50 protein-coding genes (1 of these 50 running past the window's edge) are annotated in these 57,671 nt (G+C 69.4%); 23 read left to right on the top strand and 27 right to left on the bottom strand.

Annotation, left to right across the window (positions count from 1 at the left end; genetic code table 11):
• Both EER30_RS50100 and hisN read left to right on the top strand, forming a co-directional pair.
• A partial coding sequence (locus EER30_RS50100; RefSeq protein WP_127506293.1) for a diguanylate cyclase domain-containing protein occupies positions 1–134 on the top strand: 134 nt, incomplete at its 5' end.
• 341 nt (positions 135–475) lie between these two features.
• Positions 476–1,264 (top strand): histidinol-phosphatase, encoded by a 789-nt coding sequence (gene hisN, locus EER30_RS38320; protein ID WP_127506297.1) that lies wholly within the window; start codon positions 476–478, stop codon positions 1,262–1,264.
• Here the strand turns inward: hisN and EER30_RS38325 are convergent.
• Positions 1,231–5,364: an NACHT and WD40 repeat domain-containing protein gene (locus EER30_RS38325; protein WP_127506299.1), complete on the bottom strand. Its 4,134-nt coding sequence runs from the start codon at positions 5,362–5,364 to the stop codon at positions 1,231–1,233. The genes hisN and EER30_RS38325 overlap by 34 nt on opposite strands.
• Positions 5,365–5,568: 204 nt before the next feature.
• Here EER30_RS38325 and EER30_RS38330 point away from each other — a divergent pair, with 204 nt between their 5' ends.
• Both EER30_RS38330 and EER30_RS38335 read left to right on the top strand, forming a co-directional pair.
• The gene (locus tag EER30_RS38330; protein ID WP_127506301.1) at positions 5,569–6,477 is read left to right on the top strand and encodes an NAD-dependent epimerase/dehydratase family protein; all 909 of its coding nucleotides are present in this window, start codon (positions 5,569–5,571) and stop codon (positions 6,475–6,477) included.
• A 611-nt stretch (positions 6,478–7,088) separates the two neighbouring features.
• Positions 7,089–7,604 carry a hypothetical protein gene (locus tag EER30_RS38335; RefSeq protein ID WP_127506303.1) on the top strand — a complete coding sequence of 172 codons (516 nt, stop codon included), beginning with the start codon at positions 7,089–7,091 and terminating at the stop codon, positions 7,602–7,604.
• A 115-nt stretch (positions 7,605–7,719) separates the two neighbouring features.
• On the opposite strand, the gene EER30_RS38340 is transcribed toward EER30_RS38335, so the two are convergent.
• The 4 genes from EER30_RS38340 to EER30_RS38350 form a co-directional block, all read right to left on the bottom strand.
• Complete coding sequence (locus EER30_RS38340) at positions 7,720–8,706, bottom strand: ice-binding family protein (protein WP_127506441.1); 987 nt, start codon at positions 8,704–8,706, stop codon at positions 7,720–7,722.
• Between the two features lie 184 nt (positions 8,707–8,890).
• The gene (locus tag EER30_RS47570) at positions 8,891–9,202 is read right to left on the bottom strand and encodes a hypothetical protein (protein WP_164842633.1); all 312 of its coding nucleotides are present in this window, start codon (positions 9,200–9,202) and stop codon (positions 8,891–8,893) included.
• A 77-nt stretch (positions 9,203–9,279) separates the two neighbouring features.
• Entirely contained in the window at positions 9,280–9,441 is a 162-nt protein-coding gene (locus EER30_RS47575) for a hypothetical protein (RefSeq protein WP_164842634.1), read from the bottom strand.
• Between the two features lie 320 nt (positions 9,442–9,761).
• Complete coding sequence (locus tag EER30_RS38350; protein WP_127506305.1) at positions 9,762–10,529, bottom strand: SDR family NAD(P)-dependent oxidoreductase; 768 nt, start codon at positions 10,527–10,529, stop codon at positions 9,762–9,764.
• Positions 10,530–10,638: 109 nt separating this feature from the next.
• Between EER30_RS38350 and EER30_RS38355 the strand changes: the two genes are divergently transcribed.
• The 3 genes from EER30_RS38355 (at position 10,639) to EER30_RS38365 (ending at position 13,092) form a co-directional block, all read left to right on the top strand.
• The gene (locus tag EER30_RS38355; RefSeq protein WP_127506307.1) at positions 10,639–11,256 is read left to right on the top strand and encodes a TetR/AcrR family transcriptional regulator; all 618 of its coding nucleotides are present in this window, start codon (positions 10,639–10,641) and stop codon (positions 11,254–11,256) included.
• Between the two features lie 344 nt (positions 11,257–11,600).
• Complete coding sequence (locus EER30_RS38360) at positions 11,601–12,113, top strand: SigE family RNA polymerase sigma factor (protein WP_127506309.1); 513 nt, start codon at positions 11,601–11,603, stop codon at positions 12,111–12,113.
• A gap of 1 nt (position 12,114) precedes the next feature.
• Positions 12,115–13,092, top strand: coding sequence for a hypothetical protein (locus EER30_RS38365; protein ID WP_127506311.1), 978 nt, complete (start codon positions 12,115–12,117; stop codon positions 13,090–13,092).
• Between the two features lie 104 nt (positions 13,093–13,196).
• On the opposite strand, the gene EER30_RS38370 is transcribed toward EER30_RS38365, so the two are convergent.
• Entirely contained in the window at positions 13,197–14,027 is an 831-nt protein-coding gene (locus EER30_RS38370; protein ID WP_127506313.1) for an enoyl-CoA hydratase/isomerase family protein, read from the bottom strand.
• 227 nt (positions 14,028–14,254) lie between these two features.
• Between EER30_RS38370 and EER30_RS38375 the strand changes: the two genes are divergently transcribed.
• Both EER30_RS38375 and EER30_RS38380 read left to right on the top strand, forming a co-directional pair.
• Complete coding sequence (locus EER30_RS38375) at positions 14,255–17,002, top strand: ATP-binding protein (RefSeq protein WP_240670564.1); 2,748 nt, start codon at positions 14,255–14,257, stop codon at positions 17,000–17,002.
• Positions 17,003–17,072: 70 nt separating this feature from the next.
• The gene (locus tag EER30_RS38380) at positions 17,073–17,318 is read left to right on the top strand and encodes an HAD hydrolase family protein (protein ID WP_127506315.1); all 246 of its coding nucleotides are present in this window, start codon (positions 17,073–17,075) and stop codon (positions 17,316–17,318) included.
• Between the two features lie 255 nt (positions 17,319–17,573).
• On the opposite strand, the gene EER30_RS38385 is transcribed toward EER30_RS38380, so the two are convergent.
• Positions 17,574–18,518 carry a CPBP family intramembrane glutamic endopeptidase gene (locus EER30_RS38385; protein ID WP_164842635.1) on the bottom strand — a complete coding sequence of 315 codons (945 nt, stop codon included), beginning with the start codon at positions 18,516–18,518 and terminating at the stop codon, positions 17,574–17,576.
• Positions 18,519–18,812: 294 nt separating this feature from the next.
• Here EER30_RS38385 and EER30_RS38390 point away from each other — a divergent pair, with 294 nt between their 5' ends.
• A complete protein-coding gene (locus EER30_RS38390; RefSeq protein WP_205650597.1) occupies positions 18,813–19,394 on the top strand; it encodes a TIGR03086 family metal-binding protein in 582 nt (193 codons plus the stop codon).
• A gap of 62 nt (positions 19,395–19,456) precedes the next feature.
• Here EER30_RS38390 and EER30_RS38395 read toward each other — a convergent pair whose 3' ends face one another.
• The 8 genes from EER30_RS38395 to EER30_RS38430 all read right to left on the bottom strand — a co-directional run bounded on the left by EER30_RS38395 (position 19,457) and on the right by EER30_RS38430 (position 27,258).
• The gene (locus EER30_RS38395; RefSeq protein ID WP_127506320.1) at positions 19,457–19,873 is read right to left on the bottom strand and encodes an alpha/beta hydrolase family protein; all 417 of its coding nucleotides are present in this window, start codon (positions 19,871–19,873) and stop codon (positions 19,457–19,459) included.
• A gap of 69 nt (positions 19,874–19,942) precedes the next feature.
• Positions 19,943–20,683, bottom strand: coding sequence for a MerR family transcriptional regulator (locus EER30_RS38400; RefSeq protein WP_127506321.1), 741 nt, complete (start codon positions 20,681–20,683; stop codon positions 19,943–19,945).
• A gap of 15 nt (positions 20,684–20,698) precedes the next feature.
• A complete protein-coding gene (locus EER30_RS38405) occupies positions 20,699–21,925 on the bottom strand; it encodes an MFS transporter (protein ID WP_127506323.1) in 1,227 nt (408 codons plus the stop codon).
• Positions 21,926–21,958: 33 nt separating this feature from the next.
• The gene (locus EER30_RS38410; protein WP_127506325.1) at positions 21,959–22,162 is read right to left on the bottom strand and encodes an SDR family NAD(P)-dependent oxidoreductase; all 204 of its coding nucleotides are present in this window, start codon (positions 22,160–22,162) and stop codon (positions 21,959–21,961) included.
• Positions 22,163–22,339: 177 nt separating this feature from the next.
• Complete coding sequence (gene gcvPB / locus EER30_RS38415) at positions 22,340–23,887, bottom strand: aminomethyl-transferring glycine dehydrogenase subunit GcvPB (protein WP_127506327.1); 1,548 nt, start codon at positions 23,885–23,887, stop codon at positions 22,340–22,342.
• Positions 23,887–25,287, bottom strand: coding sequence for an aminomethyl-transferring glycine dehydrogenase subunit GcvPA (gene gcvPA, locus EER30_RS38420; protein ID WP_127506329.1), 1,401 nt, complete (start codon positions 25,285–25,287; stop codon positions 23,887–23,889). The genes gcvPB and gcvPA overlap by 1 nt, the downstream gene beginning before the upstream one ends.
• A gap of 36 nt (positions 25,288–25,323) precedes the next feature.
• Positions 25,324–26,454 carry an ATP-NAD kinase family protein gene (locus EER30_RS38425; protein WP_127506331.1) on the bottom strand — a complete coding sequence of 377 codons (1,131 nt, stop codon included), beginning with the start codon at positions 26,452–26,454 and terminating at the stop codon, positions 25,324–25,326.
• A 174-nt stretch (positions 26,455–26,628) separates the two neighbouring features.
• Entirely contained in the window at positions 26,629–27,258 is a 630-nt protein-coding gene (locus EER30_RS38430; RefSeq protein ID WP_164842636.1) for a GOLPH3/VPS74 family protein, read from the bottom strand.
• Positions 27,259–27,510: 252 nt separating this feature from the next.
• On the opposite strand from EER30_RS38430, the gene EER30_RS38435 reads away from it, so the two are divergent.
• From EER30_RS38435 to EER30_RS38450, 4 genes are all read left to right on the top strand, one after another.
• The gene (locus EER30_RS38435) at positions 27,511–27,999 is read left to right on the top strand and encodes a sigma-70 family RNA polymerase sigma factor (protein WP_164842637.1); all 489 of its coding nucleotides are present in this window, start codon (positions 27,511–27,513) and stop codon (positions 27,997–27,999) included.
• A 210-nt stretch (positions 28,000–28,209) separates the two neighbouring features.
• Positions 28,210–28,614: a PPOX class F420-dependent oxidoreductase gene (locus EER30_RS38440; protein ID WP_127506337.1), complete on the top strand. Its 405-nt coding sequence runs from the start codon at positions 28,210–28,212 to the stop codon at positions 28,612–28,614.
• A 306-nt stretch (positions 28,615–28,920) separates the two neighbouring features.
• The gene (locus EER30_RS38445) at positions 28,921–31,662 is read left to right on the top strand and encodes an ATP-binding protein (protein WP_240670565.1); all 2,742 of its coding nucleotides are present in this window, start codon (positions 28,921–28,923) and stop codon (positions 31,660–31,662) included.
• A gap of 91 nt (positions 31,663–31,753) precedes the next feature.
• The gene (locus EER30_RS38450) at positions 31,754–32,803 is read left to right on the top strand and encodes a zinc-dependent alcohol dehydrogenase family protein (protein ID WP_127506339.1); all 1,050 of its coding nucleotides are present in this window, start codon (positions 31,754–31,756) and stop codon (positions 32,801–32,803) included.
• 302 nt (positions 32,804–33,105) lie between these two features.
• Here the strand turns inward: EER30_RS38450 and EER30_RS38460 are convergent, their stop codons facing one another.
• The gene (locus tag EER30_RS38460; RefSeq protein ID WP_127506341.1) at positions 33,106–34,479 is read right to left on the bottom strand and encodes an amidohydrolase family protein; all 1,374 of its coding nucleotides are present in this window, start codon (positions 34,477–34,479) and stop codon (positions 33,106–33,108) included.
• 97 nt (positions 34,480–34,576) lie between these two features.
• Positions 34,577–35,596: an aldo/keto reductase gene (locus EER30_RS38465; protein WP_127506343.1), complete on the bottom strand. Its 1,020-nt coding sequence runs from the start codon at positions 35,594–35,596 to the stop codon at positions 34,577–34,579.
• 221 nt (positions 35,597–35,817) lie between these two features.
• Between EER30_RS38465 and EER30_RS38470 the strand changes: the two genes are divergently transcribed.
• Positions 35,818–37,281, top strand: coding sequence for an alpha/beta hydrolase (locus EER30_RS38470; protein WP_127506345.1), 1,464 nt, complete (start codon positions 35,818–35,820; stop codon positions 37,279–37,281).
• Positions 37,282–37,291: 10 nt separating this feature from the next.
• Positions 37,292–38,659: a DUF2252 domain-containing protein gene (locus EER30_RS38475; protein WP_205650598.1), complete on the top strand. Its 1,368-nt coding sequence runs from the start codon at positions 37,292–37,294 to the stop codon at positions 38,657–38,659.
• A 15-nt stretch (positions 38,660–38,674) separates the two neighbouring features.
• Here the strand turns inward: EER30_RS38475 and EER30_RS38480 are convergent, their stop codons facing one another.
• From EER30_RS38480 to EER30_RS38505, 6 genes are all read right to left on the bottom strand, one after another.
• The gene (locus EER30_RS38480) at positions 38,675–39,463 is read right to left on the bottom strand and encodes an acyl-CoA thioesterase family protein (RefSeq protein WP_127506347.1); all 789 of its coding nucleotides are present in this window, start codon (positions 39,461–39,463) and stop codon (positions 38,675–38,677) included.
• A gap of 81 nt (positions 39,464–39,544) precedes the next feature.
• On the bottom strand, positions 39,545–40,399 hold the full coding sequence (locus EER30_RS38485; RefSeq protein ID WP_127506349.1) for a methyltransferase domain-containing protein: 855 nt from the start codon (positions 40,397–40,399) through the stop codon (positions 39,545–39,547).
• 3 nt (positions 40,400–40,402) lie between these two features.
• Positions 40,403–41,605, bottom strand: coding sequence for a low temperature requirement protein A (locus EER30_RS38490; protein ID WP_127506351.1), 1,203 nt, complete (start codon positions 41,603–41,605; stop codon positions 40,403–40,405).
• A 49-nt stretch (positions 41,606–41,654) separates the two neighbouring features.
• The gene (locus EER30_RS38495) at positions 41,655–42,758 is read right to left on the bottom strand and encodes an FAD-dependent monooxygenase family protein (RefSeq protein ID WP_127506353.1); all 1,104 of its coding nucleotides are present in this window, start codon (positions 42,756–42,758) and stop codon (positions 41,655–41,657) included.
• Positions 42,755–43,666 (bottom strand): CPBP family intramembrane glutamic endopeptidase, encoded by a 912-nt coding sequence (locus EER30_RS38500; protein WP_127506355.1) that lies wholly within the window; start codon positions 43,664–43,666, stop codon positions 42,755–42,757. The genes EER30_RS38495 and EER30_RS38500 overlap by 4 nt, the downstream gene beginning before the upstream one ends.
• A 115-nt stretch (positions 43,667–43,781) precedes the next feature.
• Positions 43,782–45,263 carry an alpha/beta hydrolase gene (locus EER30_RS38505; RefSeq protein ID WP_127506357.1) on the bottom strand — a complete coding sequence of 494 codons (1,482 nt, stop codon included), beginning with the start codon at positions 45,261–45,263 and terminating at the stop codon, positions 43,782–43,784.
• A gap of 149 nt (positions 45,264–45,412) precedes the next feature.
• On the opposite strand from EER30_RS38505, the gene EER30_RS38510 reads away from it, so the two are divergent.
• Positions 45,413–46,117 carry an alpha/beta fold hydrolase gene (locus EER30_RS38510; protein WP_240670566.1) on the top strand — a complete coding sequence of 235 codons (705 nt, stop codon included), beginning with the start codon at positions 45,413–45,415 and terminating at the stop codon, positions 46,115–46,117.
• A 4-nt stretch (positions 46,118–46,121) separates the two neighbouring features.
• Complete coding sequence (locus EER30_RS38515) at positions 46,122–47,018, top strand: DUF5996 family protein (RefSeq protein WP_127506360.1); 897 nt, start codon at positions 46,122–46,124, stop codon at positions 47,016–47,018.
• Positions 47,019–47,064: 46 nt separating this feature from the next.
• On the opposite strand, the gene EER30_RS38520 is transcribed toward EER30_RS38515, so the two are convergent.
• Positions 47,065–47,397 carry a hypothetical protein gene (locus tag EER30_RS38520; RefSeq protein WP_127506362.1) on the bottom strand — a complete coding sequence of 111 codons (333 nt, stop codon included), beginning with the start codon at positions 47,395–47,397 and terminating at the stop codon, positions 47,065–47,067.
• A 44-nt stretch (positions 47,398–47,441) separates the two neighbouring features.
• On the opposite strand from EER30_RS38520, the gene EER30_RS38525 reads away from it, so the two are divergent.
• A complete protein-coding gene (locus tag EER30_RS38525; RefSeq protein WP_127506364.1) occupies positions 47,442–48,836 on the top strand; it encodes an AfsR/SARP family transcriptional regulator in 1,395 nt (464 codons plus the stop codon).
• Positions 48,837–48,859: 23 nt separating this feature from the next.
• Here EER30_RS38525 and EER30_RS38530 read toward each other — a convergent pair whose 3' ends face one another.
• Complete coding sequence (locus tag EER30_RS38530) at positions 48,860–49,270, bottom strand: (4Fe-4S)-binding protein (protein ID WP_127506366.1); 411 nt, start codon at positions 49,268–49,270, stop codon at positions 48,860–48,862.
• On the bottom strand, positions 49,263–49,724 hold the full coding sequence (locus EER30_RS38535; RefSeq protein ID WP_349290911.1) for a GNAT family N-acetyltransferase: 462 nt from the start codon (positions 49,722–49,724) through the stop codon (positions 49,263–49,265). The genes EER30_RS38530 and EER30_RS38535 overlap by 8 nt, the downstream gene beginning before the upstream one ends.
• A 400-nt stretch (positions 49,725–50,124) precedes the next feature.
• Between EER30_RS38535 and EER30_RS38540 the strand changes: the two genes are divergently transcribed.
• Together EER30_RS38540 and EER30_RS38545 are read left to right on the top strand one after the other, a co-directional pair.
• Entirely contained in the window at positions 50,125–52,911 is a 2,787-nt protein-coding gene (locus EER30_RS38540; protein ID WP_205650599.1) for an AAA family ATPase, read from the top strand.
• A 4-nt stretch (positions 52,912–52,915) separates the two neighbouring features.
• A complete protein-coding gene (locus EER30_RS38545; RefSeq protein WP_127506372.1) occupies positions 52,916–53,569 on the top strand; it encodes a hypothetical protein in 654 nt (217 codons plus the stop codon).
• 7 nt (positions 53,570–53,576) lie between these two features.
• On the opposite strand, the gene EER30_RS38550 is transcribed toward EER30_RS38545, so the two are convergent.
• The gene (locus EER30_RS38550) at positions 53,577–54,314 is read right to left on the bottom strand and encodes a MerR family transcriptional regulator (protein ID WP_127506374.1); all 738 of its coding nucleotides are present in this window, start codon (positions 54,312–54,314) and stop codon (positions 53,577–53,579) included.
• A 191-nt stretch (positions 54,315–54,505) separates the two neighbouring features.
• Between EER30_RS38550 and EER30_RS38555 the strand changes: the two genes are divergently transcribed.
• Positions 54,506–55,597: an LLM class flavin-dependent oxidoreductase gene (locus EER30_RS38555; RefSeq protein WP_127506377.1), complete on the top strand. Its 1,092-nt coding sequence runs from the start codon at positions 54,506–54,508 to the stop codon at positions 55,595–55,597.
• A gap of 169 nt (positions 55,598–55,766) precedes the next feature.
• Positions 55,767–57,671, top strand: partial view of an alpha/beta fold hydrolase gene (locus EER30_RS49815; protein WP_127506379.1) — the 5' portion only. 243 nt of this gene lie beyond the right edge of the window; only the first 1,905 of its 2,148 coding nucleotides appear in the window; it begins with the start codon at positions 55,767–55,769; the stop codon falls past the right edge of the window.

The raw sequence follows: 57,671 nt of genomic DNA on the forward strand, positions 1-57,671 counted from the left end.
ACGTCACGGCCAGCGCCGGTATCGCCCTCTATCGGGACGGCGACACCGCCGACACCACCATCCGAAACGCCGACGAAGCGATGTACACCGCCAAAGCCGCCGGCAAGAACCACTACGCACTGTCGGGGGTCTGACCACCGACGCCAGCGGCGTCCCGCGCCCGGATAACTGCCGAGGAACCAGACCGCGATTGAGGTGTCCTCATCGAGTGTCCACCGCCGCCCAACCAGAACCGAGGATTCCGTCAGTTCTGATACCTGACGTTGCCGGTAGTTTCGGCACCGCCTTCCGTGCATGTCAGGTGAGGCCGCAGCCTCGCATCAGCGCTCGTGGTGCGGGTGGTTGTCGGGCGGGATGAGTGGTGTTCCTCAGCGATGGGGGCAGGCTGCTTTGGTTGCGCTGGCCACGATCTCGGTGACCGCCGGATCGCCGTTTCGGGCTGATGGCTAGTCAGCGCGGGGACTAGCCTGTGTTCATGTCCGGGTATGCCGCCGACCTAGCCCTGGCCCAGAGTCTGGCCGACACCGCCGATGCTCTTTCGATGAGCCGTTTCCTGGCGCTCGACCTGCAGGTCAGGTCCAAACCCGACCTCACGCCGGTGTCCGACGCGGACACCGCGGTGGAGGTCGCTCTGCGCACTGTCCTGTCGCGGCTGAAGCCGGACGATCTCGTGCTCGGTGAGGAAGGTGGCGTCGTCGGTGGCGGCAGCAGCTCGCGCTGCTGGGTGATCGACCCGATCGATGGCACGAAGAACTACGTGCGCGGCGTGCCGGTGTGGGCGACGCTCATCGCGCTGGTCGAGGACGGCAATCCCGTGGTCGGGGTGGTCTCAGCGCCGGCGCTGGGGCGACGCTGGTGGGGCTCCGAGGGCGCCGGGGCGTACGTCGACCGGCGGGCCGGTCCTCCGGCACGAATTTCGGTGTCTCAGGTGGAGCGGCTGGAGGATGCTTCCTTCTGTTACTCCTCGCTGCCCGAGTGGGAGCGTATCGGCAAGCTGGACCCGATGCTTCAACTCATGCGTGACACGTGGCGCAGCCGGGCATACGGCGACTTCTACGGCTACGTGCTGCTGGCCGAAGGAGCCCTGGACATCATGGTCGAGCTTGAGCTGGCCGTGTGGGACCTAGCGGCCCTGGTCCCGATCGTCGTGGAGGCGGGCGGGCGTTTCACCGACCTGGCGGGGCAGCCGGGTCCGGACGGTGGCAACGCGGTCGCGACCAACGGCCGCGTTCACGACGAGGTGCTGCGGCGGCTCGCGGCCTGAGGCCAGCCGGCCAGGAGGGTCGTCTCGATGTCGACCCGGTTGACGACGGGCAGATAGGGGTCGATTTCGCCGGGCTCAAACCGGCACAGGCCGGCCACCAGCCAGAACTCGCCCGTCGTGACGCCTTCGACCTTATAGGTGTGGTCGGTGGCGATCGCCGCCCAGCCGCGGCCGGTCAGCGAGATCAGCGTCGCCTCGCACCGACGGCGCCGGATGTTCCAGATCCGGATCGTGCCGTCGTCGCCGGCCGTGGCAAGCCAGTCCTCGTCAGCCAGGAACGTCACCGCGGAGGACCAGCCGCTGTGGCCGTCGAGCGCGGCGACGGGCGCCGCGGTGCGCGCGTCCCACAGCCGGACGACGGCGTCGGCACCAACGCTGGCCAGCCATCGACCGTCGGCGGAATGCGCGAGTGCGTTCACCGAGGAACCGTGTCCTGGGGCCTCGGCGGCCAAGTCGCCCGTGGCCAGATCCCATAGGCGGATATGGTCGCCTCCGGTGGCGAGCAGACGACCGTCCGGCGTGAACGCGACGGCGCGTACCGAACCGCCTCGATGGTCCAGGTCGCGCCGATGCTCGCCGGTGACCGCGTCCCAGATCCGTACGGCCTGGTCGTCGCCGCTGCTGGCGATGTGTACCCCGTCCGCCGACCAGGCGAGGGCGCGGACGGAGCCGGTGTGCCCGCCCAGGTCGGTGGTGCGGCCGGTGGCCAGGTCGGTCACCCGGACCTGGCTGCTGCCGGAGACAAGCCGGCCACCGTCGGGAGCGAACGCCACCGCCCGGACCGGGCCGACGTAGTCGGAGTATTCGCCGACGAGCTGACTGGTTGTGGTGTCGACGACGGTGACCTTGCCGCCGGCTATCGCCAGCCACTGCCCGTCGGACGAGAGCGCGAGGGCACGGATCGAACCGGTGTGGCCCTGCATGTACTGGATCTGGCGGGCACACGGCAGCGTCCAGAGCCGGATGACGCCGAGGTCGTCGCCGGTGGCCAGAAGACCGTCGCCGGCGAAGCGCAGAGCGCGTACGGGTGTGTTGCCGCCTGTGAGGTGTCGCAACAACCGCCCCTCGTCGACGTGCCATTTGCGCAGCGTGCCGTCGTCGCTGAGAAGCCACCGGCCGTGCGGCCCGAAGGCGAGCGACATGACCGGTCCGTTGTGACCGGCGAGCTCACGACCGGACGGCCACAGCGTGACCTTGCCGTCGTCCGCGCCGGTGGCCAGATCTCCGTTGTCGGCGAAAATCGCAGACCAGATCGCCGGACCACTCGTACGCATGGCGGGCTGCTCCGCGCCGTCCGCGGTGTGCCAGCGACGAAGGGCACCGCCCACTCCGCCACCGACGATCGTGCCGCCGTCGGGACTGAACGCGACCGCCCAGACAGGCCCTGTGCTGCACGGCAGCACGTGGGCGAGGGTGCCGTCCGCGTGCCAGAGGCGCACCGCACCGTCGGTGCAGCCGGCCGCGAGATGTCCGGTTCGCGACAGCGCCACCGACCAGACGGCGCCGGATCCGGACGGCACGGCGAGCAGCCGCGCACCCGTCGCCGCGTTCCAGGCCCAGATCATGCCGTGCCGTTCCGCCGCGGCGATGGTGGTCCCGTCCGGCGCGACCGCCACCGCGTGAACCGGACCTGAGCCGGCCTCGAGCTCACCGTCCGGTTCCCCGGTGGCGGTGTTCCACAGGCGGACTCGTCCGTCACCTCCGCCGCTGACCAGCCGGCGGCCACCGGCGAGGAAGGCCACCGAGTGCACCGTCGCGGTGTGCGCGGCGATGACCCGGAGCAGCTGACCGGCTTCCGCGTCCCACAGACGTACGGTTCCGTCCGAGCTGCCCTCCGCCAGCAGGTCGTCCGCGACGACGATTGCCGTGGACCGGGCCGCCGCCGACGGCCGGAACTGCGGTTGCGGCAGGTCGGCCGGGCCGGCGGCACCGTGCATGTCGAGGCCGTCCAACTGGGCGGGCGTGACCGCGGCCCCCGCGAAGGCGGCCCGGCGGGCACGAGCTGAGGTCAGGTCGGCGCCGGTCAGGTCGGCGCCCAGCAGACGGGCGCCCGTGAGGTCCGCGTGCCGCAGGATGGCACCGCGCAGGATCGTCCGGTCCAGCCGTGCCCGCACGAGGTCGGTACCGGTCAGGTTGGCGTCCGTCAGGTCGGATCCGGTCAGGTTGGCCTCGGCGAGATTGGCGCGGGCCGCGTCCGCCCCACGCCACTGCTGCCCGGAGAGGTCCTCTCCCGGCAGTTGCTTGCCGGCGAACTGTGCCGAGTCCGCCGCCCGCAGCCCGAGACCCTTGAGCATCTCGACCGCGTTCATCACCGCGCCCGCCGTCGCTGCCCGATCCCGGAGAACCCGCTCGGCCCACCGGCGAGCCGGTTCGGCACCGGCTAGCCCGCGGACAAATCCGAGCAGCAGGCGCGGCGTCTCGTTGCGCAGCGCTGTCGGCATGAGGTCGCCGTCGGCGAGCTGCCGGCATGCCCGTTCCGCGACGATCCACTCCAGAACAGACTGATGTACGAAGCGGTACCGTCCGTCGAGGCCACGGACCAGCAGGCTGTTCGCACCCGTGAGCTCGTCGGGGCCCAGGGCGCGGTCCGGTGACGTCCAGACGCGCTCGGCCAGGTCGCCCACCTCCTCCCAGAGCTGCTCAGGGGTGGGCGGCGCCGGGCCGGCCCGGGCGAGGCGCCGGTGCTCGCCGTCGAGCCACTGGTGGAGTACCTCGCGGTAGAGGGCGGCTCCCGACGCGCCGCCGGCGGCGCGTAGCCGGGTCTCGCTGATGTCGGCGATGAAATCGAGCATCCGCGGGTTGGCGGCGAGCGCGCGGAGATCCTCCACCTCGCGCAGCAGGGCAAGCCTCCGGCCTGCGGCCTGGTCGCTGCCGAGCCGCTGGGCGAGGAACGTGTGGATCTGTGACTCGTCGAAGTCGGCCAGCCGCGCCACGCGCCGGTCCGGGATGGCGTTGAGGCGCTCACCGAGTCCGGTCATGCCGCGCCGGTCGGTCAGGAAATACTCGTCGCGGGCGGTGACGACGATCTTCGCCCGGCCCTGGGCGACCTCGGCGAGGGCCTGGAGGTGATCGGCGGCGTCGATGTAGCCGACCCGCGTCACCAGCTCGTCGAAACCGTCGGCCAGCAAGGCGATCCGCCCGTACAGCAGGAGGTTTCGCGCCGCTCCGACGGTGATGCGCGGCTCGGCGTACCGGTTGATCTGCTGGGTGAGCAGCTCCTCGACCGGACGGGTCCGCGTCAGGTCGCGTAATTGCACCAACACCGGCACGACGCCGTCGTCTCGGGCATGCATGCGACGGGCGGCCTCGCTCAGGAGGAAGCTCTTGCCATAGCCGAACGGGGCGAGCACCACCACGAACGGGCCGTTGAGATCGTCCAGCCAGCCCAGCAACTGGCCGAGGAGATCCTCGCGGGCGGGGCCGGACTCGCCCTGCGGGGCTGTGTCGATCTCCTGATAACGCTGCGGCACGTAGAACCGGGTCTGGTAGCGCGGGTCGTGGTCGTGGTCGAGGTCGCGGTGCTGGGCGGCGGCGAACGGCCGCAGGTCGAACCCGATCTTGTATTCGATGAAACTCATCAGGTGTACGCCCTCGACCGCAGCCGTGCGGCGCAGGTGCGCGCTCGCCGGTTCGCCGCCGTACAGCAGTATCGCGGCGATCCCCGCGGCCGGGTAGTCGCGGCGCTTGACGGCCAGCACCCGGTCGAGCTCGGTCTCGGTTGCGGTGTACTCGCACACGCCGATCAGGGTTTCCTCCACGATGTCCAGTCGCCCGGCGCGGGTCGTCGACGTGACGAACAGGAACGCGAGACCAGCACCGTGGCCACCGGGCAGCGGTCGTACCGTGCAGCCCGGGTGGCGCGACATGATTGTTTCGATGGCTCGGGACACCAACTGGTCGGCCGGTGTCGCCGCCGAGGGCTTTCGATCCTTCGCCATTCGCTCGAACAGGGGCATCGCCAGAGCCACGGCCAGTATCAGTCCGAGTACGCTGGCGACCTGGTCCGCAGCCGCCAGACCAAGCAGCCGCCAGGCCAGGCCGATGCTCACGAGCAGCAGCGCGAACCCGGCAACAAGGAATATGCGGCGGCCCGTCGACACACGACCAGCATGACGCCCGCGACACCCGAACGGAATCGCCGTGGCGCCGGAGATGGCGAGTGACGCTGCCGCGTCCCCGTGCGCGGGCCTCGCCACCCAAGGCAGCGATCTCGATCGCGGCACCCAGCAGGCCGCAGGTCCCTTGAGGGGCTCGGGCGGCAGCCCGGGTTGACAGATGGAGGAGTCCTTGGTGGACGATGCCGCATGCGTATTCTCGTCGTCGGAGCAAGTGGCCTCGTCGGATTCCATGTCGGGAAGGTCCTGCGCGAGCGTGGCCACGCGGTGACCAGCGTGGCCCGCTCCGCCGCGCACGGGCTTGACCACCGCGTCGACCTCGGATCTGCTTCGGTCGAGCAGCTGCGGACGTTGCTGGCCGGGCACGACGGCGTGGTCTTCGCCGCTCGTACGGACGAGCAACGGCCGCTGCGCCGTCCCATTCATCCGGTCTTCCGCCACGACATGGTGGAGCCGGTGGTACGTCTGTTCGGCGCGGCCCGCGACGAGGGTCTGACCCGCGGCGTCATCATGGGCTCCTATTACACGTACTTCGACCGGTTGCATCCGCAGTGGCGCCTTCCGGAACGGCACGTCTATGTCCGTTGCCGGGTGGACCAGGCCCAGGAGGCGCGGGTGGCGGCCGGCCCCGGTCTGCCGGTCGCTGTCCTGGAGCTGCCGTTCGTGTTCGGCCGGGCCGGCGAACGCCTGCCGAACTGGGCGCCTGCCCTGAGCCGCTGGGTAATGTCTCGTTCGCCGCTGGTCGCCCCGCCCGGCGGGACCGCGGCCACGTCGGCGCGGCGCGTCGCCGAGGTCGCGGCGGACGCGCTCGAGAGCGGCAGCGGCCAGGACATTCCGGTAGCCGACGAGAACCTGGCCTGGTCCGAGATGATCACCCGGATCGCCGCGGCGGCCGGCCGTCCCCGGCGGGCCGTGCGCCTGCCGGCCGTCGCGGTGCGCGCGTCACTCGGGCTGGCGGGGACGTTACAGGCGCTGAGCGGCCGGGAATCGGGGACCGATCTGAGACACCTTCCCGACCTGCTATTAGCCGACCTGTTCATCGAACCAGCGTCGGGACAACCGCTCACCGAAGCCATCGAGGAGACGTTCGGGCCCTGACGGCGTTGCGGCTCACGACCTTCACGTACGCGGGGGATCGGCTTACCGAGGTGAGCTCGAGTGACAGCCGCAAGTGGGCCCTGGCGTACACGGGTGACCGCATCAGCACGGTGTCCGCGGCCGTCACTGTCTCGACGTCGAATCCCCTCGGTCGCCCACGATCAAGACGATCGGAACGATCAGTCAAGAACGACCGTTCCATAACTGACGCAGCCGGGCCGCGCCGCCGAGCGAACACGCAACCCCGACGCGTCCCCCGCTCGCCCCGGCGGCGGAGGGGATGGACGTCCGCCGGAACCGACCGGGGCGGGGTGCCAGTGCCGCTGAGTAAGGGTCGCAAGATGACACAGCGAGTTATCTCCGCGGCGAGTTCGCGGGCGTACCTGCCTGTCGCTGGACCCCTGGTTCTGCGCCGGCTTTCTGCTTCGCTTGCCCCGCAAAGGATTCGCCTGTCGGACGATGACCCTCGGTGTTTTAGACGTGACGCTCAGTGTTGGGCCTAATGTCACAGTGAGTAATCGCCACCGCTGCCGTCAATGGTGACAATCTGTAACCCTCACCACCGCGGCCACCGGGAGTTCGACATCTCTGCAATTAGAAAGTTCACCACGATGTTCGCCCTCGTGGTCGCTGCCCTCACCGTCACCACGGTCAGCGTGGGCTCGCCGGCCTCGGCCGCCACCGCGTCAACGTCGCGGGCCAATAGCGCCCTGCAGTCGGTCGTCCCGGGCGCATGGCGCAACGCCATCCCCAATGCCCGGGCCACCAGGCTGATCTCCGGGAAATCGAGCACCTCCGCCTACCGCATGGGAATCTGGGTAAGCCGCTTCCATGCCGCCAAGCCGGCGCCTCTGTTGCGGCACACCATGGCGCACGAGTTTGGTCACCACATCGCTTTCTACTACGGCAGTCAGGTGGTCTACGGAGCCGCACCGACAGGATTCCCCCAGGGCGTCACCTCTGTCGAGACCTGGGCGGACTGCGTCGCGTCGGCGTTCAGCGGGGTCGACAAGCACGGCACGAACGTCAAGAAGCACTGCAGCAGAGCAGGCCTGCGGTGGACGAAGGCGTGGCTGAGCAAGGGTCCCTACGCGCACCCGCGCACCAACGCGGCGATCCACTGGTGACACCCGGGTCATCCGCCCGTGACACCGGCACTCACCCGAACTGATGGCTGCTGCCGTGCGTCAGGGACAGGATCGCTCATTGGCCACCCGAGCCGACACCCGCGGTCCCGCCGAGTCACGGATATCGCTTTCGATACCGGAGCAGGATCACAACGCCTAGAGCAACCAGGCCGACACCGATAGCCGACAGTGCAGGCACCAGTCCGATACCGGTGGTCGGTAGCCGCGGCGGGCCCCCGGAGGGGGTGTCGGTGGAGGTTGGCGTCGACGTGCGAGGCGGCACTCCGATCGGTGGACCGCCGGCGGGAGGTCCGGTTGGTGCGCTCGCTGCGGGCGGTGCGCCAGGTGACCCGGGCGAGGATGCGGGCGAGGATGCGGGCGAGGATGCGGGCGAGGATGCGGGCGAGGATGCGGGCGAGGATGCGGCCGACGACCCGGGCGGGCTGGTGGCGGCGGCGCACAAGGGCGTGGTGATGTCGTTGTCGTCGAGCGTGACCGCGCCGTTGCGGGCTAAGGCGCGGCCGACCAGGTCGGCGCCGGTGTTCATGGTGATCGAGGACAGCGCCATGATGTTGCCGACGAAGTCGCTGTTCGTGCCCAGCGTGGCCGAGCTGGTGACCTGCCAGAACACGTTGCACGGGGAGGCGCCGTTGAGGAAGGCCACGTTGCTGTTCGACGCCGTGATCAACGTGGAGGAGACCTGGAAGACGAACACTGCCGCGGTGTCGTTCTGCGAATCGAGCGTCAGCTCCCCGGTCAGCTGAGCGGCACCGAGCCGATATACGCCGGGGATCAGTGTCCTGCCGCCCAGCTCTGACGCAAGGTTGGTGAACGGTGTCCGGCCGGCGGCGTCGGTGTACGCGGCGGTGAGGTCGTTCTTGGCCTGCAGAGCGACGCCGTCGGCGAGATGGGTCTCCCCGGCCACGGTTCCGGGTGGAAAGCCGGGGGCCGCGGTGCCTGGATGGACGCCGAGACCCTGCGCAAGGGTCGTGGCGCCGGTATTGGTGACCGTCGCCCCGGCGAGCACTGAGAAGTCGGCAGCGGTGTTCAGGTCGACCGGATTCTCGGCCGCGTCCGCAGGCCCGGGAATCAGGAGGAGCATCAGGCCCAGGGTGGCGGCCGCGGCGACGGATCCGACGCCGGCGCGCCAACGGTAACTCCGGTGTTGAAGTGTCACGCCGTGCCCTTCTTTGGGTCCTTCCGCGAGGCCGAGACAAGTACGCGCCGGTGCACAAATGCGGTACTGATCCGTACCTTTTCACGCTGATAACATTTTTCAGCCCATTTCAGGTAATAAGTAAGCCCAGACTCCGAGAAACAGGCCGGGAGGGGCGGCAGCGCGGCGACGATGCGACGGCGGCCAGGCCACCCCCTCGCGGTTCGTCGTCCAGCACCTGCCGCGCCGCCCGCGGACCGGCGCCGGATGGTGGCGTGGCCCCGGCCAGCGTGTCCTGACCCGCTGGCTGCCCCGCCGGCCCAGCGACGTGTGGCTGACCGACCTGGTAGCGGGTGACCGCCTCGCCGAGTTCGGCTCCGTCGAGGTCGGCGAGGCGGAAGTGGACGCCGCCCAGACGCGGGCAGTTGCGCGTGCTCGGCAAGCCGCGGATCGAGAACATCACCGCAGACGGCCGTCCCTTGCGGGCCAAAGCGCTCGAGCTTGTTCCGGAGCCGGCCGCTACCGGCCTTCGGACTCGGCCAGCCCCAGTCGGCAAGCACAATCCTCGAGCTGGGTGAAGATCTGCGTCTGAGCGAGTGCTTCCGTCATCGCCGCTGATGGCGGAAGCACCGCCGAGCTTTTCTCCAGCAACATGTGCAGATCGGCCGGGTAGTCACCCATGTCGCCACATGTCACCTTCCCCGCCCGAACCGCCTCGGTTTCCGTTCCCGTGGAATCGTGTGGGCCAGTTTCCCGGTCAGGATCGCCCGGCATGTGGCCGGTGTGATCCAGGGGGTTGCCCTGCCTGGAGCACCCAGCAGCCGGCCGATCTCGCCGGCACCACCGCCGACACGAGCCGGCGCTATCACCGGCTCGGTCTGCTCGAGGAGCCGGAGAGACCGCGCCGACATCGCGTCCTTCTGCGCGATGGCGCACCGGCCGACACCGCCGAAGGCTTCGAGTCCGTACCCGTGGCTGGACGATCCGGCCGGGTGGACTGTTCAGAGCGCGGTGCCGCCCGAAGCGTCGATGACCTGGCCGGTGACCCAGCGTCCCTCGTCGGAGGCGAGGAAGGCGATGATGCCGACCACGTCGTCCGTCTGGCCGAGCCGGCCGAGGGCGACGCGCGCCGTCTGCTGTGCCACGAGTTCCGGATTGTCGACCAGGTAATCGCTCTGCCGGGTCATCGTGATGCCGGGCGCCACCGCGTTGACGGTGATGCCGCGCGGCCCCAGATCCACCGCCATGTCGTAGGTGAACCAGTTCAGCGCCGCCTTGCTGACGCCGTAGACCAGCAGATCCGGGCTTCCGACCCTGGCCGCGGTGCTGGAGACGTTGATGATCCGGCCGCCGTCGCGCAGTCGCGGCAGCGCGAGCTTCGTGATGAAGAACGGCGCCTTCACGTTCACGGCCATCACCTTGTCGTACGCGTCCTCGGTGAGGTCGGCCAGCCGGGCGAAGTTTCCGGCGCCGGCGTTGTGGACGAGGATGTCGATCTTCCCGTCGGGCACGAACTCCCGGCCGGCCTCGTCGAAGGTCTCCCAGAAACGAGCCGCGTCGCCGGGTGTGCCCAGCTCGGTGTGAACGGCGAAGGCACGTCCGCCATCTTTGCGAATGCGGTCCACCGTGTCGCGGGCCGCCGCCTCGTCGTGGCCGTAGGCGACGGCGACCGTCGCCCCGTCCTGGGCGAACCGCTCGACGGTCGCCCGGCCGATCCCGTGACTGCCGCCGGTGACGACGGCCACCTTGTTCCGCAGTGCTCCTGACATGTCCCGCTCCTTTGTTGGACGATCGCTCAAGAGGAACCGTACACGCTTCTTGAGTGATCGACCAACAAATGGTTCGCCTGCTCTTGAACGATCGCTCTAGAATGGGTGCATGGGCACACCGGAAGTGCGGCGCGGCCGGCCGCCGACCTTCGATCGGGCGGCCGCGCTGGCCGCCGCCACCCGCCTGTTCTGGCAGAACGGGTACGAGGCGACCTCGATCCACGACCTGACCCGGGAGATGGGCATCCGGGCCGGCAGCCTCTACGCGGCCTTCGGGGACAAGAGGTCCTTGTTCAACGAGGTCGTCGAGGCGTACGGCCGTTCCCCGGCCGGAGAATTCATCTGGGCCGCGATGGCGAGGGAGCCCACGGCCTTCGCTGCTTTCCACCGCATCCTGCTCGACGCGGCGGCGATGTACACCGACCCGGAGACCCCGGCCGGAAACCTGCTCTGCAGCGCGGCCGCGGCCGACATCGATGTCGCCGTTTACATGCGTGATCTGCGCAACGCCAACGTCGACACCTTCGAGAAGCGCTTGACGACCGCTCAGCAGGAGGGCGAGATACCGGCGACCGCCGATCCCCGCAAGCTGGCCGCATACTTCACCGCCGTCATGCATGGCATGTCCCAGCGTGCCCGGGATGGCGCCACGGCGGCGGAGCTCACCGATACCGCGGAACTGGCCATGGCCGCCTGGCCGGCACCATCACCGGCACCAGCCGATTGACCGACTGATTCGGTGGGGGCCTCAGCACCGGACACTCGGCGCGGCTGAGCCCGAATCCATCGGCCGCTTCGAAGCGGACAAGCACAACGGCCTTCATCGGATCAGTCCTTCCCGAGTTCGGCGATTCCGAAGTGGCTTTCTCGGTCGTTACAGCCAACACCGTGTGGCTGGAACACAGTCAAACGTCACCGCGCCTTGCCTCTGTCCCGGCAGCACACGCGTCCCCACGAGGGCGGACGGCGGCCGAAGAGCAGCGGTGAGTGGTTCGCGTCCGTCGAGAAAGTTTTGGGTTCGCTGACAACGTCTTCGTCAGTAAGAGGGTCTTACCTGGTGTGACGACCGCTATGAGCCACCGAGCGTCCGAGACGCACGGCGTGGAGCAGGAGTTCCGCGTCTTCGTCCAGGGCATCGCCGATTCGCTGCACCGCACCGCCTATCTGTTGAGCGGTGACTGGTATCTGGCCGACGACCTCGTCCAGGAGACTCTGGCCAAGGCCTACAGCCAATGGCGCAAGGTTCACCGGGCCGACAGCCCGTCTGCGTACGTACGTCGCATCCTGATCAACGAGTCGCGGCGCGGCTGGCGCCGGAATCGGAAACACGTTGTGGAATCCGGCACCCGGGTGCCGGATCCGGCGGTAGCCGACATGGCCGACAGCGTGGTGAACCGGGCCGAACTGCTGCAAGCGTTGCAGTCGCTCCCGGCTCGGCAGCGAGCCACCGTCGTCCTGCGGTTTCTCGAGGGACTGAGCGAGCGGGAGACCGCCGCGACCCTCGGGTGCAGTGAGGGCACCGTCAAGAGCCAGACGAGCCGCGCGTTGATCAAGCTGAAGTCCGTCCTGAAGGAAGAGTACTGACATGTCTCACGACACCGAGGATCGCCTCACCACGGCGCTGCAGGGCTTCCGCTCCGACCCGTCGTACTCGCCGCAGATCGACGAGATCCTGGCCCGCGGAAAGCAGATGAGCCGGCGCCGGATCGCCTGGCGCGCCACGGCCGGCGGCACCTTCGCCGCCGCCGCGGTCACGGCGGTGGCTCTCGCCGGCGGTGGCACCGGCGTCCCGTCCCCGTCGCCCAACCTCGCCGCCCCGGGCTCGTCCGTGACCGCCGAGCAGCCTCCGGTGGTGCGCCTGGTCGGCCACCTCACCACGCTCACGCAGACCGAGGGCGACGCGACACTGATCTCGCGCAACCAGGTCTTCACCGACGGCAAGAAGGTCGACGACTGGGACCTGTACGCCGACAACGGTGACTACTTCTTCGCCACGACCCGCGCCGGACTCCCGGCCCGGGTCAAGAATGGCCGATCGCAGATGGACAAGGCGGACGAGGCCGGCCGTAAGCGGGCGGTCGCCGCGGCGAGGCTGGCGGCCAAGGGCGACCTGAACGAGGCCCGTAAGCGGATGGCACGCGCCTACCACACGGGTGACAACCCGGTGCCGATCGAGTCTCCGGGCGCCGTCAAGCCGCTCTCGGAGGAAGGCAAGATCAAGAAAAAGGTCTCGGGCGCCAAGGGGGTTCCGGTCAACCGCACCGACAACTGGGTGTGGAACACCTCGATGGATGCGCTGCGCGACGGTGCCGGCGACCCGGCCGTCCGCGCCGGGGTGCTGCGACTGCTCGACCAGATGCCCGAGATCGCGATCGAGGAGGGCACCCTCGACGGCCGGAAGGTGCTCACCCTGACCGCCGGCGCCCCGGCCGTCGACAGCCCCGAGAGCGTGGTCGTCGACGCCGAGACCGGCATGCCGGTCAAGTACACCAACACCTTCGTCACCGTCACCTACACGGTGTCCCGGGTGACGCTCGCGGACGTCGCCGCCGCCAAGTTCTGATCACCACCGGGTCAAGGCCGCACCCGAGGCACAACCTCGGGTGCGGCCTTGCCGCATCGGCAACCGCACGCCGAAGCCCCCCAATCGCGTCTCGCGCCGTTGCGCTAATCCTTCAGGCCGCGAAGCAGGGCTTCGAGGTCCCGCTCGCCCTCACGGGTCTGGGCGCCGTGGGTGACCCCGCCGCTGATCAGCTGCATGGCGGCGGGGCGGGCGAACAGGCCCGCCCAGGCGGCATCCTCGCGCACGAGGCCCTCGGCCAGGTCGTCGGCGACGATGGCCTTCTTGGCCGCGGCGATCACCCCGTCGGGCAGCGCGGCGATATTACGGGCGAGGCGGTCGACGAACGGGTCGAGCTCGTCAGCCGGCAACGCCCGGTTGACCCAGCCGTACCGCTCAGCCGTCTCCGCGTCGAACAGGTCCGCGCCCAGCACGACTTCCAGGGCGCGGTTACGGCTCATGCGGGCGCGGACATACTGCGTGGCCCCACCGCCGGGCACGATGCCCATCAGCGCCTCGACCTGGCCGAGTCCGGCGCGGCCGATCGCGGCGAAGCTCACGTCGGCGGCGGCGACGAACTCGGCCCCGCCCCCGCGGGCCAGGCCGGCGAGCTTGACGATGGTCACCTGCGGCTGGTTCCGTAGCTGCTCACCCAGGGCCTGGAAGACGTTGACGCCGTCCGGAAGGCCGGCCGCGAGCGGTGCGAAGGCCTCGGCGGTGCCGGACATGTCGACGTGGGCGATGAAGAACTCCGGGTCGGCGCTCTCGAACACGATCACCCGTACGGTGTCGTCGTCTTTGAGCACGGTGAGCAGGTCGCGAAGTTCGAGCATGAGGGCGGCGCCGAGCACGTTGACCGGCGGGTTGTCGATCACGACCCGGGCGACGCCCTCGTCGAAGGTCACCCGAAGGGCCTGGTATTTCTCGTCGTTGCTCACAGTGACTTCGATCGTTCTTGGTGCAGGGGCCCTGGCGCCGGGACCGGACGCAGCTGATCACACCCACGACACTCGTCCGACGAGTAAAAAGCGTGTTCCCGCGACACAGTCCAGCCGGCGGTGGCTCGCGCGACGGCGACAAGGGGAGAAGCGGATTAGATATGGCAGTTGGTGGTTCGCGTCGGTGAGAATCACCTGGTGCCGTCTGACCTGGGAGTTGAGCGACCTTGAGCGATTTCGTGGGGCGGCGCGCGGAGCGTGGGGCGCTCGAGCGGGTGCTCGCGCGGGCTCGGGTCGGGAACAGCGGGGTGCTGGTGGTACGCGGGGAGGCGGGCATCGGGAAGACGGCGCTGTTGGAGCAGGCCCACGATGCCGCCCTGTCATCAGGCTTCCGGGTGGAGTCCTGCGCGGGGGCGGAGGCCGAGGCTCAGTTCGCGTTCGCCGGTCTGCACCAGCTGTGCAGCCCGCTGCTGGGCCGTCTTCATGAGCTGCCCAGCCCCCAGCAGGCCGCGCTGGGCGTGGCGTTCGGGCTACGATCCGGCCCCACCCCAGACCGCTACCTGGTGGGGTTGGCGACCCTTACCCTGGTGGCCGAGGTCGCCGAGGAGGAACCGCTGCTGTGTCTGGTCGACGACGCGCAATGGTTGGACGAGGCGTCTGCTCAGGTCCTGGCGTTCGTGGCGCGACGGGTGTCCGCCGAGCGGGTGGCACTGCTGTTCGGCGTGCGTGACCCCGATACGGACGCGGGCGCGGTCGATCCGTTCGGCGGGCTACCCGAGCTGCGCCTGGACGGCCTCGGCGACGCCGACGCGTTGGCGCTACTGGCCGCCGCGGTCCGTGAACCGCTGGATGAGGGTGTCCGCGACCAGATCGTCGCCGAGGCCCGCGGCAACCCCCTGGCCCTGCTCGAGCTGCCGAACAACGCACAGCTGACCGGACTGGCCGGCGGGTTCGAGCTACCGGACGTGTTCAAGGTTCCTCACCGGGTCGAGGAGAGCTTCCGGCGCCGCTCGGCCGGGCTGCCGGTCGAGACCCAGCTCCTGCTCCTGGTCGCCGCCGCTGACCCGACCGGCGAGGCGGCGCTACTGTGGCGCGCCGTCACCCACCTGGGCATCGCCCCCGAGGCGGCCGCACCCGCGGAGCAAGCCGGGTTGCTTGAGATCGACACCCGGGTCCGCTTCCGCCACCCGCTGGTGCGCTCGGCGGTCTACCAGGCGGCCACGTCGCCGGACAAACGTCGCGCGCACGGCGCGCTGGCCGCAGCCACGGATCCGCGCTACCCGGACCGCCGCGCCTGGCACCGAGCACAAGCTGCGCTGGGTCCCGACGAGGACGCCGCCGCCGACCTGGAGCGCTCGGCCGACCGGGCTCGCGCCCGGGGCGGGCTGGCCGCCGCAGCCGCGTTCCTGCAGCGTGCGGCCGAACTCACCCCGGACCCGACCACCCGGGCAGCACGGGCCCTGGAGGCCGCCTACGCAGCGCATGACGCCGGCTCGACCGATGCAGCCCTGGACCTGCTGACCGTCGCGGCCGCCGGGTCGCTGGATGCCTTGCAGAAGGCCCGAGGCGAGCTGCTGCGCGCCCGGATCGCTTTCCGCCTGACCCGCGGCAGCCACGTGCCGGGACTGCTGCTCGACGCCGCCGGCACGCTCGTCCCGCTTGACGCACCGTTGGCCCGCGAGGCCTACGTCGAGGCGATCGAGGCGTCGTTCCATGTCGGCCGCTTCGCGCCCGTTCACTACCTGCGCGAGGTAGCCGTGGCCGCACAGCGGGCGGTGCCGCCGACGACGACGTCGTCGCGGCCGGTCGATCTGCTTCTGGACGGGTTGTCCACCAGGTTCACGCGAGGTTACGAGGCAAGCGTTCCCAAGCTGCAGCAGGCCCTTGAGTCGCTCGTCAACGACGACTCCCGATCCGAAGACGATGGCCGCTGGGTCTGGCTGGCCTGCCACGTCGGGGCCATGTTGTGGGACGACGAGGCGATCTACGTACTGGCCACGCGCGCCGTCCGGCTCGCCCGCGAGGCTGGTGCGCTCGCAACACTTCCCTCCGCACTCAATGCCCTGGCCTTGCTGCTCGTACTCACCGGTGAACTCGGCCGGGCTGCTGAGTTGTTCGCAGAAGAGGATGAGATCACGCGGGCAACGGCGGCCCCGCCGCTCCCTAACTCAAGGCTCTCGTTGGCCGCCTGGCGCGGTACGCAACCGGGTACGACCGAGCTCGTCGCGACCACGGTCGAGAGAGCGACGGCGGGCGGCGAGGGTCTGGCCGTCAGTAGCGCCGACCTAGCGCTCGCGTACCTGCACAACGGGCTGGGCAATTTCGACAGAGCATGCGCCGCGGCGAATCGACTGATCGAGCTCGACGAGCTGGCTCACAGCAGCCTCGCGCTTCCAGAACTGGTCGAGGCGGCCGTCCGGGCCGACCAGCCCGAGCGCGCTGCAGCCGCACTCGACACGCTGGAGTCGAGGGCCGCTGCGAGCGGCACCCAATGGGCGCTCGGGATGGCGGCGCGCTCACGCGCCCTGGTCAGCACGGGGCCGAGCGCCGAGGCTCACTACCGTGAGGCGATCGAGCGGCTGGGCAGCTGTCGTATGGTCACCCACCTGGCCCGCGCGCACCTGGTGTACGGCGAGTGGCTGCGCCGTGAGGGCCGTCGGCAGGATGCCCGCGAAGAGCTCCGCACGGCCCACCGGCTGCTGTCGGACATGGGTGCGGAGGCGTACGCCCGACGTGCCGCACAGGAGCTCCGCGCCACCGGTGAGCATCCTCGCAAGCGAGGCGCCCAGCCGACCGACGCGCTTACTGCCCAGGAAGCGCGTATTGCGCGACTGGTGGCCACCGGGGCAACCTCCCGTGAGGTCGCATCGCAGCTGTTCCTCAGCCCGCGCACGGTCGAAGCCCACCTGCGCAGCATTTTCCGCAAGCTCGGCATCACCTCCCGGCGGCAGCTCGCGGAGCTGCGGCTCCCCTGAACCGGGTGGACGACGAGCCCGGGAAGGGTCCTGATCGCGGACAGCCACTGCGGCCCCCGTTGATCCGGAGATGATTCTTACTCCGGAGCACAAAGTCGAGGTCGTCGACCAGATGCTGGGCCGGTATGGCCTTGATCTGTCTCGATGTGTCGCCTACGGCGATTCCATGTCGGACGCGCCACTCTTCCGTCATCTCACCGCGACCGTCGCGATCAACGCCGACCGGCATCTGACCGGTTTGGCCGCTGCCGAATATCAGGGTGACGACCTGGTCGAGGCATATCGGGTCGGCCGTACGCTGCTGAGCCAGGTGTGATCTCCTGGACGTCGGCCGCCTTGGCTGCTCCAGCGAGCCAGTAGGGACGGGCAAACCGATGGTGTCGCCGGCCGGGGAACGGTGTGCGTCGACGGTCCGCAGCTGTTCACGTCACAGGCGTTCGCCCGGAGCCAGGGTAGGGAACGGCACAAGGTCCACCCCGTTGACTGGCCTATGCGGTCCAGGGCGGCGGCAGGCTGACCGGCGAAGCGACCGCGGGACGCGTAAGCAGGTGCTTTGCGCGCCTTGGCGGTGTCAGCGCGCCGACTCGGGCGCGTTTTCACGCGCTTGCGAGCGCTTCGCGCGTTCTACCAGCCAGACCATGACGACCACCAATACATTCATTACCATCAGGATAATGAGATTGGCGCCGGGGCCCGCACCCACGGCACGGTTGAGTGTGGTCGCCTCACCCCCGGTGAACAGGGGGTTCACGATGCCGGCGATCACATTGTTCGAGACATGGAAGGCCATGGCGGCTTCCAGGCCGCCGCTGATGAGACCCATAGCGGCCGTGCATGCCGAGAAGACGATCAGATAGCTGACGAGCCACGGGTCCAGCGACACATGGACCAGCGCGAAGAGCGCGCCGGAGACGAGGATGGCGAAGGCGATGGCGAGGCGGGCGTTGCGGAACCAGGAGCCGGCGGCTGGGATGAGCGCTCCGCGGAACGCGATTTCTTCGCCTGCGGACTGCAGTGGGGTCGCGACGAGGGTGACGAGGATGATGGCGATGGTGGTCGCCCCGACGGCGAACGAGCCCCATCCCGTTGACTCCGGTGCGATCAGCAGAGTCGCGAGAAGAGTCAGGCCCACAAGAACGGCCGACCCCAGCAAATAGATGCCGACACGGCGCCGATCGAAGGCTCGGGTGTGGCGGAACACGGCCCGCCACGACACCTTGGCCATGGCCGCCACCAGCATCGTCATGAGTACGGCGGTGATGGCGGTGCTGATGCCGGTCGCGGCGATTGAGAGCGGCGTGAGGGAGGGCCTGTTCGGATCGGCCGGCCCCTCAATCGCCACGACCCCCTGGAAGACGATGACCTGGACGAGCAGAAGCGTCGCCGGGATCGCGACGAGAACGATGAGTGACTTCCACCGCGCCATGCGGAAGTGGACGCCGAAGGGGCGGTCGGGAAGGGTGCCCGGGAGCGCCCGCGCGGCGTCGCGGTCAGCCTGACCCTCGCTGGTGTTCACGGTCATCGTTCAGCGCTCACCGGAACGGGTTCGAACGCGGCGGCCACGACGATCGAGGGGAGAACCGGTATCGCTGAGGAGCCAGTCCTGCGCCGCCTTTCCGCGGCGCAGACAACAGTGCTGAACGTCGATGTCGTCATGTGATCACCCCACACCGTGTGCTGGGCACACAGTCAAGCGCGCCCAGGTGTCGAGGTCGTGGGCCGCGAAAGATCGACCGGTGGCGCTGACGGCACTCGACCGCTGTTCCCGCGACCTTGACCCTGTTGCCGGAACAGGGTGTCGAATGCCCGCGTGATTCTGACCTTGCTTGATGACTTGGCCCGGGTTGCGGCGGGCACCACCGCCGAGCAGTACGCACTGCCGACTCCGTCCGGCGGGTTCGATGTGCGGCGACTGCGGCAGCACCTCACCGGCGGTCTCATCTACTTCGATTCCGCCTTCGGCGACCCCGCCGCGGAAGAGCGAGGAGCAGACCCGCACGCGTACTCGGGGCCCGACCAGCTTGAAGCCGTCATCGCGCGGCTTTCGGCGACTCTGCGATCCGCGCTGGCGGCCGGGGTCGAGACGAGCATCGTGAACGTGCCTCACCTCGGTGGAGCGTTCCCCGGCTCCGTGGTCCTGGACATGCTGCTGATCGAGGTGATCACTCACGGCTGGGACCTAGCCGTCGCGGCTGGTCTGCCCTGGAACCCGGACGAGGCGACCGCCGAGCGAGCACTCGCCTTCTACCGGGCGACGATCAAGCCGGAGTGGCGTGGCCCCGGCATGGCGTTCGGCCCGGAGCACGCGGTCTCGCCCGACGCTTCTCCGATGGAACGGGTCGTTGCTTTCGCCGGCCGTGACCCAGGTTGGCTGCCGGCAACCCGTCGGTAAGGGCCGCCGTCGGAACCCGACGTCCCAGTGCGGTTGCGGGGAGGTAACACAACGGAGCCTGGTCAGAGGTGACGCATGTAGAAGCCCGCGAGCCGTTCGACGGCGGTGTCGACGTACTCGGGTTCGTCGTACATCTCGTAGTGGCGGGTGCCCTTGATGACCATGCGGTCGACGGGGTTGGGCGCTATTTCCCAGAGCCGCCGGGCGGACTCGTCGAAGCCGGTCCCGTCGATGTGCTCGGCCAGGACGAGCTGAAGCGGCTGGGTCATGAGCTGATCGACCAGGTGGTAGGCGTCGAAGCCGAGCAGCAGGGCGTCGCCGCGGGACAGGCGGCGGTTCGTCGAGTGCTCGTTGTGGCCGCGGTCGGTGCGGTAATACCTGATCGCCTGGAGCAGGTCGATGTCGGTGACGCCGGCCCGGCCTAGGCCGCCGCATCGGCGAAGAAGTTGCTGGTCGTCGGCATGGACGGCGCTGAGCACCTACTCGGTGGTGGACTACCGATGTGGTCGCCGGTGACTGTCGCTCTGCACGGGCAATGGCGTACCGCGTTATTCGCCCCGGGTTGTACCGGCCAGCCGGGCGAGGAACGCACGCTGGGCGTCATTGAAAACCATTTCCTGGTATGACGTGAGCAGCGTCCCGGTCCGGAAATCCACTTCCTTCCATCCGTCATAGGTCAGGTGGTCCAGCGCGACGTGGTAGTCGGCCACCAACTGGTCGATCTCATCGTCCGCGGTGTCCGGCCCGAGTGCGGCGAACCGCGCGCTCAGCGCGGTGACGACTTCCAGCAAGTCCGGCGAGGTCACCCGTCTGAGCAGGCCGGTCAGCCCGACCCGGCCCTCATCGTCCAGGCGGTGGTGCAGCAGCAGCATCACCTCACGGTCGTACTCGCGCAGCTCCGGGGGCAGGCCCGGACCGTCGCTGTCGACGCTCGCCAGCAATCCGGCCAGCTCGGGCGGCAGATCCGGCCTCGTTCCGGCGGCGCGCAGCTGGGCGATCACCTCGCGACGGGCGGTGAGCTGCTCGATCTGAGTGGCCAGTTCCCGGTCGAGATCGTCGAGTACCGCGTCGGCCCGCCCGGTCGCCCGCAGCATCGGACGGATCTCGTCGAGGGAGATGCCGAGTTCGGCCAACCGCCGGATACGCAGCAGCAGCACCAGGTCGCGCACCGTGTACTCGCGGTAGCCGTTCGCTCGTCGCGCCGGCTCGGGCAGCACCCCGACCTGGTGGTAGTGCCGCAGGGTGCGGACGCTGACACCGGCCAGCCGGGCGATCTCACCGCTGTTCATCCCACCTCCCGCCGTTCAGCCTACGAGCTCGGCCTCGGGCGCGGGCCGTGGCTCCAGGTCGCGCAGCGCCCGCGCGCCGATCGCGACGACGCCCACGACCAGCCAGACAACCGCGAGGACGACCGCGCCGGCGCGAGCGCCGCCCTCGGCGACAAGAATCGCGGCGCCGCCCATGCCGGCCGCCGGGGCGAGGGTGAGGAACGAGTTCTGCAGACTCATCACCCGCCCGCGCATCGCGTCCGGAATCCGCTCGACCATGAGGACGCCGATCAGGCTGCTGAACAACCCGTTGCCCAGCCCCACCAGAGCCGCCGCGCCCAGCACGAGCCAAGGGTCGGCCAGCGCCGCCATCGTGCCGAATCCGGCGATCGTGATCAGCATCCCGGTCACGAACCAGGTACGCCGGCGGCCCCGGCCGCAGGCCGCCGCGAATGTCCCGCCGCCGATCAGCAGGCCGACGGCGAGCGCGCTGAGCACCAGGCCGAGCATTTCGGGCCGTTGCTGGAGGGTGAAGTGGACCGGCAGGACCAGCGCTTGGAAGCCGGCCAACACCATGACCAGACCGACGCTGAGAAGCGTGGTGGTCAACAGAAAGGGCGAGCGGCGCAGCGTGTGCCAGCCGTCGCGCAACACCACCGGCCGCGGGCTCGCCCCGGTGTCGGTGGCCAGGATCACGCCGGACCGGCGCGGGATGAGCATGGTGACCGCCGCGGCCGCCGCCGAAGTCGCGGCGGTGACCCACAAAACGGTGACGCCGTCGAAGGCCGCGATCAGCACCGCCCCGGCTGCCGGCCCGATCAGCATGACCGTCGCACCGAGTGCCTCGCGCAATCCGAGCAGCCGCCCGGTGCTGATCCCCCCGGCCCGAACGATGCCCGGGATCATCGCCTCGCGGGCGGTCAGTCCGGGCACGTCGCCGAACGAGCCGATCACCGCGAACAGCACGAACCAGCCCAGCGCGAGCCCGACGGTCGTGTCCACCAAAGGCAGAGCGGCGATCGAGAGCGCCGAGATCACATCGGTGATCACCGAGGCCGTACGCCGGTTGATCTTGTCGATCACCACGCCCATCAGCAGCCCCGCGAGGGCCGCCGGCAGCGCCGAGGCGACGGCGACGGCCCCGGTGGCGAGCACACTGCCGGTGGTTTGGAGAACGAGCAGGGGCAGGACCACTCCGGCGATGGAGTTGCCCAGCATGGACAGGACGTAGGACGCGAGGTACGCCGAGGACGCGCGGTTCATGCAGCCATTGCAAACTGTGACGTCGCGTCGGGGTCAAGCCCTGGTCCAGATCTCCCGCGCCGCCGCAGCGATCTGCTCGCGGTCGGTGACATCGATGATGACTGGCCGGATCAGCGGGTGTGGGGGAGCGTCCGCTGTGTCGCGTACTCCGGCCAGGACGTGGTGTCCGCGTCCGGCGAGCCGCAGAGCCGTCGCTCGGCCGATGCCGCTGGAGGTTCCTGTGACGAGGTATCTCATGCCTGAGCTTTCTGAACTAGGTCGACTTCGATGGCGTCCGCCCTACAACGCACGATGCTCGGGTTTCGTTCACCGGCCGGATTCATCGAGAACGCGATCCCCACGACGTGAAGCCTCGCGATCCCGGCCGTTCCCGGGGTCGCGAGGCTTCACGGTTCGACAGCTGCTTCCGAAGGGCTAGCGAGCTGTCTTCCGCTGGTGAGCGCGCCATGTCATGGCTCTGGTGGCCGGGTCGTCGGTCGCGCCGGGCTTCAGGCGGTGAACCGCTTGCCTGTGCGGGGCCGCCTTGACGTGTTCCGGATTCGAGTAGGCCTCGTCGGAGACCTTCTTGAGGACGGCGATCCAGCTGTCGAGCGCCTCCCGGCCCCACATCTCGCCGGCTTCCGGCGTGAACGGCTCGGGGATCAGCCAGGGTTCATGGCTGGTCCACGGCGCGTCGATGCCGAAATCGGTCATCCGGTTCTGGACGTCGTGGATGTCGACCCCGGTTTCCTCCTTGAGCGTCTGCAGGCTGTAGCGGGTCATCTCCAGGCGCGGCGACGTCGCCTCGGGATGGGACCGGGTCACCCCTCGAATGGCGAGCAGGCCCTTCTCCATGTAGTTGTTGGCCAGCACGGAGAGGTCGGACACCTGCGCCATTCCCTCGGCACCCATCGCCAGCGACCAGGCGTACGCCTTCACCACCACCGGCACGTTGCCCCAGAACTCGCGGATCTTGCCGATGCTCTGCGGCCGGTCGTAGTCGAGGTGGTACCGGCTGCCGTCGAAGGCGACCAGCGGCGACGGGAGGAACGGCGCGAGCTCGGCGGAGCAGCCGTAGGCGCCGACCGCTGGTCCGCCGACGCCGCTCTTGGGCGCTCCGAACGTCTTGTGGAGCATGAACATGCAGGCGTCGAAGCCGATCTCGCGCGGGCGGAGCTTTCCGATGATGCCGTTGAAGTTGGCGCTGTCGTGGAAGGCGAGGCCGCCGGCCTCGTGGACGATGCGCACCCACTCCTTCATCTCCGGGTTGTAGACGCCCATGTCGTCGGGGTTGTTGACCATCAGGCCGGCGGTCCGGTTCGAGACCGCGGCCTTCAGCGCGTCCAGCGACGGATAGCCGTTCTCGTCGAGCATCAGCGTGACGACCTTGAACCCCGCCGCGGCCGCCGTCGCGGCGCTGGAGGGATGGGTCTGGATCGTGGTGATGATCTCGTCGCGCTGTTCGAGCTCGCCTCGGGCGGCGTGATAGCCGCGCGTCACGGCGCAGTTGACGTACGCCGCCTCGGCGCCGCCGCCCGCCTGGAAGACGAACTGATCCATTCCGGAGACCTCTCGGAGGATCAGGTCCATCCGGTGGACGATCTCCAGTGTGCCCTGCAGGGTGTCCTCGTGCTGGAGAGGATGCACCTCGGTGATCTCGGGCCGCCAGGCGATCGCCTCGTTGACCGCCGGGTTGTATTTCATCGTGCAGGTGCCGAACAGACTGATACCCATCATGCCGAGCGTCTGCTGCGACAGGCGCAGATAGTGATAGAGCACCTCCGGCTCGGAGAGCTCCGGCAGGGCCGGCCGACTGCGGCGGCGCACACCGTCCGGGATCAGGCTCTCGGCCGGTTCGACGGCGGCCTCGACCTCTTTCTCTACCCGGTTGAACAGCACCCCGCGCCGGCCCGCGGCGCCCATCTGGTGGATGACCGGCTCGTGCCAGACCGGCGCCTGATATTCCTTCGGTTCGATGCTCATCACGCGATCGCCTTCCTGAGCGCTTCGACCAGGCGCTCGATGTCGTTCAAGGTGTGGATCTCGGTGACGCAGTACAGAGCGCTCGCGCCCAGTTCGGGGAATTCTCGTGACAGGTCCTTGCCGCCGAAGATGCCTTGCTCCCGCAGCGATTCGTTGATCTCGCCGACGTCCCGGCCGGTGCCGTCGAAGTTGACGACGAACTCCTTGAAGAAGCCCGAGGGGAAGATGACGCGTACGCCTTCGATCTCGGCCAGTTGCCGCGCCGCGTGATGCGCCCGCTGCAGGATGACGCCGCCGATGTCCTCGAAACCTCTCGGGCCCATCAGCGCCATGTAGGTGGCGGCGGCGATCGCCCACATGTAGACCGAATGACCGGTCCAGTCGTTGCCCTTGTCGCGCAGGCCATACGAGGTCTGCTCGAACAGGCTCAAGCCGAACCCGTACTCGCCGGGCTCGATCGTCTCGGCGATGCTGATGAGCAGCGTCGGATACTGGTGGGCGTAGCGCTCGTCGTCGCGGGTGGCGATGAAGCCGCCGACCCCGCCGCCGGTGTTGAGATGGACGCCGAGGGGCTGGATGGTGCCGACGACGATGTCCGCGCCGTAATCGGCGGGTGCGGCGAGCACGCCGAGCGAGATGGGGTCGACCCCGACGATCAACTCGGCGCCCGCCGCGTGGGCGATCTCGGCGATGGCGGCACCCTGATTCTCGATCACGCCGAGATAGGAGGGCGTCTCGAAATAGACGGCGGCCGTCTGGTCGCCGACCGCGGCGCGCAGGTCGTCCAGGTTCATCAAGCCGGTGGCCGGGTCGTAGTCGACCAGGCGTACGCCGATGTGGTTGGCCATCTCGACCGGCTCGCAGTAGTTGCGGATCACCGAGAGCCGCTCGGGGTCGATGGCCCGGACGACCGCGACCTCGTTGCGCCCGGTCAGGCGCGAGGCCATCCGCAGCGCGTAACCGGCCGCGGTTCCCCAGCTGCGCACCGGGAGGCCGACCATGTCCAGATCGACGAGCTCGGCCAGCTGGCTGCAGAATTCGAACCACGCCTGGTTGCGGCCGTGGTCGGAGCTGGGTTCGCCGAAGACGGAGGTGAGCCACTCGTTACGGCGCACCACCTCGTCGCAGGCGGCGGGAACGTGATGTTGCCAGCTGCCCGCGCCGAGGAAGTTGAGGTTCTGCTCGACGGTCCGGTTCTTCGCCAGGATGCCGATGAGGTGCCGGCTGAGCGCGCTCTCGCTGAGCGCCGGCGGCAGGTCGATCGGACGCTCGGTGCGGTGGTCGGCCGGGATCTGGCTGAACAGCTGGTCGATGCTGTCGGCGCCGATCGCGTCGAGCATCTCCCGCTGAATTGTCGGCACCGAGTTGGCCATGTACGGATGTGCCGTGTTCTCTCCCATGGGACGGTTCCTTCGGTAGATGAGAAAGGGCTGCGGTCACGCCTCCACTTTGAAGAGCGTGCTGCGGTTGGGGCCGGTTTCGATCCGGACAAAGCCGGCCAGCATCGCGTCCACCTCGGCGTCGCCGGTGTCCACGTGCAGTGATGCGGTTTCGAGGGCGATCAGCTTCTCCAGGCTGGAGACGACGATGATGCGGTCGCGTCCGGCGCGGCGGATCACCTCGGCGCTGATCTGCTGGTTACCCCGTCCGAACAGGCTGCCCTGGCCGCCGAGCACGCCGACGACGATCCACGTCTCCCGGCCCTGCATGGCCTCGAGAATCCCCTGCTCGTCGAGATCGACACCGACAAATTCGCCGTCCACGACGGCGTCGACGCCGAGCAACGTCGAAGACAGGCCGAGAGCATGGGCGACGCGGCGTGTGGTCGTTCCCGGACCGAGGATGTAAAGGCGGCCGGGCCGCATGCCGGCGGCGACCTGCCGGGCCGCGAGATCCAGCGAGGCTTCGCTGCTCATCCCCGATCCGGCTTTGGCGTTCTGCGACAGGTGACGCTCGTACGGACTGCGGGCGTAGCCGTAAAGCCGCGCGGAAAGGCGATCACCGCGAAAGGCGGCTTCGTCGAGATCCATCACCTCGGCTTCACGCAACCGCGCGGCCGGACTGCCCGCGAGGAAGAGGGCGGCGAGGTGTCCGGCATTCCGCGGGCTGGTCCCGAACACCGCGGAATGCATCTTCACGCCGGCCGGCACACCCAGCACTGGCACACCGTCGCCCACCGCCGACAGAACATCACGCGCCGTCCCGTCGCCACCGACGAACAGAAGGAGGTCGACCGACCGCGCTGCCATGATCTCGGCCGCCGCTCGCGTGTCGGCGGACGTGGTCGGGCCGGGCGCCGATCTGTGCACCACCTCCACATCGAGACCGGCTGTGCGGGCCACGTCCTCGCCCGACTCGCCGGAACCGGTGAGAACGCGCAGCGGCGTCGCGGAATCGCTCAGCCTGAGCACGGCGCCGCGGGCGCGATCTTCGGCGGCCGGGCGTGCGCCCCGGCGCCAGGCTTCCCGCAGGACGTCCTCACCGTCGGTGCCTTTGAGCCCGACACTGCCGCCCATTCCCGCCACGGGGTTGATGATGAGGCCGAGTGTTGCGCCTTCGGCTGGCATGTCGCCTCCTGGAGGATGCTCGTTGATCCCGTCCCCACGCGTTCGTCAGTTCGCCCGGTTTCCTTGGCCGGTCGGGGATCGCTGATTGCGCCTGTCGTAACCTCATGAACTCGTACGGTCACTGACGTGTTCAGAATGTGAGGCGCCGCACGCCCGGACGGCCCGCCGGTGCGGTCAGGCGCCTCGGCGCAGCGCGATGGCGTAGGACAGGGCCTTGCGCAGACCCGGCATCTCCTGCTCGACCCGATCGGCCAGGGCGCGGATGGCGCGCTTGTGCGCTCTCAGTTCGCGCCAGCGGAACATGGTGCCCACCAGTCCGTCGACCACCAGGGTGATCAGCACACCGTCGGCGAGGGGGACCGATGCGGGTACGGATTCTGTCCGTACCGTGTCGCGGATCCGGTCGCGCAGCGCCTGAATCTGCGGGGGATCGGCGGCGGCGATTTTCGTCCGCCGGATCGGGCCGAAGACCTGATGGTGCTCGACCGTGATGTGGCCCCGGTCGGCAAGGTGGTCGCGGACGACGCGCTCGGCCCTGTCCCATCGGCTCTCCAGCACGCTGAACCAGCTTCGAACCTGGTTCGGCGCAACGTCGCCGAGCACCTCCGCGAGAAACGGGTCGATAGTGGCCGGTGTCGGGGCGTTCGTTCGCTCGGCCTTGCCGCCGCGGTCGTGCAGCAGCCCGGCGATGCGAAGCTCGGCGACCGCGGCGGCGCAGAGCAGCGATCCGCGAACCGATTCGCTGTCGTCGTCGAGCCGGCCCCTCTCGGGCTGGAGGCTGAGAAGGAAGAGCTGGTGGGGCAACGGCAGGGCTTCGACTGTCGGTCTCGACGCGAGTCAAGACGCGCACTGCGCATTCGGTGTCGCGGCTCTGTCGGCTTGACTGTGTCGTGAGAACACGGCTTCCACTCGAGAGAAGTCGAAACAGCAGCCCGGCCCCGACCGGCCCGGCCGCTGGCTTCGTTGCCGATGGTGCACCGAGTGGAAGGACGGACGGCGATGCCCGTTGCGGTCTGCAGGAAACCCGAGGCGGATCCGGCGGCGCGGGAGCAGTGCATGCGTGAGCTCTATGCGGCCACCGCGGCTCAGCTGAGGCGTTACCTCGTGCGTCTGTTCCCGGGGCGGCCCGAAGACGCCGAGGATCTGCTTCAGGAGACCATGTTGCGGGCCTGGCGCAGGGTCGACGACTTGCCCGCCGACGTCGATGGGCGGCGCCGTTGGATGTTCACGGTCGCGCGGAACGTGGCGATCGACGCGGTCCGCAGCAGGATGGCCCGGCCGGCCGAGGTCTACGGAGAGCTCGGCGTGTTTGCCCTGGCGGTTCCCGACGAGACCGACCGTCTGGTCGACCGGCAGGTGCTGGGGGACACCCTGGCCCGGCTGACCGAGCGGCAGCGAGCGGTGCTGGTGTCGCTGTACTGGACGGACCGGTCGGTGGCCGAGACCGCCGTGAGCCTGGGCATCCGGGAGGGGACGGTTCGTTCGCGCTCGCACTATGCCCTGCGCACCGTCAGGGGCATGTTGAGCCGCATCGACCCCGGCTAGGGGTGATGTCCAGCCGGCCTCGGCCGTCCGCATCCCCGATCGGGACGTCTTGCGGACGGCCGAGGCCGGGGGATCAGAGAAACGGGGTTGCCAGGCGTGGATGAGGCCGGGCGATCCTCGACCTTCGAGGCGGTTTCCGTTGGGCGCGGAGAGCCGGCATCACGTTGTGTTTGGTTCCTGCTATACCGATAGAATGACTAGGTTTTGGGTATGACAATCCAGTCCGTGACCGTTCCCGGCGAGTTTCTCGATCTTCTGGAGCGGCCCCTGATCGCGCATCTGGCGACTGTGCGCGACGACGGCGCCCCGCAGGTGAATCCGATGTGGTTCAGCTGGGACGGCGAGTACATCCGGTTCACCCACACGAACTTCCGCCGCAAGTACCGCAACGTCACGGCGAATCCGGTGGTGTCCTTGTCGATCGTCGACCCGGCCAACCCGTACCGGTATCTCGAGGTTCGGGGTGTCGTCGAGCGCATCGACGCGGATCCGGCTGGTGCGTTCTTCGTCGAGCTGGCCGAGCGGTACGACGCTCCGTTCGGCGCCACGCCGCCGCCCGACGCCGCCGCCCGCGTGATCTTCGTGGTGCGCCCCACCGCCACCAGCGCGCACTGAGCAACAGTTCCACCGGGTGACGTGGCTCCGGTGGCGTCGGGCGGACATCGTTGCAGCAGGGTCTGGTTGGTGTCGCTGACGGTGCTCGACGGTGTTGCCCGGGTGGCTCGAAGGTCGCGGTCAGCGCCGGGGTGAGCGGTGGCCGCCTGGTAGGCATACTGAAAATGCCTGATTGAATATTTTGTCGGGTTAATTCCGGAGAATCAGATAGATAGCAGATGATGCTTCTGAGGTATCACGTTTCGCATCACTGACAACCATCGAGCCGACTACCTGAACCGGGGCTTCTCCAGGGATAATCTCCCGGTGGATCTCGTGGGCCGGCGCTCGGAGCGTGACACGGTCGAGAAGTTCCTCTCGCTGGCTGGGGCCGGGCGCAGCGGCTCTCTCGTGGTGCGCGGGGAAGCCGGGATCGGGAAGACCGCCGTGCTCGAGTACGCCCGGCGGGCAGCACTCGCCGAGGCCTTCCGGGTGGAGTCCTCGGTCGGCGTCGAGTCCGAGACGCAGTTCGCGTTCGGCGCGCTGCACCAGTTGTGTGCCCCCCTGCTGGATCGCACCGGCACACTGTCCGAGCCGCAGCAGGCCGCTCTCGGGGTGGCGTTCGGGCTCCACGGCGGCGCCGCGCCGGATCGGTTCCTGGTCGGGCTGGCCATTCTCAACCTCTTGGCCGAGGTCGCCGAGGAGCAGCCGTTGCTGTGTCTCGTCGACGACGCGCAGTGGCTGGATGAGGCATCGGCGCAGGTGCTGGCCTTCGTGGCCCGGCGGGTGGGGGCCGAGAGGCTGGCCCTCGTCTTCGGCCTGCGCGACACCGACGACGGCGACCGCCATCCGTTGACCGGGTTACCGGAGCTGACTCTGGAGCCGCTCGGCGCGTCCGATGCGCGTGCGCTGCTCACCGCTGCGGTAGGGACACCACTGGACGAGGGCGTGCGCGAACGGATCCTCGCCGAAGCCTGTGGCAACCCGCTGGCGCTGCTGGAGCTGCCCCGCAGCCTGCGGCCGGCGAATTTCGCGGGCGGCTTCGAGTTGCCCGACGCGCTCAGCGTCCCGCACCGCATCGAGGAGAGCTTCCGGCGCCGTTCCCGTAGCCTGCCCCCCGAGACGCAGCTACTGCTGCTGGTCGCCGCGTCCGAACCGACGGGCGACGCGGCGCTGCTGTGGCGCGCGGCCGCGGGTCTGGGCCTCACTTACGAAGCAGCGACGCCCGCCGAGGTCGCCGGGCTGGTGGAAATCGGCGTCCGGGTACGGTTCCGCCATCCGCTGGTGCGTTCAGCGGTGTATCAGGCAGCCATGCCGCCGGACCGTCGCCGCGCCCACGGCGCGCTGGCCGGCGCGACCGACCCGAAGACCGACCCGGACCGCCGTGCCTGGCAACGCGCGCAGGCGGTGCTCGGGTTCGACGAAGAAGCGGCCGAAGGGTTGGAGCGCTCGGCCGAACGAGCGCGAGCCCGCGGGGGTGTGGCCGCCGCGGCCGCGTTCCTGCAGCGCGCAGCCGAGCTGACGCCGGCACCCGCGCTTCGCGCGCGACGCGCACTGAACGCCGCGCAAGCCAAGCACGAGGCCGGCGCGACCGAGGCCGCTCTCGAGCTGCTGGCGGTCGCGGCCGCCGGGCCACTGGACGCCCTGCCCCGCGCCCGCCTCGAATTGCTCCGCGCCCAGATCGCGTTCCACCAGAGACGAGGTGGCGACGTGCCGGGGATGCTGCTCGACGCGGCCAAGACACTCGCCCCGCTGGACCCGGTGCTCGCCCGTGAGACCTATCTCCACGCGCTCGACGCCGCGATCCACGCCGGGCGCCTCGCCCGCGGACGCGGATCGATCGAGGCGGCCGAAACCGCTCTCGACGCGCCCGCGCCCTCGACGCCGCCGCAGCCGGTCGATCTGCTGTTGGACGGACTGGCCACGAGGTACACGCAAGGGTTCGAGGCAAGTGTCATCCCCCTGCAGGCGGCACTCGAGACGCTGCGCGACCACGACTCCCGAGTGAACGACGGCGACCTGCGCTGGCTGTGGCTGGCCTGCCACGTCGCGGCGATGGTGTGGGACGACGAGGCACTCTACGTCCTGGCAGTGCGCGCGGTCCGGCTCTCCCGCGAGGCCGGCGCGCTGTCCATGCTTCCCGCCGCCCTCAACGCCGTGGCCTCAGTGCTCGTGCTTCATGGCGATCTTGCCCGAGCCGCCGAGCTGGCCGCCGAGGAAACCGCGATCACGCAGGCCACCGGGGCTCCGCCGCTGCCCAACGCCCGGCTCATGATGGCCGCCTGGCGTGGCCGGCAGGCCGAAACCCTGGAACTGTACGCAGCCGTGGTCGAAGAGGCGACGGTGCGGGGTGAGGGGGCAACGGTCGGCCTGGCCCAGGCCACGCTGGCCGCGCTGCACAACGGCCTGGGCAACTACGACGAGGCCCTCGCCGCCGCGCAACCGCCATGGGAGTACGACGACTTGGCGTACAGCAGCCTTGCCCTGCCCGAGCTCATCGAGGCCGCATCCCGTGTCGACGAGCCGAAACGTGCGGCCGCCGCGCTGGAACAACTCAGCTCCCGGGCCCGCGCCAGTGGGACGCAGTTCGGGCTGGGGCTAGCCGCGCGCTCCCGTGCCCTGCTTACCACCGGTCCGGCCGCCGAGGAGCACTACCGCGAGGCGATCGAACGTCTCAGCAAATGCCGGATGGCCGTCTACCTCGCCCGCACCCACCTCGTCTACGGCGAATGGCTACGCCGCGAACGTCGCCGCCAGGACGCCCGCGACCAGCTCCGCACCGCCTACAACCTGCTCTCGGGCATGGGCGTGGAAGCGTTCGCGGCGCGCGCGGCCCGCGAGCTGCGGGCCACCGGCGAGCACCCGGGCAAAAGGAACGCCCAACCCGCCGACGCGCTCACCGCCCACGAACTGCACATCGCCCGCCTAGTGGCCACCGGGGTCACCTCCCGCGAGGTCGGCGCACAGCTGTTCCTGAGCCCACGGACCATCGAGACCCACCTGCGCAAGATCTTTCGCAAGCTTGGCATCACCTCACGCCGCGAACTCAGAGAGCTCCACCTCCCCTGACCGGGCCGGTGCGAACCGGCCATGCCGGCCGGTGACGCACCGGTAACTCCTACCGACGCGAAAGTCCGGCCGCGACTGTCAGCCTGGCACGATGACTGATCAGATGAAGGCCGTTGTGCTGACCCGTTTCGGTGGGGCCGATGCGTTCGAGTTGTGCGACGTCGCCGTGCCGCAAGTCGAACCCCGCCAGGTGCGAGTGCGCGTTCATGCGACCACCGTCAACCCGCTCGACTACAAGATCCGGCGCGGAAACTATGCGGATTATGTGCCGCTCCCGGCGATCATCGGCCACGACGTCTCGGGGGTGGTCGAGGAGGTCGGTTCGCATGTGACGGAGTTCCGGGTCGGTGATGAGGTGTATTACACGCCGCGAATTTTCGGCGGTCCGGGGTCCTATGCGGAGCAGCATGTCGCCGACGTCGATCTCGTCGGTCGCAAGCCGGAGAACGTCAGTCATCTGGAGGCGGCGAGTCTGACTCTGGTGGGTGGCACGGTGTGGGAGGCGTTGGTGACGCGGGCTCAGCTCACCGTGGGGGAGACGATCCTGATCCATGGCGGTACGGGTGGTGTCGGCACGATGGCGATTCAGGTCGCGAAGGCGATCGGCGCGCGAGTGATCACCGTTGCCAGGGCCGGGAATCATGAGTTCGTGCGTTCGCTGGGGGCGGATGAGGCGATCGATCCCGACTCGGCGGATTACGTCGATGCGGTGGCCGAGCTGACTGGCGGCCGGGGGGTCGATGTCGTCTTCGACACGATCGGTGGTGACACGCTGACCCGGAGCCCGTTGACGCTCGCGGATGCTGGGCGGGTCGTGAGCATCGTCGATATCGCGCAGCCGCAGAATCTTATCGAGGCGTGGGGTGTGAACGCGGCCTATCATTTCGTTTTCACGCGGCAGAACCGGGGGAAGCTGGACGCGCTCACTACGTTGGTCGAGCGTGGTCTGGTGAAGCCGGTGATCGGTGCGACTCTTCCGTTGGCTCGAGTGGGTGAGGCTCATGGGCTGTTGGAGGACAGGGGCTCGTACATGCTGCGCGGCAAGGTCGCGATCGATGTGGCGGGCGAAACCGTCGCGCTTCCCCACGCAACTCGTAATGGACGGCACCCCGGGCCGGCCGTCGGGGCGTGCAGACCTTGACCATGTGCCTACAACAGGCTGTGGGATCACCGCATCGGCTCAGAAGGGATGACAACTGTTGGCGTGTTGGTGGCCATTAGTGCTCACTAGTTGGCAATAATGGACTTGGTGAACTTGAAGGAATGGGCGGCGGCCACGGGAGTCTCGTACGCGACGGCACGTCGGCGTTACGAGTCCGGGACGTTGCCCGTTCCTGCTACTGGCCGGCGTGCTGTTCGGGATCGCCCAATCCGGCCTGGGCGAGTTCGTCTACCGGATGGCGCCACCCGAGAAGCTCTGAACACCGGCCGCACCGACGTTGACTATCGAGACCGCGTGCAACACCGGCACGAGGTTGCTGATGAGGGGGCGGGAACACGCAGGCGCGAGGCGGCGGCGGTGACGTCCGCCTGCGCCTGCCGGCGGTCCACTCGGACCGATTCCGATCCGGCGACGACGACCTCACCTGCCACCCACACATCCGTGACCGTCCGGGATCCTGCGGCCCAGACGAGATTGGCGACGAGTTCTTCGTCCGGCACGTCGAGCCCGGTGGCGAACGCGGGATCGTCGACGCCGATGTGCACCAGATCGGCCCACCGGCCCGCCTCGAGCGCACCGATGTCGTCGCGGCCCAGGGCCGCGGCACCCCCACGGGTGGCCAGTAACAGTGCGTCGGCCGCTGTCACAGCGGTCGGGTCCTGGCTGGTCACCCGGGCGAGAAGAGCGGCGGTCCGCGCTTCGCCGAGCAGGTCGAGGCGATCGTTGCTCGCCGGGCCGTCGGTGCCGAGCCCAACGGGTACGCCCGCCGCTCGTAAGGCCGACAGCCGCATGACGCCGGAGCCCAGCTTCGCGTTGGACGACGGGCAATGCGCGACCGCCACGCCGGCGCCGGTGAGCAAGCCGATGTCGGCGTCCGACAGGTGAACGGCGTGGGCGACCAGCAACCGGGACTCCAACAGGCCGACGGACTCGAGAAGTGCGGGGACGGATCCGAACAGCGCACGCTGCGCCTGGTCCTCCAGCTCGGTCTCCGCGAGGTGGATGTGGACGAGTGCGCCGCGCGTACGGGCGTGCTCGCCGACCGTACGAAGGGCCTCGGGTGGCAGAACGTAGGCCGAGTGGGGGCCGTACGCGAATTCGATGCGCTCGTCCGGTCCCAGCCGCAGCCCCGTGGCGTCGATACGGCTGCTGATGCGATCGACCACTGCGCGCCAGGGTTCCTGACCCGGAAGGTCCAGGACGGCCTCGGCCAGCACCGCGCGGCCGCCGGCCTGCAGAACTGCCTCCGCCTGCTGGTCGACGTGGAAGTACATCTCCGAGGTGGTGGTCACGCCGTTGCGGAGCATCTCGATCGAACTCAGCAGCGAGCCGGCTCGGATGTCCGCCGCCGTCATCAACGCTTCCGCGGGCCACATCGCCTCTTGCAGCCAGGAGATCAGGGGAAGGTCACCGCCTCGGCCGCGTAAGACGGACATCGAGCTGTGGGCATGCGCGTTGACCAGACCGGGCAGAAGGATGCCGGACATGGTCCGCACGCCGCCGGTCCACGCCGGGGCGTCGTCCGCAGTCGAGACGTTCTTGATTCGCCCGTCGGCACCGATGTCGACCACCGCGTCGCGCAACACCGTGCACGTGTTGTCGCACGGAATCACGATCGGCGCGCGGAGCCGCAACGGAGCACGTTTCGCTTCCATCGGTTCATTGCAGACTGTGTGCCCGGAACAAGGTCAAATTCCAGGTTGCCCGCCGGGCCGCTGAAGGCAGCCGCGGCGGGATCGGCCTGGTCCGGTGTCAGCGGCGGCGCAGCGTCGCGTCGAGCAGGGCCGGTGGAGTGTCGTTCTTCTCGTGGGCGGCGAGGTCGACGCCGGGAGCGACGATGGTGTCGATGGCGTCGAGCACGTCGGCCGGCAGCACCGTGTCGGCCGCGGCGAGCTGCGAGTGCAGGTGGTCCATGGTGCGCGGGCCGATGAGCGCGGTCGTCACGGCGGGGTGGGCGGTGACGAAGCCCAGAGCGAGCTGGATCATCGTCAGACCGGCCTGATCGGCCACCTTCGCCAGCTTTTCGACGGCGTCGAGCTTGGCGCGGTTGGCGGGGATCGTGGTGTCGAAGCGCTGCTTCATGAACGCCGAACGGTTCGTGGCGACCTCCTGGCCCTCGCGGATCGCGCCGGAGAGCCAGCCCGAGGCCAGCGGGCTCCAGACGAGCACCCCCATGCCGTACTCCTCGGTCACGGGCAGCACGTGGCCTTCCACGCCGCGTTGCAGGATCGAGTAGCTGGGCTGCTCGGTCACGTAGCGGCTCAAGCCGTGCTCGCGGGCGGCCCACTGGGCCTGCACGACCCGGTAGGCAGGGAAGGTCGAGGAGCCGAAGTAGCGGATCTTGCCGGCCCGCTGCAGGTCGGTCAGGGCCGACAGGGTCTCGTCGTCGCTGGTGGCCGGATCCCACCGGTGAATCTGGAAAAGATCCACGTGGTCGACGCCCAGCCGGCGCAGGCTGTCGTCCAGCGCGGTGAAGAGCCAGCGGCGGGACCCGCCGCGGCGGTTGCGGTCCTCGCCCATGGGCAGGCCTGCCTTGGTGGCGAGCACGATGTCGTCACGGCGTCCGGCGATGGCCTTGCCGACCATCTCCTCGGACTGACCACCGCTGTAGACGTCGGCCGTGTCGATGAGGTTGACTCCGGCGTCCAGAGCGGCCCCGACGATGGCGGTCGCCTCGTCCTGCGTGGTGTTGCCGATCTTGCCGAAGTTCATGGCGCCCAGCGCGAGTGCGCTGACCTGCACGCCGGTACGACCTAGGGTGCGGTACTGCATTTTCGTCTCCCGTGACGATCGGTGCCGTTAAGCGGAACGCTGTTCCGTTAAGAGAATACGGAACGACGTTCCGTATGCCCACCTTGGTGACGGAGCCGACACCCCCGGCCGAGGAGCGGCGGGCGCTCTCCGCCGCGAGACGGCAGGCCCGGCCCCTGGCTTGACCGTGTGGCAACGACAGGGTTTCCACTGGGTCGGCAAGTCTTGAGTAGGGGAGTCAGATGCGAAAAACCTTATCGGTCGTGCTCGTTTCCGCGGTCGCGGCGGTATCGCTGGTGTCCGTCCTGGGGGCCTCTCAAGCGACGGCGGAAAGCGGGTTGAAGTGGGGTCCGTGCCCCGCCGACAGCGCGCTGCCCGGACTGGAATGCACGACGGTCCCGGTCCCGGTGGACTATCGGAAGCCGCAGGGGCAGCACCTCGAGGTGGCGGTCTCCCGTCTGCCGAGCAAGGACCCGTCGAAGCGCCGGGGCGTGCTCGTGACCAACCCGGGCGGTCCCGGTGCCGGGGGACTGATCTATCCGGGCCTGCTCGCGAGCAACCTGTCGCCGCAGCCGCTGCCGAAAAGCGTCCAGGATCAGTACGACGTGATCGGTTTCGACCCCCGCGGTGTGGGCCACAGCTCACCGGTGACCTGTGACCTGACGCCGGAGCAGATCGCGCGGCGCAACCTCTGGACCCCGGCCGACGCGGCCGGCGTACGGAAGGACGCCGCGAGCGCGAAAACGATCGCCCGGCAGTGCGCGACCTCGGAGACGGCCGCGCTGCTGCCCCACATCACCACCGCCAACACCGCCCGGGACATGGACCGCATCCGGGAAGCGCTGGGCGAGCCGAAGATCTCTTACCTCGGGGTGTCCTACGGCACCTACCTCGGTGCGGTCTACACGACGATGTTCCCCCAGCGCAGTGACCGGTTCGTGCTCGACAGCAACCTCGGCCCCGGTGGTTTCGACGTCACCGCCCACCGAAGGGTCGCCCGCGGCCTGGAGGACCGGTTCCCGGACTTCGCGAAGTTCGTCGCCGCCAACCCGCAGTACGGGCTGGGCACGACGCCGAAGCAGGTGCGCGCGAAGTTCTTCGACCTCGCCGCGCGGCTCGACAAGACGCCGGTGCGGGGCGTGGACGGCTCGTTGTTCCGGGGGAACACGTTCGACCAGCTCTACACCGACGTGAGCATGCCGAACCTGGCCGCGATCTGGAATGCGTTCGACACGAACCAGCCGATGCCGCCCGACCCGCCGCCGGCGAACATCGACAACGCCGTCTCCAGCCGCTTTCATGTGCTCTGCGGCGACTCGAAGTGGCCGAGCTCGGTCCGCGAGTACCAGCGGGCCGTCGCGGTCAACCGGGTCAAGTATCCGCTGATCGGCGCCGGTGCGGCCAACATCACTCCCTGCGCGTTCTGGCCGTCCCCGGTCGAGCGGCCGGTGCGCATCGGTGACCGAGGGCCGTCGAACGTGCTCATGGTGCAGAACCTGCGCGACCCCGGTACCCCGCTGGTCGGCGCCCGCGAGCTCAGGCACGCCTTCGGCAACCGGGCGCGGATGGTGACGGCGGACCAGGGTGGCCACGGCGCCTACCTGCTCTTCGCCAAGAACAAGTGCGCCAACGACACGGTGACCGCCTTCCTCGCCACCGGCGAGCGTCCGCGGCACGACGTCACTTGCGCGGCCGAACCGAGCTAGAGGTCGAACCATGGCGAGTTCATCAGTCGTACGGGTCCGGGCATCGGACAGCGTGACCGCCGATGCCCGGGACGGTCGCCGGGCGCGTAAGCGCGCACCCCGTCGATCCGCGCCGCTCTGGGACCCCGGCGTCCGTGACATGAGGGCCCTCGACTGGCTGCGCGCGCAGGAACCCGTACGCGATCCGGAGCTCCTGCCGTTGCGGTACGCCCGGATGGCGTCCTCGCCGTGGACCTACCTGCGGGGTGCGGCGGCCGTGATGGCCGCCGACCTCGCGGTGGCGCCGCACTCGGGACTGACGGTGCAGATGTGCGGCGACGCGCACATCCTCAACTTCGGGCTCTGGGCCTCGCCCGAGCGGCAGCTGCTCTTCGACGCCCGCGATTTCGACGAGACCCTGCCGGGGCCCTTCGAGTGGGACCTCAAGCGCCTCGCGACCAGCGTCTATGTGCTCGCCGAGGCGGAACAGCTCGGGGGCCGGTGTGCCGGGAGGGCTGCTGCCGCAGCGGTGGACACGTACCGCGAAGCGATGCGGCGGTACGCCGGCCTGGGCGAGCTGGACATCTGGTACGACCGGATCACGGCTGAGGTTCCGTTGCGGGGGCTGACCTCGGTGTTCGCCAAGGCCGCCGCCCGCGACATCGAGAAGCACACGCATCGTGGGGTGGCTCGGCAGCTCATCTCCGAAGAGGGCGGCCGGCGCCACATCTCGTTGGACCCGATGAAACGCATCGACGACGGACTGAGCCGCGAGCAGCGGGTCCAAGCCTCTGAGCAGGTCTACGACACCTACCTGGCCTCGATCTCGCCTCATCTGCGCCGGCTCGTACACCGATTCGAGCGGGTCGACGCCGTGCGGCAGATCGTGGGCGTGGGCAGCGTCGGCATGCGCGTCTGGTTGCACCTGCTGGAGGGAGACAGCGGCCGCCAGCCGGTCTTCGCCCAGGCCAAGCAGGCGACAGCGTCGGTCTACGAGGAGTTCCTGGGCCCCAGCGAGTTCACGAACCACGGCGAACGCGTCATCGTCGGCCAACGCCTCATGCAGTCGGCCAGCGACATCTTCCTCGGCCACATGCGCGTCGACGGATACGACTACTACGTACGCCAGTATCGCGACATGAAGATCATTCCCAGCGGCCACCGGATCGCCGGCAATCTGCCGCAGTTCGCCGTGGCCTGCGGCCACGCGTTGGCGAAATCGCATGCCCGCAGCGGCGATCCCGCGGCGATTGCCGGTTACATCGGTAAAGGGAACGCCTTCCGGGACGGTATCCAGCGCTATGCCCGCGATTACGCTCGGCAGACCCGCGCGGATCACGCCGATCTTCGCACCGCGATCGCGAACAACGAAGTCAGGGCGGCCGAACGAGGCTGGTAGGAACGGATCGTCGGGTCAAGAACCGACGGTGGCGTCGGCGACGCCGAGGCAGTCGGCGCCACGGAAGATCGCCAACTCGTAGGACAGGGAGTTCGCACCGTCGTCACGGACCCGCGAGCCGAGCTCGTAGTCACCGGGGTAGGTCACCTCGCCCAGGTAGTGAACGGCGTACGCGTCCGGCGCGAGGTCGGGGATCGTCCGGTGCCCGTCCGGATCGGTGACGTCGAGAGCTGACGCCGCGATCGCCTCGTCGTACCAGGTGAGCTGGGCGAGATAGTTCACGTGGTGATTGCCGTCGACGTCGCCGATCCGGGCGCGCAAGGGTGCGAAACGTTCGTAGTGCTCCCGGCTGCGCCGTTCGGGCCCGACCCGATCGGTCGCGGAGCCTTGCGGGGTGTCGCTCGACCGCAGCTCGTCCAGATCGGCGATCAGCTCCTCGGGAAGGTCCAGTGGCCCGCCGGCGCCGCGCAGCACCACGGTTGCCTCGCCGGTTGTCACGGAGGCGCCGTCGATGGCCGCCGACTGCTCGTAGGTGAACGAGGAGCGGCCGATCCGGCGAATCCCGGTCCGCACCCGGACCACCGTGCCGGTGCGCCCGGCGTGAGCGAGGCGTTCGACGCGCTGGCCGACGAACAGGATCTGGAATCGGGGGAGGTCGCCCCGGCCCACGAGCCGCTCGAAACGGTGCAGAGAGAGCCGCAGACGTGCGTCTTCGAGCCATCGGGCCATGCCGACGACGCTCGCCGAACCGTTGCGGCCGAGGTCGGCTTGCCGCACTCGGACATCAATCTCGATCGGTTCCATGAAAATCAGTAGAATCTGTGTTCCTGGGACACACGCAACCGGGCGGCCGGGGCCGGTTGATCAGTTCGATGACACCGAGGATCAAGCGGTTGAGACTGCGCGCTCGGCACCCGGGAATCTCTGCTGCATGAGTGGTTTCGTGCCGGTGACGACCCAGATCGTGAGCACCGCGAGCAGCGTTCCGTCGGTGACGGCTCGGTCGACCTCCGCCAGCCAAGGCTCCGCTGTCTCGCCCAGGTTCAGGAGAGGGCCTTGCAGTACGGCCCGGTCGACGACGGACAACAGGGCGGCGGCCTCGGCAAAATCGGTCACCGCGACGGTGACCGGCTCGGCGCCGACGTCGGCGAGACCGGCCGAGACCAGCCGGCGGCGCAACGTGCGCCCGGTGGACGTCGCGGCCGGCAACGCCGGGGCGAGCTTCCGGTACGCCTCACTCAACTGCGGCGTCCCGTCGAACAGCATGGATTCCCAGTCGGTGTCGATCAGGCACACCCGGCCGCCGGGACGCAGCACCCGCACCATCTCGGCGATGGCGGCATTGGGATCGACGACGTGTTGCAGCACGCGCTCGCACCGGACCCCGTCGAAATGATCGTCCGGGTACGGCAGGGCGAGCGCGTCTCCCTGGTCGTACCGCATCGCCGCGGCGTCCGCTCGCTCGCGGGCGAAGTCCACGGCGGCGCGCGAGTTGTCGACGCCGATCGCCTCCCCGGCCGGGCCGACCAGGGCAGCCAGGTCCTGCACCACCTCACCCGCGCCCGAGCCCACGTCCAGCAAACGGTGCGGATCCCGGAGGCCCCAAGCCTCCAGCGCCCTCTGGCGGACCAGTCGGATCGTCGGCAATCGGGCGGCCACCTCGATGTGCCGCAGCAGGAAGCGCCGGTTGTCGGCGGTCTGTTCGCCCAGATCGGTGAAGGGGGTCTGTACGTTGTTCATTGTCTACCTCGAGGTGGATGTCGTCCGAGCCGCAGGCTGAGCTTGTGGCGTGAGGTCGAGGGGTTTCTGCCAGATCAGGGCGGCCACCACGCCGGTGAGGATGACGGCGGTCAGTGCGAACGGGATCGGGATGAGAGGGTCGATGAGGACGAGGACCGCTCCGGCCGGGACGATGACGTTGATGTGGCGCCCGGCGCTGCGACGCATCACGAGCAGCCAGATCCCGAGGACGAAGACGGCGATCGGAACGGTGTAGGCGAAGGACGCGACCACCGGGTCGAGCTCGCTGTGGCCGGTGATGACATCGACCTCGGCTTCGATTCCGGCGGAGAGCGCGCCGGCCGCGGCGAAGATGAAGTAGTGACCGTAGCCGTAACCGAGCGAGAGACCCAGGCCGTCGATGGCGGTGTGGTGCGGCGCCCAGAAGTACACCCACCACAACGCGGCCGTGACGACGAGCGTGAGCACGGCCACCCTGATCAGTGGCCCCAGTGTGTCGCCCTCATGCAGCGCCTCGATGATCGCGTTGGCCGAGGCCAGCAGGCTCTCACCCAGCAGGATGAGGCTGAACAGGCCGAACCGTTCGCTCAGGTGATGCGGATGCCACGGGGTTCTGGCCCGTCGTTCCGCGGCGACCGGCACCGCGAGCTCGGCCCCGATCAGGACGATCACGGCGGGCCAGAAGGCGGCGGCGGGCAAAAGCAGAGAGGCCAGCCAGAGGAGCTGAACGACGGCGATCCCGATGGCGTAGGTGGTGGTGGACCGGCGGGTGTCCCCGGACGAGCGGGACGCGCGCATCCACTGCGCGACAAGCGCGACGCGCATCACGACGTAGGCCAGGATCAGCACGACATAGTCCTGGTCCTCGAACGCCGCCTGGATGCCGGAGGCGAGCACGAGCACGCCGCCCATCTGAACGATGGTCAGCAGCCGGTAGAGCCAGTCGTCGGTGTCGAACGAGGTCGCGAACCAGGTGAAGTTCATCCAGGCCCACCAGATCCCGAAGAACACGACGGCGTAGTTGAGGATGCCGTCCAGCACATGCGCTTCGGTGAGCTGGTGGTGCAACTGGACGGAAGCGATGCTGACCGCGACGACGAAGACCAGGTCGAAGAAGAGCTCCAGCGACGACGCGGTCCGGCCGGCCTCGTCCGGGTCGCGTGGCCACATCGGCACGAGCCGGTAGCGAGACGTGGGTGCATTCATGTGGGCTCACCTGGATCGAGTCGTGGGGTCCTCAGTAGAGACCGTGTGGTCAGAACAGGGTCAAACGGGCTGCGGCGGCCCACGCCTCATCGATGACGGCTTCCCGCAGGCGCAGGAAGTCTCCGCTTCGCCCGGCGAGAGAATCAGCCAGCACCGAGGCCTGATTGACGGCTGACGCCATACCGATGCCGTGGACCGGGTTGTAGGTGGCCACGGCATCACCGATATCGACGAGGCCGGCCGGGAAACGGTCGAGGTCCGCGATCCGGCGACGACGGCTGTCGATGTAGAAGTACTCTTCGGCTTCGCCCAGCGGCTCGCCCGCGGTGGCCCTCCGGAACACCTCCGGCAGCCCGGCACAGACCGCCCGCAGGTCCTTGACCGTCGCCTCCGCGCGGTCACGGCCATAGGCCACCCCGACAACCTGCCAGCGGTCGCCCTCGATCGCATAGACGGCGACGGCGACAAGCCCTTGGCCGTCGGCGCCCGGCGTGAACTGGTCGAGGGCGCACGACACCTTCGGGCGGAGGTCGTCCGGAGACCTTCGGAACAGCGCGGTCGTGTAGCCGATGCCCACCGGAACCCGTTGCACCGCCGGTGCCGGAAAGCCACCCCGCTCGAGCCAGCGCACCAGGCTGCTGCCCCGGCCCATGGCGTCGACGGTCAGATCGGTGTCGAGCACGCGCTCCGTGGCCGACCCGCCAGTCTGGTAGACCACTCCGGTCACCGACCTGTCGCGGTAACGAAGGCCGGCCGCCGCGCCGTGGCGGAGTTCGACGTGGGGGATGGCGGCGACGCGGCTGCGAATCCGCTCCTCGAGGAAGGGCCGGCTCGCCGTGAGCAGTGTGGCATCCCAGTCCGCCATCGGCTCGCTGTTGCTGAACAGGCTGTGGTGTCCGGGCGGGGCCAGGACAGCGCCACGCGCGACGGCGTCGTCGGTGAATCCGGGGAACCAGTCCTCGAGCTTCCGCAGCGCGGCGGGCTGAAGGAAGTGACCGTGCCTGCCCTGGGGAACGGAGGTGTGCCCGACCGGCCCCGGCGTGAGCACATCCCGCTCGAGAAGCACCACCCGTCGCGCGTGGTCAGCCAGCGCTCGCGCCGCCAGCAGCCCGGCAAAGCTCGCACCGATGACACACGCGGTCTCGATCGTCATGCGCGGCTCAAAGCGCCCTGATCGGCCTGAGCGCCCTGATCGGCCTGAGCCCTCTGAGCGGTCAGCGGTCCGGTGCGAGTGATGAACCAGACGATCACCACGGTGGCGAGGACGACGGCGCTCGGGATGAGCGCGGTGGCGGCCGCGGCTCCGGCATCGCGGTCGGCCACGACGCTGTTCAAGTCGGACCGCATGGCGGCGGAGAAGACGAAGCCCAGCGTGTTCCACAGCGCGTGCAGGACGATCGCGATCTCGAGACCGCCGGTGCGCCAGGTGATGAGCCCCGTGCCGATGGCCAGCACCACGTACCACAGATTCAGCCAGGCGTCGCTCGCCGCGTGGCTCGCCGCGAAGATCACCGCCATCACGATCAGGCCGAGGACGAGACCCGATCGGCTGCCCCGGGTCCAGCCTCCGACGACCCGCAACATGAGCCCGCGGAACCCGTACTCCTCGCCCGCGGCCTGCAGCGGGGTGAGCAGCAGGGCGCCGGCCAGCAGCCACAGCACATCGGTGTCCGACCACACGCTGCGCGGGGCGGGCGCCAAGTAGTCGTTCACGACCAGGGCCGCGACACAGAGCGGAAGGATGAGCAGCAACGCGCGGCCGAACACGTCGAAGCGGAAGCGCGATAACACCGAGTGGAGCGACGCCCCCGGTACGCCGTAGAGCCAGCGCTGAATGACCATGCTCCACGGGAGGAGCAGCGCCAAGGAGACCATCGCGACCGCGTGCGTCAGCGGGGTGTAGGAGTCGTCACTGCCACGGTCGTCCAGAGCGTCAGCGCCGACCGACAAGACGGCGCTGAAAACCAGCAGGCCGCCGAGCAGGAGCACGATCGCGAGAATGCCGCGACCGACGCGGCGACGATCCCCCGCGAGGACGCGATGGTATTCGCCGTTGCCCATGTGTTGTCCCTTTCAAATTGTGGGGACCATGAAAAACCGTGTGCCGGCGACACAGTCAAGATCCGTGAACCGTGACGGGACGGGATCCACCGCCCGGCCCGTCACCACAGGCGGTTCAGCTGGCCCGGCAGGTGGTGTCCCGGGCCGGCATCTTGCCCTCGACCAGCCAGTCCGCGGTGATGTGGAGGGCGCAGGCGTTGGTGTGGACGAGGAAGACGCCGTGGCCGCTGTCCTCGGCGGTCACCAGCTTGGCGCGCGAGGCGAACTTGTCGCGCAGCAGCTTTCCGCCCGCCCACGGGGTGACCGGGTCGTGGCGGTTCTGCAGGATCAGGATGTTGGCCGGGCCCTTGGCGTCGATTTTCACCGGAGGCTCGTACGGCTCGTGCTTCCAATAGGCGCAGGGCGTGATGTTGGCGGTCGCGGCGCCGAACAGCGGGTACCGCTTGCGGTCCTCGGCGACGGCCCGGCGGTAGGTCGCCACGTCCTCGGGCCAGTCGCTGTCGTTGCAGGTGGACGCGAGGAACGCCGTGAAGGCGTTGTCGCTGGGGTTCGGCACCGCCGCCTGCGTGGTGGCCGCCGGGGCTTCGGCAGGGTTGAGGTAGGTCTGCACGGTGCGCGCTGTCCGCCCGTACGACAACTCGCTGTAGAGCCCGGCGAAGGTGAGGTACCGCAGGACGGCGCCGTCGACACCGTCCGGCGCGGGGGTCTTGTCGAGCCGCTCGACGATGCGCAGGAAGGTCTGGCGGACCTGCTGCGGCGTACGACCCAGGCCGTACGAGTCGTGCCGGGTCGCCACCCAACGGGCGAAGTCGGGGAACGTCTGCTCGAAGCCGAGCCCGAACCGGCGCATGCCCGCCGGGTCGAGGTGGGTGTCGCCGACGTTGCTGTCGAAGACGATCCGGTCCGTGGTCTTCGGGAACAGGGAGACGTACGTCGAGCCGAGGGCCGTGCCGTAGGACGCTCCGTAGTAGCTGGCCTTCTTCTCACCGAGCGCGGCCCGGACGCGATCCAGGTCGCGAGCCGTGTTCGCCGTGGTGATGTGCCGCAGCCGGCCGTCCTTGTCGGCGGCGGCGCACTTGTCGGCCACCTGCTTCGCGATGGCGGCCTGCCGGGTCACCGCGGCGTCGTCGGGCGCGTACGGCGGAACGTTGGCCCAGTACGGGTCCTCGAGCGTGAAGCCGCAGCTCACCCTCGTCGAACCCCCGACTCCCCGGGTGTCCATGCCGATCAGGTCGTACGCGTCCGAGACGGTGGTCGGCAGGCCCCGGCTGACCAGGAAGGCGCCCTGGTCGATCCCGCGGCCGCCCGGCCCGCCCGGGTTGAGCAGCAGGATGCCGCGCCGCTTGGCCGGGTTGGTGCTGGGAATCTTCGAGATCATGATCTCGATCTGCTCGCCGTCCGGGTCGCGGTAGTCCAGGGGCACGGGGATCTTCGCGCACTGCACCGCCACCGCCGCCGGCATCACGACTTCGGCCGGACACGCCTCCCACGTCAGCGCGGGTGCGGCTGGCCGGGCCACAGCAGCCGGCCCGGCCACCACGAATGCGCCGAGCAAGGCGATCACCCCGATCAGCACGGCGCCACGTTTTCGGTACATGTGCAACCTCCTGCGTCGTCCGTCGGCATTCGGTGTCATGCGACACCATGTCGAGGGAACACAGTCAAGGTCTTGACCCTGTTCGGAGAACATGGTTTCTGCTGGGCCCGAGCCGCGACCTGTCCTGCCGGCCCATGAAAGGAACTGAAGTGAAACCCACCATCGTTCTGGTGCACGGTGCGTTCGCCGAATCCGCCAGCTGGGGCGGCGTCATCCAGCGCCTGCTCGACGACCGCTACCCGGTCATCGCCGCGCCCAATCCGTTGCGCAGCCTGTCCGGCGACGCGGCCGTCGTCTCCAGCATCCTGAGCACGATCGACGGGCCGGTCGTGCTCGTCGGCCACTCGTACGGTGGGGCGGTCATCTCGAACGCCGCCGTCGGGCACGACCACGTCAAGGCGCTCGTTTTCGTGGCCGCCTTCGCGCCCGAAGCCGGCGAGAGCATCGGCGCGTTGTCCGGCAAGTTCCCCGGCAGCACCCTGGGCGAGACTCTGCAGGAAGTCCCCCTGGCCGACGGAACCGTTGATCTGTACATCCGGCAGGAGAAGTTCCACCGGCAGTTCAGCGCCGACGTCCCGGCCGAGCGGGCCGTCATCGACGCGGCCGCTCAACGCCCGCTGAACACCGCCGCGCTCAACGAGGGGTCCGGCGACCCGGCGTGGACGAGTGTGCCGTCCTGGTTCGTCTACCCGGAGCTGGACTACAACATCCCACTCGAGGCACACCGCTTCATGGCCAAGCGGGCGGGTGCTCGTGCCGCCGTGGAACTCGCGGGCGCGTCGCACGCCATTCCCGCGTCGGAGCCGGTCGCGGTCGCGGAGATCATCCTCGATGCCGCGCGATCGATCGGCTGATCCGATGGAGAAAACGATCACCGACTCGTGGCCCCGGCTGCGCGTGGCCGACTGGACCGAGACCCGCGACACCCTGCACATGTGGACCCAGATCGTCGGCAAGATCCGGATGGCGTACACGCCGTCGGCCAACCACTGGTGGCACGTCACGCTCTATCCCACGGCCCGCGGCCTGACCACCTCGGCCGTGCCGTACGACAAGGGCGTCTTCGACATCGAGTTCGACTTCGTCGACGAGCGGCTGCGCGTGCGCACCAGCGACGGCGGCTCGCGGGAGGTGGTTCTCGAACCGAAGCCGGTCGCGACGTTCTACCGCGAGACGCTCGAGGCCTTGGCCGCGCTCGGCCTGGAGCCCAGCATCCACCCGGTGCCCAACGAGGTCGAGCTCGCGATCCCCTTCGCCGAGAACGAACGGAACTGCTCGTACGACGGGGAAGCCGCGCGGCTGTTCTGGCAACAGCTGCTGCAGGCCGAACGGGTGATGAGCCGCTTCCGCTCCGAGTTCGTGGGCAAGGCCAGCCCGGTGCACTTCTTCTGGGGTGCGATGGATCTGGCCTACACCCGCTTCTCCGGCCGGCTCGCCCCGCAACACCCGGGTGGCGTGCCCAACTGCCCGCCGTCGGTCATGCACGAGGGCTACTCGCACGAGCTGGCCAGCTTCGGTTTCTGGCCGGGCGGAGGCGGCGAGGGGGCCTTCTATGCGTACGCCTATCCGGAACCGCCGGGCTACCGGGAGCGCACGGAGGCGTACTACGACAAGACCCTGCAGGAGTGTGTGCTCCCGTACGAGAAGGTGGCCGAGTCGGACGATCCCGACGCGACCCTCCTCGAGTTCCTCCGCGTGACCTACGGCGCCGCCGCCGACCTGGCCGGCTGGGACCGCACGGCCGTGGACGCGTGACGGGTCGCGTCCCCTGGACGGGGGTTCGGGGGACGCGACTCTGCCGTCAGCTCCCGGGCTGGGAAGGTGCGCTGCCGTTGTCGACGAAGGTGTAGACGGTGCGCAGGGGCGCGTCGCTCAGCTTCTCGGCGATCAGCCCTCGCTCGGGCGAGATCTGCAGGTAGGCGCCCTGGTTGCTGATGCCGTAGCCGTCGGTCGCGGCTTCGGGGGCCTTACGGATCCGGAAGAGCTGGCCTTGGCGGCGGGTGTCGCAGGCGGCGGCCACGACGGTCAGCGGATTCGAGCCGTTCTCGCGGATGCCCAGGCAGGACGGTTCGCCGCCGTAGCCGGCCTTGGCGGTGCGGATGTGGTGGAGGCCGTCACGGACCGGCACGAACACGAACAGGGTGAAGTCCGACGGCCCGTCGGTGAGGTTGAGCCGGCGTGCCGGGCGCCTTCGCCGAGTTGGAACGCACCCGGCTGGAGCAGCTGCGAACGGCCGCAGCCGAGGATCTCGCCGGTGACGAGATCGAGCTGGGCCGGCCCGCCGAGACGGTGGACGGCCTGGTCGCGCTGATCGCCGGGCACCCGCTGCGCGAACGCCCCCGTGAGCTGCTGATGCTGGCGCTCTACCGGTGCGGCCGGCCGGCCGACGCGCTCGAGGCCTACCGGGCCGCCCGGTCGACCCTGCGCGACCAGCTCGGGATGGACCCGGGCCCGGCCCTGCAGAGGATGCATGCCCGGGTTCTCGCCCGGGACCCGGATCTGCTGGCGACCCGGCCTCCGGCCGCGCGCGTCACCCCCGCGCAACTGCCAGCCGACCTGCCCGACTTCGTGGGCCGGGTGGACGAGCTGCGCTCGATCACCGAGGCGCTGCGGCCCAGCGGCTCCTCCGTCCCGATGGTCGGTATCGACGGCATCGGAGGCGTCGGGAAGACCGCGCTCGCTGTCCACGCCGCGCACCGGATCGCCGAGCGGTTCCTGGACGGGCAGATCGTGGTCGACGGCGACGCCGTGGGAACCGCGTTCAACGCGCTCGCCGGCCTGATTCGCGCGCTGACCGGGGCGGCCGTGCCGGATTCCCTGGCGGAGCGTACGGCGGTGTGGCGCTCGTTGACGGCCGGCCGGCGCATCCTGCTCGTCCTGGACGGCGTCCGGGACGGCTCCCTGGTCCGGCCCTTGATGCCGGGCGCGGGCGGGGCGGCGGTGCTGCTGACCTCGCGGAGGAAGCTGGTGGAGGCGGCCGGGGCGCGCTGGCTGACCCTGGGCCCGCTCAGCCCCGGCGAGACCGAGCGGCTGCTGGGAACGATCATCGGCGAGAGCCGGCTCCGGGGCGAACCCGAGGCGGCCCGGCGACTAGCGCAGGGCACGGCCGGGCTCGGGCAGGCCGTACGCGCGGTCGGTCTGCGGCTCGTCTCCCGCCCGCAGTGGAGCCTGGCCAAGGCGAGTACGCGCATTCTCTTCGAGATGCCGGTAGCCCGTCTGCGTGCTGCGGAGGGCGAGGAGATCGACTCGCCCTACGCGGAGGCCATGAGCGTGCTCGCGCCCGATGCGGCGCGGACGCTCCGGCTGCTGGCGCTGTCGCGCGACTGGGAGATCACCGTGCCGGTCGTGGCCGCGTTGCTCATGGTGCCCGAGACCCATGCCGAGGACCTGCTGGAGGCGCTGGCCGACGTCCACCTGATCGAGGCGGACGGCGACGGCTGGTACCACTACCTGAATCCGGTGTGGAACTTCGCCCATCGCCGGGCGTTGCTCGACGACGGCCCGGACGCCGTCCGAGCTGTGCTCGCGCGGTGGCACGCGTACCGCGTCAGTATCCCGTCGCCGGGGCGATGACGAGCACGCGCGCCCCGCGGCCTTCAGCTGCTACGGCACGCGTTGTCGCAGAACGGTCGCTTCGCCGATCGGCCGCAGGCGCACAGCGTCATCCGGTGTTCCGGGTGAGGTTGCGAGCCGGGGCCGGTCAGCGTCAGGTTGCCGTGCAGCAGGATCTGCCCGCGCTCGTTCACGGTCACGACGGTGGGGTCGGGCGGTGTCTCGTCGACGCCCCCGTCGTTCCGGGTGTATTGCAGCGCGCCGCTGGGGCAGCGCTCCACCACGGCGGCCAGAGCGGCGGCGCCGGCGTTGTCCGGGGTGATCCAGGGCCGGGCGGAGACGTCGAACACCTCCGGGAGGCCGCGCACGCACTCGGCGAAGTGCAGGCACCGGCCTCCCTCGAACGTGATCGTGATGTCGGATCCCGGGTACGACTTCAGATTTGCCTCACTCATCGTGCTCGCCCAGCACGGCGCGGGAGCTCTGGCCGCGACGGGTCAGATCCTGGTACTCCGGGTGGATCTTGATGAACCTCGCGATGAACGGGCACGCCGGCACTACCCGCAGGCCCCTTTGTCGTACGTCGTCGAGGGCCTGACGCGCGAGCCGGCTGCCCAACCGTTGTCCTTCGTAGGCGATCGCCACCTCGGTGTGGATGAAGACGATCCGCTCCTTCTCGAGGTAGTAGACGGCGAAGCCCGCGAGCTCGCCGTCCACGGCGATCTCGTAGCGGTGCTGTGCGGGATTGTCGCGCACGTCGACGTTGTCGCTCATGGTGTCCTTCCGGTGGGGCGGCCGACAGCGGGACCAGATCCGTCGTCCGCCGTTGGGCGATCCCGACGAGGCACACTCGGCCCCTCGGTGCGTTGTCAGCCAACACCGTGTGGCTGGAACACCGTCAAGTACCACTGGTCGGTACGCATTCAGAGACGGCGCTCTTCGAGTTTCATGGCGATCAAGAGCGCGAGGGCCGCGGTCGCGAACGTTGTTGAGTTGCGGACGATCCGCGGAGTCTGCTCGGATGCGGCGACGAACCGGAGCGGGGTGCGGCGCCGTGACGCCGGCTTGACCCTGTGGTTAGAACGTACTTTTCAATCGACGATGAACCGGTTTCCGAAACTCGGACTTAATCGGATGGAGGGCGGCACATGGGGACCACTTCGCGTGAGGGCTCAAGCATGCCGTCCCCCGGCGCCGGCTCCGGGCGGCGCGACGATCGGCCGGGCCCGCGCGCTCGCCGGGCGCCGGAGGCTCCCGTGCGTCGGCGGGCGGGCTGACCACCGGCATGGGCGTCGACGGATCCGGCCTGGTGGGACGGGCGAATGAGTTGGCCGAGCTCGCCGTCTTCCTGGACGAGACCGCTAAGGACGGCGCCGCCCTGATCCTCACCGGTGAGCCCGGCGTCGGTAAGACGGCCCTTCTGAACGCGACGACGGACCGGGCGGCGGCGACCGGCATCCGGGTGATCCGGGGTGGCGGTTTCGAGTACGAATCGGACACCCGCTTCGCGGGCCTGCACCAGCTCGTCTATCCGCTCGGCGCCGAGCTGGCTCTACTGCGGGAGCCCGCGCGGGACGTCCTCGAAGTCGCGCTCGGTTTCGGAACCGGGCCCGCGCCGGCCGACATAGCGGTCCTGAACGCCGCCCTCCTGCTTTTCGCCGAGGCCGCCCACGAGCAACCCCTGCTCCTGGTGGTCGACGACCTGCACGTGCTCGACCGGGCCAGCTGGTGCGTGATGAGCTTCGTGGCCCGGCGAACCGGCGGCCACCGCATCGGAGTGCTTGCTGCCCTCCGCACCGGGATCCCCGAGCTGACCGGTCACCTCCGTCTGCCGGAGCTGCCGGTGGCGCCGCTGGCCGACGTGGACGCGATCAGGCTGCTGTCTCACCGGTTCACCAGCCTGCCTCGGCGGGTGATCACGAAGGTGGCGGATCAGGCGCAGGGAAACCCGCTGGCCCTGCTGGAATTCGGTGCCCTCGCCTCGGCGTCCGGCACAACCTCGAGCGGGCTGGTCGCGCCCGGCACGGGGCCGGCCCGAGAGGTGCAGGCGCTCTACGCCGCCCGTGTCACGCGACTGCCGATCGCCACCCGCGAGTTGTTGCTGCTCGCGGCGCTGGACGGCTCGGGGGAGGTCGGCGTCCTGGAGGAGGCCGGGGGAGCCGAGTGGCTCGACGCGCTCGTCCCCGCGGAACGGGACCACCTCGTCCACGCCACAGCGGACGGGCACACCGTGCACTTCCGGCACCCGCTGGTGAGGTCGGCCGTGGTCGAGGAGGCGACCCTCGAACGGCGGCGGGCCGCCCACCGGCGGCTGGCCGAGGTGCTGGCCGGCCAACCCGAACGTCGCGCCGATCACCTGTCGATGGCCACCACGACCCCCGACGAGACCGTCGCTCAGATCGTGGAGACAGGGGCCCGGGAAAGGCTGCGCCGCGGCGACATCCTCGGCGCCGTGGCCAGACTGCGGCGTGCCGCCGCGCTGAGCGCCGACCGCTCGAACGGCCGCCGCCGCCTCGCCTACGCCGCATACATCGGCGCCTCGGTCGCCGGGCACCTTGAGCTCTCCCATCAACTGATGCAGGAGCTGGACGACCCGGGAGCGGGCCGATCCCTGACGGCGTCCGCCGCAGCCGGATATCTGTCTCTGATGACCGACGGTGACGCCGAGACCGCTCACAAGTTGCTGGTCGAGGCGATCGATGCCCGCACTGCCGGAACGGGCGCCGAACAGGAGGACCTCTCGACCGCCATCTTCACTTTGCTGCTCGTCTGTCACTACTCCGGGCGGCCGGAACGCTGGGCAGCCCTGTGGCAGCTGGTCGCGACGCTACCGAACACGTCCGCCAGCTCGCCCATCTCCCTGGTGCGCATCCTGCAGGACGTGGGTTCCGTCCCGGACGAGCTGCTGCACGACCTCGACGAACAGCTCGCGCGACTCGGCGAGGTGACCGAGGCCGACGTCGTCATCCGGACGGCGCTGGCCGCCTCGTACCTCGATCGTCTGTCCGGCTGCCGGCAGTGGCTGACCCGGGCCATCGACGACGCGCGAGACACCGGCACGGTCGGTGGAGCCCTGCCCACCCTGGTCATGAGCGCCCTGGACGACCTCTACGCCGGTCGGTGGGACGCGGCCCAGGCCGCGGCGACCGAGGTCATCAGCGCCGGCCGGGACACCGGATATCACCTGATCACCCGGGTCGGTCACTACATCGCGGCGCTGGTCGCGGCGCACCGCGGCGACTCGGACGCCTGTGCCACCCACTGCTGGATGCTCTTCGAGTGGGCCGAGAGCCGCGGACTCGGCCGCCTCGGAGACTGGGCGCATCTGGCGCTGGCCCGGGACGCACTCGGCTCCTCGGAGTTCGAGTCGGCGTACGAGCACGCCTCGGCGATCACTCCGCCCGGCGAGTTGCCACCCTACAATCTGGAGGCGCTGTGGACCGCGTTCGACCTGGTCGAAGCGGCGCTCTATTCCGGTCGTCCACAGGAGGCGCTGAAACACGCGGCGGCGATGCGAGACGCCCGGGTCGACCGCATCTCGCCGCGCCTCGCCCTCCTCACGACCGCGATGACCGCGATGACGTCCTCCCCGCCGGAGGCGACACGACTGTTCGATGTGGCACTCACCCTGCCCGGCATCGAGCAGTGGCCGTTCGAGGTCGCCCGGACGCGCCTGGCCTACGGCGAGCACCTTCGCCGTCAGTCGCTCCGAGCCGAGGCGCGCGCCCAGCTGTCGGCCGCGCGCGAGCACTTCGAGCGGCTCGGCGCGGCGCCCTGGGCGGCCCGGGCCACCGCCGAGCTCCGGGCGACCGGGATGACTCGTGCCGGTGGCGTGCGAGCCGGCGACGCCCTCACCCCGCAAGAACTCGAGGTCGCCGAGCTGGCCGCGGCCGGCATGCCCACGAAGCAGATCGCCGCGCGTCTGGTGATCTCGCCGCGCACCGTGTCGACCCATCTCTATCGGGTCTTTCCCAAGCTGGGCATCAGCTCACGGGCTGCCCTGCGCGACGCCCTCACCGACCGGCGGCGAGTGACGCCGGCCCACGAAGTCTGTCCGCCGGGGTTGACTGTGTTCCGGCAACACGGTTTTGAATGACCGGGTGTTCGACGAATGGCGGCGGCGCCGAGCCATCCAGCGCATCAAGCTCGGGGACGGGCGCGCGCTCAAGCGATTCCGTTGGTGGCAGCCTCTGTCTCGGTCCCTGTTCTATCTTCCCGCGGACGCCGGAGCGGGCCGCCCGGTCGAATACGCGGTCGACGTGAACCACATGAAGAGCAACGAGAACCTCGACACCGAAGCCTTCCTGTATCGCGACGGCCGGCTCTTCGAGCGGGCGAGACTCCCGGCCGTGTTCCCGATCGAGGGCGGCGCGATCGAGGTGCAGACGTCGGCCTTCGGCCTCCGGCGGTGCCACTTCGTCGCCGACGACGGGACCGAGCAGCAACTGGTGCCGGACCCGCGTTCGGCCGAGGGACGCCGCGCCCGGCTCGACCGCGAGCGTCCGTTGCTCAGCCGCGGGATCGGCGTGGTGTCCCTCGTCCTGATCCTCGTGCCGCTGGCCCTCGGCATTCCGCAGACCGTCGAGGCGATCTCCCGGTTCCCGCCGCTGGCCGAGCGGTTCGGTGTCTTCGAGTCGCCGTTCGATGCGTCGGCCTGGTTCAACATCGTGCTCGCGATCAGCGCGACCGTGGGCAGCACCGAGCGTGCCCTGCGCCTGCGGTACAACCGGTGGCTGGACACGGTGGCGGACTGACCGCGGGTCAGCCTTCGGCCCGCAACTGCCGGCGGGCCAGCTCTTTGGCGCGGTGGATGACGTCGAGCTGGGCCTCGTTGTGGAGTTCCCGCAACGCGTCGACGAACGTCTGCCGTGTGACTGACTTGCCCTTCGACACGTGGTCCATCGCGTCGTTGTCCATCCAGGGATAGTCACGAAGAGTACGAACCAGGGACGGCGCGTATTTCTCGGCGAGGTTCTGCCGGGTCGCCTCGTCGGCGTCGGCGGGCAACGCGTCGAAGTCGGCGTTGACGGCGTCGTAGTCGTTGTCGTCGTCGCGCTCCACCACCTGCCGCACGTCGGCCAGGGCCTGGTCGTCCAAGAGCTGCGTGTATATGTGGATGAGCGAGCGGTCGGCCTCGGACAGGCGGCCGGCGACGGGCTCGAAGCCCGGCGGCGTGTCGGGCGGCGCGTTCTCGCTCAGGATGGCCGCGATGCTCTGCCGGGACTTCTCCAGCCGTTCGATGGCGGCCGCGTGGTCGACGTCGATCTGCTGCAGCGCCTCGGGGGAGCCCGCGCTCGGCTCGTTGATCCGGGACAGGGGCACGCCCAGCTCGACCAGCCGGAGGATGTGCAGCAAGCGTACGAGATCTGCCGTTTCGTACTGCTTGTAGCCGTTGTGGCGGCGAGAGGGCTCCTTGAGCAGGCCCAGATGATGGTAGTGCCGGATCGTGTTCACCGTGGTGCCCGCGAGTGTCGCGAGCTCGCTCGTGCTCCAAGCCACGCCGATCCTCCTTCTCCTTCACCATCGCCCACCGGCAGATCTGCCCAAGGAAGGTACGCCGCCAAGTGACTGATCGCGAAGGTGCGGTGATGTTGACTGTGTGGCCGGCACACGGTTTCTGATGGGAAGCACACCGGCATCGGCGCAGTCCCGCTGGCCGGGGAGGCGGCCCAGCTCGAAGGAGACTCGTGATGCAGTTCGGCGTATTCACCGTGGGTGACGTCACCCCGGACCCCACGACAGGCCGGACCCCGACCGAGCACGAACGCATTCAAGCCATGGTGATCATCGCGCTGAAAGCCGAGGAGGTGGGCGTCGACGTGTTCGCCACCGGCGAGCACCACAACGTGCCGTTCGTGCCGTCCTCGCCGACCACGATGCTCGGCTGGATCGCCGCCCGGACCAAGAAGCTGCTGTTGAGCACGGCCACGACGCTGATCACCACCAGCGACCCGGTGAAGATCGCCGAGGACTACGCGATGCTGCAGCACCTGTCGAACGGGCGCGTCGACCTGATGATGGGCCGCGGCAACACCGGGCCGGTCTATCCTTGGTTCGGCAAGGACATCCGGGCCGGAATCCCGCTGGCGATCGAGAATTACGCGCTGCTGCGCCGGTTGTGGCGCGAGGACGTCGTCGACTGGTCCGGCAAATTCCGTACGCCGTTGCAGTCGTTCACCTCGACGCCGCGCCCGCTCGACGGCATTCCACCGTTCGTCTGGCACGGCTCGATCCGCAGCCCGGAGATCGCCGAGCAGGCCGCCTACTACGGTGACGGATTCTTCGCCAACAACACCCTCTGGCCGAAGGATCACACCCAGCGCATGGTCGGGCTCTACCGGGAGCGCTTCGCTCACTACGGCCACGGCGACCCCGACCGGGCCATCGTCGGCCTCGGCGGTCAGGTGTTCATGCGCAAGTACAGCCAGGACGCGGTGAAGGAGTTCCGGCCGTACTTCGACAACGCCCCGGTCTACGGCCACGGCCCGTCGTTGGAGGAGTTCACCCGGGACACACCACTCACGGTGGGCAGCCCGCAACAGGTAATCGACCGCACCCTCGGCTTCCGCGACTACGCCGGCGACTACCAGCGCCAACTGTTCAACCTCGACCACGCCGGCCTGCCGCTGAAGACGGTGCTGGAACAGCTCGACATCCTCGGCGAAGAGGTCGTGCCGGTGCTGCGCAAGGAGTTCGCCGCGCTCAAACCGGCCCACGTGCCGGACGCCCCGACGCACGAGTCCCTGAAGCAGGAAGCGGCCACGGCGCCGAGCACCACCTGAGCGGCTCAGGCGAGGGCGGCTGTCGCTTCGATCTCCACGACGAACTCGGGCGGGCAAAGGGCCTGGACCCCGAAGCGAGAACGCCCGATCTACGCGGCGGCCCGGCCGCTTGACCCGGTTCCTGGAACAGGGTGTCGCATACGGGAAGACGTTCGTGGAAGGAGCCGGCATGACACTGGAAGCTGCGATCCGTTCCGACGACGTGGCGGCGGTGGTGGAGCTGCTCGCGTCGGGCGCGGACCCGCACCGCCGCGGCCCTGGTGGCCTCACTCCCCTGATGGTCGCCTCCGCGCTCGGCCGGCAAAGGCTGGTGGAGCTGTTGCTGAAGGGCGGCGCGGACGTGTTGATGGTCGAGCCGCGCATGGGCGCCACGGCGCTCCACAAGGCGGCGCAGGCCGGTGCCAACGGCGTCATCGGCCTGCTCCTCGACCACGGCGCCTTCGTCGACCAGCAGTCGCCCCAGCTCGGTCACACGCCACTGATGGACGCGGTGCAGTACAAGCACGAGGCGGCGGTACGTCTGCTGCTGGCCCGCGGAGCCCGCACCTCGGTGCGGAACCACTGGCAGGAGACGGCGCTCGATCTGGCGGTGCGCGACGGCTCGGACGCCATCGCCGCTCTCCTGCACGGGCGGATCGCGGCCGACGCCGACCGGATCCGGTCGCTGGAGCTGATGGCGGCGGTCAAAGCCGGCGACCTCACCGCGGTGAAACGGCTCGTCTGGGCCGGCGCGGACCTCGACGAGCGAATGCCGGCCGTCGGCGATCACGACGACGACTACATGCCGCTCGGGATCGCCGCCCGCGACGGGCACAGCGGTGTCGTCCGCGTGCTGCGCGAGGCCGGCGCGGATCCGCGCCTGCTCAACGGGCCGATGGGCGCGACGCCGGGCCATGAGGCCGCCTTCGCCGGGCACGCGGACGTCGTCCGCGCGCTTACCGCGCCCGGCCCCAGCGGTACACCGAAGCTCGAGATCGACGCCCAGGGCGCCTACAACGGCTTCACCGCGCTGCACGACGCGGTGTGGCACGGGCACCCGGAGGCAGCACAGGCCCTGGTCGAGGCGGGCGCCCGGCTCGACCTCACCACACACAGCGGTCACACTCCCCGGCAACTCGCCGTCCTCTACGGCTACCACGATCTCGCGGCCTATCTGGCCGAGGCCGAGAGCACTGCCGTACGGCCATCTCCTTTTGCCTTCCCCGAGGCCGCGCTCGACGACCTGCGCGAGCGGCTTCTGCGTACGCGATGGCCCGATCCCGAACCGGTGGAGGACTGGAGCCAGGGCGTGCCGCTGCGCCGGCTGCGAGCACTGTGCGACTACTGGCGGAACGGCTTCGACTGGCGGGCCTGCGAGGCCCGGCTGAACGCGCTCAGCCCGTCGACGACGCGGATCGACGGACTCGACATCCACTTCCTGCACCTGCGGTCGCCCGAACCGGAGGCGATGCCGCTCGTGATGACCCACGGCTGGCCCGGTTCGGTCATCGAGTTCCTGAAGGTGGCGCCGATGCTGGCCGACCCGCGCGCCCACGGCGGCGACCCCCGGGACGCGTTCCACGTCGTCCTGCCCTCGATGCCCGGCTTCGGACTGTCCGGCAAACCGACCGAGACCGGGTGGGGACCCGAGCGGATCGCGGGCGCCTGGGTCGAGCTGATGCGGCGGCTGGGCTACGACAGCTTCGGCGCGCAGGGCGGCGACTGGGGGCACGCGGTCACCACCGCGCTGGGCGACATCGGCGCGCCCACCGTCCGGGCCATTCACTCCAACATGTTCCCGACCTATGGCACCGAGGAGGTCACGGACGAGCAAGAGGAGCGTGCGCTGCAACGATGGCGTGACTTCGAGGCCAACGAGTCGGGCTATCGGCACGAGCAGATCCAGAGCCCTCAGACGATCGGGTATGCGCTCACCGACTCGCCGGTCGGGCAGGCGGCCTGGCTCTACGAGAAGTACGAGCAGTGGACCGACCACGACGGCGATCCGGAGAACCTGCTCAGTCGCGACGAGATGCTGGACAACATCACGTTGTACTGGCTGACGGGCACCGCCGCCTCCTCGGCTCGCATCTAC

It is taken from the genome of Actinoplanes solisilvae (assembly GCF_003999975.1).
GTDB lineage: Bacteria > Actinomycetota > Actinomycetes > Mycobacteriales > Micromonosporaceae > Actinoplanes > Actinoplanes solisilvae.

Bases quoted from the DNA above. Each gene is read 5' to 3' on its own strand.
- EER30_RS38470 (WP_127506345.1), top strand. From the start codon at position 35,818: ATGCGAAAAACCTTATCGGTCGTGCTCGTTTCCGCGGTCGCGGCGGTA.
- EER30_RS38355 (WP_127506307.1), top strand. From the start codon at position 10,639: ATGGGCACACCGGAAGTGCGGCGCGGCCGGCCGCCGACCTTCGATCGG.
- EER30_RS38360 (WP_127506309.1), top strand. From the start codon at position 11,601: ATGAGCCACCGAGCGTCCGAGACGCACGGCGTGGAGCAGGAGTTCCGC.
- EER30_RS38515 (WP_127506360.1), top strand. From the start codon at position 46,122: ATGGAGAAAACGATCACCGACTCGTGGCCCCGGCTGCGCGTGGCCGAC.
- EER30_RS38500 (WP_127506355.1), bottom strand. From the start codon at position 43,666: ATGGGCAACGGCGAATACCATCGCGTCCTCGCGGGGGATCGTCGCCGC.
- gcvPB (WP_127506327.1), bottom strand. From the start codon at position 23,887: ATGAGCATCGAACCGAAGGAATATCAGGCGCCGGTCTGGCACGAGCCG.
- EER30_RS38465 (WP_127506343.1), bottom strand. From the start codon at position 35,596: ATGCAGTACCGCACCCTAGGTCGTACCGGCGTGCAGGTCAGCGCACTC.
- EER30_RS38340 (WP_127506441.1), bottom strand. From the start codon at position 8,706: ATGCTCCTCCTGATTCCCGGGCCTGCGGACGCGGCCGAGAATCCGGTC.
- EER30_RS38410 (WP_127506325.1), bottom strand. From the start codon at position 22,162: ATGAGATACCTCGTCACAGGAACCTCCAGCGGCATCGGCCGAGCGACG.
- EER30_RS38460 (WP_127506341.1), bottom strand. From the start codon at position 34,479: ATGGAAGCGAAACGTGCTCCGTTGCGGCTCCGCGCGCCGATCGTGATT.
- EER30_RS38335 (WP_127506303.1), top strand. From the start codon at position 7,089: ATGTTCGCCCTCGTGGTCGCTGCCCTCACCGTCACCACGGTCAGCGTG.
- EER30_RS47575 (WP_164842634.1), bottom strand. From the start codon at position 9,441: ATGGGTGACTACCCGGCCGATCTGCACATGTTGCTGGAGAAAAGCTCG.
- EER30_RS38425 (WP_127506331.1), bottom strand. From the start codon at position 26,454: ATGCCAGCCGAAGGCGCAACACTCGGCCTCATCATCAACCCCGTGGCG.
- EER30_RS38365 (WP_127506311.1), top strand. From the start codon at position 12,115: ATGTCTCACGACACCGAGGATCGCCTCACCACGGCGCTGCAGGGCTTC.
- EER30_RS38400 (WP_127506321.1), bottom strand. From the start codon at position 20,683: ATGAACAGCGGTGAGATCGCCCGGCTGGCCGGTGTCAGCGTCCGCACC.
- EER30_RS38475 (WP_205650598.1), top strand. From the start codon at position 37,292: ATGGCGAGTTCATCAGTCGTACGGGTCCGGGCATCGGACAGCGTGACC.
- EER30_RS38530 (WP_127506366.1), bottom strand. From the start codon at position 49,270: ATGAGTGAGGCAAATCTGAAGTCGTACCCGGGATCCGACATCACGATC.
- EER30_RS38405 (WP_127506323.1), bottom strand. From the start codon at position 21,925: ATGAACCGCGCGTCCTCGGCGTACCTCGCGTCCTACGTCCTGTCCATG.
- EER30_RS38505 (WP_127506357.1), bottom strand. From the start codon at position 45,263: ATGTACCGAAAACGTGGCGCCGTGCTGATCGGGGTGATCGCCTTGCTC.
- hisN (WP_127506297.1), top strand. From the start codon at position 476: ATGTCCGGGTATGCCGCCGACCTAGCCCTGGCCCAGAGTCTGGCCGAC.
- EER30_RS38450 (WP_127506339.1), top strand. From the start codon at position 31,754: ATGACTGATCAGATGAAGGCCGTTGTGCTGACCCGTTTCGGTGGGGCC.
- EER30_RS38440 (WP_127506337.1), top strand. From the start codon at position 28,210: ATGACAATCCAGTCCGTGACCGTTCCCGGCGAGTTTCTCGATCTTCTG.
- EER30_RS38480 (WP_127506347.1), bottom strand. From the start codon at position 39,463: ATGGAACCGATCGAGATTGATGTCCGAGTGCGGCAAGCCGACCTCGGC.
- gcvPA (WP_127506329.1), bottom strand. From the start codon at position 25,287: ATGGGAGAGAACACGGCACATCCGTACATGGCCAACTCGGTGCCGACA.
- EER30_RS38435 (WP_164842637.1), top strand. From the start codon at position 27,511: ATGCGTGAGCTCTATGCGGCCACCGCGGCTCAGCTGAGGCGTTACCTC.
- EER30_RS38350 (WP_127506305.1), bottom strand. From the start codon at position 10,529: ATGTCAGGAGCACTGCGGAACAAGGTGGCCGTCGTCACCGGCGGCAGT.
- EER30_RS38555 (WP_127506377.1), top strand. From the start codon at position 54,506: ATGCAGTTCGGCGTATTCACCGTGGGTGACGTCACCCCGGACCCCACG.
- EER30_RS38485 (WP_127506349.1), bottom strand. From the start codon at position 40,399: ATGAACAACGTACAGACCCCCTTCACCGATCTGGGCGAACAGACCGCC.
- EER30_RS38330 (WP_127506301.1), top strand. From the start codon at position 5,569: ATGCGTATTCTCGTCGTCGGAGCAAGTGGCCTCGTCGGATTCCATGTC.
- EER30_RS38495 (WP_127506353.1), bottom strand. From the start codon at position 42,758: ATGACGATCGAGACCGCGTGTGTCATCGGTGCGAGCTTTGCCGGGCTG.
- EER30_RS38380 (WP_127506315.1), top strand. From the start codon at position 17,073: ATGATTCTTACTCCGGAGCACAAAGTCGAGGTCGTCGACCAGATGCTG.
- EER30_RS38490 (WP_127506351.1), bottom strand. From the start codon at position 41,605: ATGAATGCACCCACGTCTCGCTACCGGCTCGTGCCGATGTGGCCACGC.